This is a genomic window from Pseudoalteromonas piscicida, assembly GCF_000238315.3.
Classification (GTDB): domain Bacteria; phylum Pseudomonadota; class Gammaproteobacteria; order Enterobacterales; family Alteromonadaceae; genus Pseudoalteromonas; species Pseudoalteromonas piscicida.
In genome coordinates this window covers 865,069-922,739 of the sequence record NZ_CP011925.1, presented here as the reverse complement: position 1 = coordinate 922,739, position 57,671 = coordinate 865,069, and the positions used below count along the sequence as shown (strand labels likewise).

Annotated in this window: 44 protein-coding genes and 1 pseudogene (2 of these 45 only partly in view); 17 read left to right on the top strand and 28 right to left on the bottom strand. The window is 43.1% G+C overall.

The annotated features are described in order from the left end of the window. From PPIS_RS23460 to PPIS_RS23445, 4 genes are all read right to left on the bottom strand, one after another. Positions 1 to 1,334, bottom strand: partial view of a monovalent cation:proton antiporter-2 (CPA2) family protein gene (locus tag PPIS_RS23460; RefSeq protein ID WP_010373221.1) — the 5' portion only. Its footprint begins 520 nt before the window's first position; the window shows 1,334 of its 1,854 coding nt (coding positions 1-1,334); the start codon lies at positions 1,332 to 1,334; its stop codon lies off the left edge, out of view. A gap of 105 nt (positions 1,335 to 1,439) precedes the next feature. Beyond that, positions 1,440 to 1,868, bottom strand: coding sequence for a GNAT family N-acetyltransferase (locus tag PPIS_RS23455; protein ID WP_010373223.1), 429 nt, complete (start codon positions 1,866 to 1,868; stop codon positions 1,440 to 1,442). 266 nt (positions 1,869 to 2,134) lie between these two features. Next, on the bottom strand, positions 2,135 to 4,219 hold the full coding sequence (gene feoB, locus PPIS_RS23450) for a ferrous iron transport protein B (RefSeq protein WP_010373227.1): 2,085 nt from the start codon (positions 4,217 to 4,219) through the stop codon (positions 2,135 to 2,137). 18 nt (positions 4,220 to 4,237) lie between these two features. Continuing rightward, positions 4,238 to 4,465, bottom strand: coding sequence for a FeoA family protein (locus PPIS_RS23445; RefSeq protein WP_010605304.1), 228 nt, complete (start codon positions 4,463 to 4,465; stop codon positions 4,238 to 4,240). Between the two features lie 224 nt (positions 4,466 to 4,689). Between PPIS_RS23445 and PPIS_RS23440 the strand changes: the two genes are divergently transcribed. Then, the gene (locus tag PPIS_RS23440) at positions 4,690 to 5,667 is read left to right on the top strand and encodes a LacI family DNA-binding transcriptional regulator (RefSeq protein WP_010373232.1); all 978 of its coding nucleotides are present in this window, start codon (positions 4,690 to 4,692) and stop codon (positions 5,665 to 5,667) included. Between the two features lie 36 nt (positions 5,668 to 5,703). Here the strand turns inward: PPIS_RS23440 and PPIS_RS23435 are convergent, their stop codons facing one another. From PPIS_RS23435 to gtfA, 5 genes are all read right to left on the bottom strand, one after another. Then, complete coding sequence (locus PPIS_RS23435; RefSeq protein WP_010373235.1) at positions 5,704 to 6,801, bottom strand: hypothetical protein; 1,098 nt, start codon at positions 6,799 to 6,801, stop codon at positions 5,704 to 5,706. 94 nt (positions 6,802 to 6,895) lie between these two features. Next, entirely contained in the window at positions 6,896 to 8,095 is a 1,200-nt protein-coding gene (arsJ, locus tag PPIS_RS23430; RefSeq protein ID WP_010373237.1) for an organoarsenical effux MFS transporter ArsJ, read from the bottom strand. 6 nt (positions 8,096 to 8,101) lie between these two features. Beyond that, entirely contained in the window at positions 8,102 to 9,112 is a 1,011-nt protein-coding gene (locus PPIS_RS23425; RefSeq protein ID WP_010373241.1) for an ArsJ-associated glyceraldehyde-3-phosphate dehydrogenase, read from the bottom strand. A gap of 21 nt (positions 9,113 to 9,133) precedes the next feature. Continuing rightward, complete coding sequence (locus tag PPIS_RS23420) at positions 9,134 to 9,895, bottom strand: metalloregulator ArsR/SmtB family transcription factor (protein ID WP_010373244.1); 762 nt, start codon at positions 9,893 to 9,895, stop codon at positions 9,134 to 9,136. A gap of 182 nt (positions 9,896 to 10,077) precedes the next feature. Next, positions 10,078 to 11,547 carry a sucrose phosphorylase gene (gene gtfA, locus PPIS_RS23415; protein ID WP_010373247.1) on the bottom strand — a complete coding sequence of 490 codons (1,470 nt, stop codon included), beginning with the start codon at positions 11,545 to 11,547 and terminating at the stop codon, positions 10,078 to 10,080. Between the two features lie 186 nt (positions 11,548 to 11,733). Between gtfA and PPIS_RS23410 the strand changes: the two genes are divergently transcribed. The 3 genes from PPIS_RS23410 to PPIS_RS23400 all read left to right on the top strand — a co-directional run bounded on the left by PPIS_RS23410 (position 11,734) and on the right by PPIS_RS23400 (position 16,521). Then, the gene (locus tag PPIS_RS23410; protein WP_010373768.1) at positions 11,734 to 12,960 is read left to right on the top strand and encodes an MFS transporter; all 1,227 of its coding nucleotides are present in this window, start codon (positions 11,734 to 11,736) and stop codon (positions 12,958 to 12,960) included. Positions 12,961 to 13,143: 183 nt separating this feature from the next. Next, the gene (locus PPIS_RS23405; RefSeq protein ID WP_010373770.1) at positions 13,144 to 15,534 is read left to right on the top strand and encodes a TonB-dependent receptor domain-containing protein; all 2,391 of its coding nucleotides are present in this window, start codon (positions 13,144 to 13,146) and stop codon (positions 15,532 to 15,534) included. Between the two features lie 15 nt (positions 15,535 to 15,549). After that, entirely contained in the window at positions 15,550 to 16,521 is a 972-nt protein-coding gene (locus tag PPIS_RS23400) for a carbohydrate kinase family protein (protein ID WP_010373772.1), read from the top strand. A 51-nt stretch (positions 16,522 to 16,572) separates the two neighbouring features. Here PPIS_RS23400 and PPIS_RS23395 read toward each other — a convergent pair whose 3' ends face one another. Further along, complete coding sequence (locus tag PPIS_RS23395) at positions 16,573 to 16,944, bottom strand: hypothetical protein (protein WP_010373774.1); 372 nt, start codon at positions 16,942 to 16,944, stop codon at positions 16,573 to 16,575. Positions 16,945 to 17,358: 414 nt separating this feature from the next. Between PPIS_RS23395 and PPIS_RS23390 the strand changes: the two genes are divergently transcribed. Further along, a complete protein-coding gene (locus PPIS_RS23390) occupies positions 17,359 to 18,204 on the top strand; it encodes an EamA family transporter (RefSeq protein WP_010373776.1) in 846 nt (281 codons plus the stop codon). Between the two features lie 10 nt (positions 18,205 to 18,214). On the opposite strand, the gene PPIS_RS23385 is transcribed toward PPIS_RS23390, so the two are convergent. Further along, the gene (locus PPIS_RS23385) at positions 18,215 to 18,577 is read right to left on the bottom strand and encodes a DUF6176 family protein (protein ID WP_010373778.1); all 363 of its coding nucleotides are present in this window, start codon (positions 18,575 to 18,577) and stop codon (positions 18,215 to 18,217) included. Between the two features lie 257 nt (positions 18,578 to 18,834). Here PPIS_RS23385 and PPIS_RS23380 point away from each other — a divergent pair, with 257 nt between their 5' ends. Next, positions 18,835 to 19,779, top strand: a complete 945-nt coding sequence (locus tag PPIS_RS23380) for a bile acid:sodium symporter family protein (RefSeq protein ID WP_019647311.1) — start codon at positions 18,835 to 18,837, stop codon at positions 19,777 to 19,779. Between the two features lie 9 nt (positions 19,780 to 19,788). On the opposite strand, the gene PPIS_RS23375 is transcribed toward PPIS_RS23380, so the two are convergent. Genes PPIS_RS23375 through PPIS_RS23345 form a run of 7 tightly spaced genes read right to left on the bottom strand, consistent with a single transcriptional unit; the run spans position 19,789 to position 25,063 of the window. After that, positions 19,789 to 20,232: a GNAT family N-acetyltransferase gene (locus tag PPIS_RS23375; RefSeq protein ID WP_010373781.1), complete on the bottom strand. Its 444-nt coding sequence runs from the start codon at positions 20,230 to 20,232 to the stop codon at positions 19,789 to 19,791. Further along, complete coding sequence (locus PPIS_RS23370) at positions 20,229 to 21,260, bottom strand: S66 family peptidase (RefSeq protein ID WP_248694135.1); 1,032 nt, start codon at positions 21,258 to 21,260, stop codon at positions 20,229 to 20,231. Before PPIS_RS23370 ends, PPIS_RS23375 begins: the two co-directional genes overlap by 4 nt. Positions 21,261 to 21,280: 20 nt before the next feature. Further along, positions 21,281 to 22,651 (bottom strand): TrkH family potassium uptake protein, encoded by a 1,371-nt coding sequence (locus tag PPIS_RS23365; RefSeq protein ID WP_010373786.1) that lies wholly within the window; start codon positions 22,649 to 22,651, stop codon positions 21,281 to 21,283. Then, positions 22,651 to 23,307 (bottom strand): potassium channel family protein, encoded by a 657-nt coding sequence (locus PPIS_RS23360; RefSeq protein WP_010373788.1) that lies wholly within the window; start codon positions 23,305 to 23,307, stop codon positions 22,651 to 22,653. Before PPIS_RS23360 ends, PPIS_RS23365 begins: the two co-directional genes overlap by 1 nt. Before the next feature lie 20 nt (positions 23,308 to 23,327). Beyond that, positions 23,328 to 24,029 carry a response regulator gene (locus tag PPIS_RS23355; protein WP_010373790.1) on the bottom strand — a complete coding sequence of 234 codons (702 nt, stop codon included), beginning with the start codon at positions 24,027 to 24,029 and terminating at the stop codon, positions 23,328 to 23,330. After that, complete coding sequence (locus tag PPIS_RS23350; RefSeq protein ID WP_010373792.1) at positions 24,029 to 24,544, bottom strand: sensor histidine kinase; 516 nt, start codon at positions 24,542 to 24,544, stop codon at positions 24,029 to 24,031. Before PPIS_RS23350 ends, PPIS_RS23355 begins: the two co-directional genes overlap by 1 nt. 48 nt (positions 24,545 to 24,592) lie before the next feature. Beyond that, positions 24,593 to 25,063 carry a DUF4118 domain-containing protein gene (locus PPIS_RS23345; RefSeq protein ID WP_010373794.1) on the bottom strand — a complete coding sequence of 157 codons (471 nt, stop codon included), beginning with the start codon at positions 25,061 to 25,063 and terminating at the stop codon, positions 24,593 to 24,595. Positions 25,064 to 25,185: 122 nt separating this feature from the next. Between PPIS_RS23345 and PPIS_RS25550 the strand changes: the two are divergent. Beyond that, positions 25,186 to 25,281: pseudogene (locus tag PPIS_RS25550) on the top strand (transposase); the annotation flags it as partial. A 559-nt stretch (positions 25,282 to 25,840) separates the two neighbouring features. Here PPIS_RS25550 and PPIS_RS23335 read toward each other — a convergent pair. Continuing rightward, positions 25,841 to 26,260, bottom strand: coding sequence for a hypothetical protein (locus PPIS_RS23335; protein ID WP_010373796.1), 420 nt, complete (start codon positions 26,258 to 26,260; stop codon positions 25,841 to 25,843). Positions 26,261 to 26,330: 70 nt separating this feature from the next. Then, complete coding sequence (locus PPIS_RS23330) at positions 26,331 to 27,101, bottom strand: response regulator (protein ID WP_010373798.1); 771 nt, start codon at positions 27,099 to 27,101, stop codon at positions 26,331 to 26,333. Between the two features lie 244 nt (positions 27,102 to 27,345). Between PPIS_RS23330 and PPIS_RS23325 the strand changes: the two genes are divergently transcribed. Beyond that, positions 27,346 to 27,921: a phage integrase N-terminal SAM-like domain-containing protein gene (locus PPIS_RS23325; RefSeq protein WP_010373800.1), complete on the top strand. Its 576-nt coding sequence runs from the start codon at positions 27,346 to 27,348 to the stop codon at positions 27,919 to 27,921. Positions 27,922 to 28,014: 93 nt separating this feature from the next. Then, entirely contained in the window at positions 28,015 to 28,986 is a 972-nt protein-coding gene (locus PPIS_RS23320) for a hypothetical protein (protein ID WP_010373801.1), read from the top strand. Between the two features lie 747 nt (positions 28,987 to 29,733). Here PPIS_RS23320 and PPIS_RS23315 read toward each other — a convergent pair. From PPIS_RS23315 to PPIS_RS23305, 3 genes are all read right to left on the bottom strand, one after another. Next, a complete protein-coding gene (locus PPIS_RS23315) occupies positions 29,734 to 30,021 on the bottom strand; it encodes a type II toxin-antitoxin system RelE/ParE family toxin (protein WP_010377835.1) in 288 nt (95 codons plus the stop codon). Further along, on the bottom strand, positions 30,018 to 30,299 hold the full coding sequence (locus PPIS_RS23310; RefSeq protein ID WP_010377832.1) for a type II toxin-antitoxin system Phd/YefM family antitoxin: 282 nt from the start codon (positions 30,297 to 30,299) through the stop codon (positions 30,018 to 30,020). Before PPIS_RS23310 ends, PPIS_RS23315 begins: the two co-directional genes overlap by 4 nt. 313 nt (positions 30,300 to 30,612) lie before the next feature. Then, positions 30,613 to 31,311 carry a hypothetical protein gene (locus PPIS_RS23305; RefSeq protein WP_010377829.1) on the bottom strand — a complete coding sequence of 233 codons (699 nt, stop codon included), beginning with the start codon at positions 31,309 to 31,311 and terminating at the stop codon, positions 30,613 to 30,615. 331 nt (positions 31,312 to 31,642) lie between these two features. Here PPIS_RS23305 and PPIS_RS23300 point away from each other — a divergent pair, with 331 nt between their 5' ends. Then, positions 31,643 to 32,251 (top strand): hypothetical protein, encoded by a 609-nt coding sequence (locus PPIS_RS23300; protein ID WP_010377827.1) that lies wholly within the window; start codon positions 31,643 to 31,645, stop codon positions 32,249 to 32,251. A gap of 53 nt (positions 32,252 to 32,304) precedes the next feature. Here PPIS_RS23300 and PPIS_RS23295 read toward each other — a convergent pair whose 3' ends face one another. From PPIS_RS23295 to PPIS_RS23285, 3 genes are all read right to left on the bottom strand, one after another. Further along, on the bottom strand, positions 32,305 to 32,925 hold the full coding sequence (locus PPIS_RS23295; RefSeq protein ID WP_010377825.1) for a LysE family translocator: 621 nt from the start codon (positions 32,923 to 32,925) through the stop codon (positions 32,305 to 32,307). A 104-nt stretch (positions 32,926 to 33,029) separates the two neighbouring features. Further along, a complete protein-coding gene (locus PPIS_RS23290) occupies positions 33,030 to 34,643 on the bottom strand; it encodes a PepSY domain-containing protein (protein WP_010377822.1) in 1,614 nt (537 codons plus the stop codon). Then, positions 34,640 to 34,960 carry a hypothetical protein gene (locus tag PPIS_RS23285; RefSeq protein ID WP_010377819.1) on the bottom strand — a complete coding sequence of 107 codons (321 nt, stop codon included), beginning with the start codon at positions 34,958 to 34,960 and terminating at the stop codon, positions 34,640 to 34,642. Before PPIS_RS23285 ends, PPIS_RS23290 begins: the two co-directional genes overlap by 4 nt. 541 nt (positions 34,961 to 35,501) lie before the next feature. Between PPIS_RS23285 and PPIS_RS23275 the strand changes: the two genes are divergently transcribed. The 7 genes from PPIS_RS23275 to PPIS_RS23245 all read left to right on the top strand — a co-directional run bounded on the left by PPIS_RS23275 (position 35,502) and on the right by PPIS_RS23245 (position 44,746). Beyond that, complete coding sequence (locus tag PPIS_RS23275) at positions 35,502 to 36,251, top strand: substrate-binding periplasmic protein (RefSeq protein ID WP_010377814.1); 750 nt, start codon at positions 35,502 to 35,504, stop codon at positions 36,249 to 36,251. Between the two features lie 115 nt (positions 36,252 to 36,366). Then, on the top strand, positions 36,367 to 38,517 hold the full coding sequence (locus PPIS_RS23270) for a DUF6351 family protein (protein ID WP_010377812.1): 2,151 nt from the start codon (positions 36,367 to 36,369) through the stop codon (positions 38,515 to 38,517). Positions 38,518 to 38,576: 59 nt separating this feature from the next. Continuing rightward, positions 38,577 to 38,930: a gamma-glutamylcyclotransferase family protein gene (locus tag PPIS_RS23265; protein ID WP_010377810.1), complete on the top strand. Its 354-nt coding sequence runs from the start codon at positions 38,577 to 38,579 to the stop codon at positions 38,928 to 38,930. 245 nt (positions 38,931 to 39,175) lie between these two features. Further along, positions 39,176 to 41,512: a TonB-dependent receptor gene (locus tag PPIS_RS23260; protein ID WP_010377808.1), complete on the top strand. Its 2,337-nt coding sequence runs from the start codon at positions 39,176 to 39,178 to the stop codon at positions 41,510 to 41,512. Positions 41,513 to 41,588: 76 nt separating this feature from the next. Then, positions 41,589 to 42,716: an alkaline phosphatase family protein gene (locus PPIS_RS23255; protein WP_010377806.1), complete on the top strand. Its 1,128-nt coding sequence runs from the start codon at positions 41,589 to 41,591 to the stop codon at positions 42,714 to 42,716. Further along, complete coding sequence (locus tag PPIS_RS23250) at positions 42,713 to 43,792, top strand: alkaline phosphatase D family protein (RefSeq protein WP_010377804.1); 1,080 nt, start codon at positions 42,713 to 42,715, stop codon at positions 43,790 to 43,792. The genes PPIS_RS23255 and PPIS_RS23250 overlap by 4 nt, the downstream gene beginning before the upstream one ends. Positions 43,793 to 43,990: 198 nt before the next feature. Beyond that, positions 43,991 to 44,746, top strand: coding sequence for a hypothetical protein (locus tag PPIS_RS23245; protein ID WP_010377801.1), 756 nt, complete (start codon positions 43,991 to 43,993; stop codon positions 44,744 to 44,746). A 287-nt stretch (positions 44,747 to 45,033) separates the two neighbouring features. Here the strand turns inward: PPIS_RS23245 and PPIS_RS23240 are convergent, their stop codons facing one another. Continuing rightward, positions 45,034 to 57,018 (bottom strand): Ig-like domain-containing protein, encoded by an 11,985-nt coding sequence (locus PPIS_RS23240; RefSeq protein ID WP_010377800.1) that lies wholly within the window; start codon positions 57,016 to 57,018, stop codon positions 45,034 to 45,036. A 93-nt stretch (positions 57,019 to 57,111) separates the two neighbouring features. Further along, on the bottom strand, positions 57,112 to 57,671 hold the 3' end of the coding sequence (locus tag PPIS_RS23235) for a S8 family peptidase (protein WP_010377798.1). Its footprint extends 772 nt past the window's final position; 560 of the gene's 1,332 nt are visible here — the last part of the coding sequence; its start codon lies off the right edge, out of view; the stop codon is at positions 57,112 to 57,114.

Genomic DNA, 57,671 nt, shown 5'->3' with positions numbered 1-57,671 from the left:
AGTAATTCAATTTGACTTGGGCTGTGATCCAAGATCGATAAATGATAACCCTGAGCATGGAGCAAGCGCCCTATCACTTGGCCAAAACGCCCGTAGCCGACCACAATAACGTTTTGTGTCGCTTCCATCGTCTCTAAGCTATCTTGTTCTTGAGTAGTATTGGCCTGACGTTCAACTATTTTGTCATAAAGAATAAAAATGAGGGGTGATCCGAGCATAGATACCGCAACAACCAGTGTAACTAACGCGACTTGATCTGGAGTTAAGATTGCTAAACTGCCAGTAACAGAAAGTAGTACAAACGCAAACTCCCCGCCTTGACACAGGGCTGCGGTAAATAACCATGTCGCTCGCTTATGCAGTGAAAACACCGTTGCCAACAAATATAAAATAACCGCCTTTAACCCCATTAATAGCACCACTGACGCTAAAATAAATAACCATTTTTGTGCCAATAAGGAAAAGTCGATTGATGCGCCGACTGTCATGAAAAAGAGGCCAAGAAGTAACCCTTTAAACGGTTCAATATCGGCTTCTAATTCATGGCGAAATTCACTTTCCGCGAGAACAACACCCGCGAGAAATGTTCCAAGCGCTGGGGATAAACCAATGCTTTGCATCAATAACGCGGTGGCGATAACGATAAATAGCGCCACTACGGTAAATAGCTCGCGCATTCGAGTGCTGGCAATATATCTAAATAACGGCGCGGCGACATAATGCCCAGCGGCGATGATAGCCAAAATCACAAAAACAGAAATAGCCACTTGGAGGTAAGTCGGGAAAGCATGTAACAAATTGCCGTGGCCATCACTCACAGCCAAATCACTAAATGCTAACAACGGCATAATCGCGAGAATGGGGATCACGGCTATATCTTGAAATAACAACACCGAAAACGCATTTTGACCGCCAGATTGTTTAATCAAGCCTTTTTCATTTAAGGTTTGCAGTGCAATGGCGGTAGAAGACAGTGCCAACATTAACGCAATAGCTAATGATTGCTGCCACAAAAAGTCAAGCGCTAAATCAATCGCGAAATAGAGTACAGCCGTTGTGATAACCACTTGTAAGCCACCGAGACCAACTATAGAGCGGCGCATCGTCCAGAGCCTTTTGGGTTGTAACTCAAGCCCGACTAAGAATAGCATCATCACCACGCCAAACTCGGCAAAGTGCATGACGTCAGTTTGCTCTCCCACAAGATGAAGAAGATGAGGACCAATTAGGATCCCTGCCAATAAATATCCAAGCACAGAGCCGAGCCCTAGCCGTTTAGCGATTGGCACCGCCAATATCGCAGCAGCCAAATAGATAGTCGCGAGCAGTAACATAATAAAGACACCTGTTGTTGTTATCGTCTTTATTATGTTCAGGGTAAGTCCATTTATCCAGTCTTCGTTCTAAAAAACAAAATATAAGTGACTAAAATCCAGCAATTAATTTTGTAAATCCGAATATATTGTAGGATGGCTGATCTGCATCAAAATACTTGGATCTGGCACCGCTGCAAAGCCGAATTTTTCATATAGAGTATGCGCATCAAAAGTTGCCAGCATAAAGCGCCTTAAGCCTTGTAGCTCTGGATGGTCAACCACGGCTTGAACAATCGCTTTGTCTACCCCTTTACCTCTGGCACTTTCCTCAACTATCACGTCGGCAAGATAGGCAAAGGTGGCATAGTCGGTTATCACGCGACAAAAACCCTGAAACTCGCCTTTATCATCCAAATACATGAAGCTCAGACTATTTTGAATGGCTTTTTCTAGCAATACTTTAGGCATTTGTTTTGCCCAATAAGAATTAGAGATCAGCGCATGGATAGTATCAAGATGGCGTAAAATTAGAGGAGTATCAGTGGTTATCATTATTGTCCCTGTTAACAGCAAGAATAGAGCTAAAAATTAAGCGATTTTAAGCTAGAAGCAAAGTGAAATTTTCACAGTCATAAATCTTTCATTGTTGCGTCACTCTTCCGTCAATAAAGCGGCGTAATCTCCTTTTTGAAGACTCCCCTTGATTGATTTAGAGTTGTTGGCAGTGCTGACTCAGTTAGCACTGCTTTTTTTTGCTCAATACCAGACATAAAAAACGGCGCTCTAAGTGCCGCTCAATTAACCAAGCTTTTGAATAACTAACCTAAGTTTATTTGATAGGTTGGTGGTTGGTTAAGTTTATTACCCAGTCGGGATAATCCTTTCCACCATGCAAATCCAAACAACAACATCGCTATAATCCAAAGCGAAGCACTCGTTGGCGAGGTGTTTAACTGACTAGCTTGGTAAACTAAAGTCGCCATGATATAAGCAATTGAGGTCGTCCAGCCAATCACTAGCCACATCCACTTACCGCCAGATTCACGTTTAATTGCACCTAATACCGCTACACAAGGCGTATAAAGTAAGATAAAGACAAGATAACTAAATGCACCGATTTGACCATTAAATTTCGCGGCCATTGCAGTAAGTAGCGCAGTGCCACTTTCAGCGCCTGACTCTAATTCGTTAAGTCCTAATGGATCACCAAGGTTTGCGATAAGATCTTTACTATTGTCTACTATGGTCATCAACGCTTCTTTTAACGAAGCCAACAATGAAAACTCTCCACCTTCTTCTTCGACACCGGTATAAAGCGCATCTAAAGTACCGACAATAGCTTCTTTGGCAAACATACCAGTCACAACACCAACCGTAGCAGGCCAGTTTTCCTCTTTTAACCCAATTGGCTCGAAGATTGGCGTGACCACTTGTGCAGCCTTCGCCAAAAGTGACCTATCTGTATTCTCATTGCCAAACGAGCCATCGGTACCAATCGAGTTTAATGCACTGAGTAAAATAACCACCATGACAATTGTTTTGCCAGCACGTTTGATAAAGCCGCTCAGACGCTGCCAAGTGGTAATGAATATATTGCGCCAAATTGGCATATGATACGCTGGCATCTCGGTAAATGAGGGTAATTTTTGCGTTTTGAATACTTGCTTTCTAAATAAAAAGCCAGAACCTACCGCAACCACTATGCCAAGCAAATACAGACCAAAAACAACATTGGCTCCGTTCGTTGGAAAGAAAGCCGCTGCAAATAACGCATATACCGTCAAACGTGCACCGCAGGACATAAATGGCGCCATAATAATCGTCAGTAATCTATCTGACTCTCGACCCATCGTTCTTGACGCCATAACCGCAGGCACATTACAGCCGAATCCAACGATCAAAGGTACAAAAGCATTGCCCGGTAGACCAATGGATGACATCAAACGGTCAATAACAAACGCGGCCCGAGAAAGATAACCACTATCTTCCAAAATGGATAAGCACAGATATAGCACCGCAATAACAGGGATGAAGGTCGCCACTAATTGAATACCCGCACCAAAACCATCAGCCAATAACACACCCAGCCATTGAGGTGCGCCAATATCTGTTAGCAAGATTTTTACACCATCGATAAGTAAGGCGCCCACGGCGATGTCAAAAAAGTCGATAAATACAGCACCAACATTCACCGCAATGGTAAACATTAAATACATCATGGCTAAGAAAATAGGTACACCAAGCCAGCGGTTGAGCACGATTTTATCAAGCGTTTCTGTCGTATCTGCACGTTTTGGCGTAATGATACTTACGCCATCAGCCAACTTTTTCACTGCTCGGTGACGAGCAACCGCTTTTTCGAGTGGATCGCTGCTAGTGCTTTCGGTGTTTTCCATCACAGGTGCTTTTGGAAACCGAGTGATCTGTGCGAGTTGTTCCAACAACGCTTCTTGCCCTGTACCTTTAGCACCGTGGAATGGCACTACAGGTAACCCTAACTGTTCAGAGAGTCTTTTTAAATCTAACTTTCTCCCACGCTGTGTTGCGACATCAACCATATTTGCAACAACGAGAATAGGTTTGCCTAATTCTTTCAGCTGGGAAGTTAATACTAGATTTCGCTGTAAGTTTGCGGCATCCACGATGTTAATGATGACGTCAGCTTCATTTTGCTTTAGGAAGTCACACGCGATTTGCTCATCTTGGCTTGGTTCAATTTGTTCCATGCTATAGAGCCCGGGCAAATCTACCAATTCTACGTTTGTGTTTTCTAAAGCAAAATAGCCGAATTTTTTCTCGACAGTTACCCCTGGCCAGCTCCCTACTTTTTGTTTAGAGCCGGTCAGGCGGTTAAATAATGTGGTTTTCCCGCAGTTCGGGTTGCCCACTAACGCAATTTTCATACGTGAGCCCTTAATAACTTATAAAACTTCAATTTCAACGAACTGTGCATCGGCCTTACGCACGCTCACAAAGGTGTCGCCAATTTTCACTTGCATCGGGCATCCAAGTGGGGCGACGTTAATGACTTCTATTTGCTCACCAGGAATAATTCCAAGTGCCATTATTCGACTCAGTAACGCAGTATCTGGATGGGTAAGAGAAGTGATGGTCGCTGCGCTATTTTTGGAAAGTTTATCTAATGTCATTGATTATGAGAACAATTTGCAATAAAAGTATGGGCGCATCATACCTCATTGACTATTTTCTTTAAACTAGATTGCGACAATAATCTATTATTGCTTGTTATTTAAGGTGTTTACTAGTTAAGATGAACTAAACCATTGCCATATGCCTGACTGTATTAAGGGGTCCTGCCAATGAGTAACGACAAAAAAAATGGACGCTCAAAAGCATTGCGGCGGAATTAGGCGTGTCAAATGCAACTGTATCGAATGCTTTTAACAGACCAGATCAACTTTCTAAATCCAAACGAGAAGAAATTTTAAAAGCCTGTAAAGAATTGGGTTATTTTGGACCTAACAAGGCAGCCCAATCGCTGCGTAAGGGCTCGTTTAACATTGTCGCGCTGGTACTACCCGATAGCGTTGAATATATGGTATCAGATCCCGTTGCAAGTAGCTTTATGCGAGGAGTTGCAAGCGTTTTAGAAGCTCAGCATATTAACCTACTACTGTTCTCAGGCACCGCAGATAATGTCGGAGACATTGTCGATTTCGTCGACGGCTTAATTTGTTATGGCCGCCCGCGTAATCCCAAGTTAATTGAGCATCTTGCGAATGTTAGCAAACAGGTTGTGACGGTTGACTTTGATTTGCCCTCGCATGCCAGTATTAATATAGACAACCAACAAGCCGCCTTTGACGTAGCGAGTAAAGCACTAAACGACGAAAGTGATGTTGCTATTTTTGGTTTGAGATTATTAGACACTGATTTGCTCTGCCGCGTATACGAGCAAAGCCTAATAGACTTAGAGACTTCTATTGCGCATCAGCGCTATAGCGGATATCTCAAAGCCATTGAAGAGTGTGGGTTAACACTTGGCGAAGACAGAGTATGGAATATTCCTGAAAGCAGCGAAAGGTTTGCAAATATCGCAGCAAAAGAACTACTTAACCTCTCACCAAGGCCTAATACCGTACTGTGTATGAGTGACTTAATTGCACTACCGCTGTTAAGAGAAGCCAAAAAACTTGGTGTAAAGATACCGCAGGAGCTTAAAGTCGTTGGTTTTGATGGCGTTGATGAAGCGCTACGCTTTAGCCCCAGCCTAACTACCATTCATCAAAATAGTGAAGAAAAAGGCCGAGAAGCAGCCAAACTCTTCTTAGATAAAAGCGATGCTAAAGTAATGCTTGGCTATACCTTAAAAATGGGGCAAAGCTGTTAATTGCCCCAAGCTAAATACTTAAATATGAGAAGCTCCTTACGGACAACCGCCTTCCATTTCGAAAAGCACCTCTCCCCAAGGATCATAGAAAGTCCATGTACAAAACTCTCCACCTACACCTCCACCAGAATTGCGACTTGGATATCGCCCAGTAGCTGGCGGTAAATCAATAGCACCATCTGAAGTATCACTACTTTTCACACTCGCTTTTCTATATATATTAAGCGTTTCGATAATGCAATTCCTCATTACGTTTTGGCTTGCAGGACTCTCCCTTAAATGGCGCACGGTTATTCCTGCAAATTTCGTCATGTCTTTGTTTAAATCCATGCGAATACCATTACTAAACTCTAAATTATATACCACTCTATGGTTGCCATTCAGTGCATCATGAAACTCTATATCTATCATTCTTCTTCGCGGTACATACTCTACTTGATCTTTAAATCCAACACTTCCCAAACCTATCTTGAAGCCAAACTGAGTAACACGAGTAGTCTCAAATGCCACCCCTAAGCTACCATATTCTTCAATTAATTCATTTTCCGCACGTCTTCGTAGAGTCGTTCTTGTCCTATCGTCGAAAGCGAGTTTTGCAGCTCGGGTAATAGCTTCATTTTCACAGTTATTTTCAGATAACGTTTGCTGGCGGCTAGTGCTAGTATCGATAGCCAGCGTAGATTGCATACTTGATGAATTATACTCTTGGGAAACTATCGTTGTTGCTCGGCCCCAAGCATCATAAGACTTGATTAACTCGTCCGCTAATGCATTTGCATGATTTGGTACAGGTAAAATTTGACTTAGAAGCTCCATTTCCGCACTAACCCCTCCTTGATTAGCATGCCATAACTTATAAAGCCACTTCAGCTTAGAGTTTGCATTGATAATTGAGACTTCTTTAGTATCAGAGCAACATTCTTGGATGTGCTCTCTACCAATTACTCCTTCATTTTCATAACACGTCAGTACTGGCAGATACTTTTTAGCAAAGTTTTCAGCGTTACTTGCATCACATGTATAATATAATTCCGAATCATACATTTCTCTGGCTGAAGCTTCAGCTGTAGCAACCTTAGTTAAAGTTAATATAGCCGCTAGCACCAAACTTGAAACTGACAGGTATTTATTCACTTATATTCTCCTTAATATATAGTCAGCTGAATAAATCCAGATTAGTAAAGCATGAAACCATATAAGGAACAAGAATATTCACAAGCAAACACATTTACCTAACAATTTTGTTTGAAATCAGTCCTGCTGTGATTAAGAATATACAAGATATTACTAAACAAGCCGCTAATCCATACTCCAAAAAGATCCAACCTGACAGTACTGTACCGAGTAATCGCCCGATAGCGTTCGCCATATAATAGAAGCCCACATCAAGTGACACTCCATCACTATCGGCCAAACTCACAATAAGATAGCTGTGAATAGATGAATTGATAGCAAACACAAAACCAAAGAGCAAAAGTCCACCTACTACGGCTAAGCTTGTCCAGAGCTGCGCTTGAAGTGAGATAGCAATCAACAGCGGAATAGCCGCTAAATACAACGCCCATCCGCTGACTTTACTTGGTGTTGATGCAAACGTATCACGACTAATAAATCTAGGAGTTGTTGATTGCACGATGCCATAACCGATGACCCAAGTAGCCATAAAGCCACCAACCCACCAATGATCCCAACCGAACTGCTGCGATAAAAAGACAGGAAGCGCAACCACAAACCAAACATCCCGTGCGGCAAATAAAAACAATCGCGCGGCTGACAGCATATTAATGGCTCGGCTTTTTGAAAATACATCACTAAATTTGGGTTTGCTTTTAGCCTTGCCTAAATCGCTTTTTAAACTGATAAGGCTAAATAGCCACACTAATAGCAACATGATTGCCATCAACCACATCGCGCCGGTAAAGCCAAGTAAGGTAAGCAACAACCCGCCAAGAAAAAATCCGACGCCTTTTAGCGCATTTTTAGAGCCGGTAAGTATTGCTACCCATTTAAACAAGGTCCCTTCTTCACCCGATTTTACGATGGCCTTTATCGCACTTTTGGCACTCATTTTATTGAGATCTTTGGCAATACCTGAGAGCGCCTGTGCTGCCATAACATAAGGCACGGTGAGCCAGTGCGTTGGTACTACCAACATCAATAATGCCACTATTTGTATGCCTAACCCAATATTCATGGTGCGGTTTAAGCCAATGCGTGCGCCAAGCCATCCTCCAATTAAATTGGTGACAACACCAAAAATTTCATAGAAGAGAAATAGCATGGCAATTTCAAGCGGGTTATAACCCAATTGATGAAAATAAAGCACCACCAACATTCTGAGCGCACCATCCGTTAAGGTAAACGCCCAATAGTTGCCTGTCACAATGAGGTACTGCTTGATATCTTGAGGTATATTGCGCAGCTGCATAATGCCTTATTCGCCTAACGACAATCCGACTTTACGTACTAATTCCGCGGTACGATTTGCATAGCCCCACTCGTTGTCGTACCACACGTACAACTTAACCTGAGTACCATTAACTACCATTGTAGATAATGCATCGACGATGCTAGAGCGAGGATCCGTTTTATAGTCAATAGAAACTAATGGTCTTGGTTCATAACCTAAAATACCCTTAAGCTCAGTAGCTGCGGCTTGCGCCATCCAGTGGTTAATCTCTTCCACTGTAGTTGGCCGCTCGACCTCGAACACGCAGTCTGTTAATGAAGCATTTGCTAACGGAACACGAACGGCGTGACCATTTAGCTTACCTTTTAATTCTGGAAAGATATGGGTAATAGCAGTCGCTGAACCCGTTGTTGTCGGAATTAAACTCATGCCACAGGCCCGCGCGCGGCGTAAATCCTTATGTGGCGCATCCAAAATGGTTTGCGTATTGGTGATGTCGTGAATAGTTGTCATCGAACCATGTTTTATGCCGATATTTTGTTGCAATACTTTTACGACTGGCGCTAAGCAGTTCGTGGTACAAGAAGCGGCTGTTACGATTTGGTGGGGCATGTCGTCGTATAGATGGTCATTCACTCCCATCACAATATTCAATACGCCTTCTTCTTTTACCGGCGCCGTAACAACAACACGCTTAACGCCTTGATCTAAATACTGTTGCAGCAAAGCTTTGGTTTTCATTTTTCCGGACGCTTCGATCACGACGTCACATTGAGACCAGTCGGTTTGCGCAATCTCTTTGTTTTGAGTCACCGACAACACAGTTTCACCTATTTGGATCTGTTCATCTTGAAAAGACACACTGTGATGCCATTTACCATGGACAGAATCAAACTCTAGCAAGTGTGCTAGGGTTTCTGCATTGCCCGCAGGATCGTTAATTTGTACAAACTCGATTTCAGGCCAGTCAAAGCTAGCGCGAAGCGCCAAACGCCCCATTCGACCAAAACCATTGATCCCTACTTTAATCGTCATAAGAACTCCAAAATCTAATTATTAGTTACAGCAAGTTGCCATGCGTGTTGGCCGTTCGCCCATCGCATTTAGCCTCACTAACTCAGCTTTTATATAATCTGGTTGATGCATAACCGTGGCGTTTATCACCGCCTTCATCCATAGCGGTAGTGTTGGGTTTATAGAATAAAATACCCATTGTTTTTGCTTGCGATCACATAGAATTCCAGCCTTCTTTAGCTGCGCTAAATGCCGTGAAACCTTGGGTTGGCTATCTTGTTCAAGCGCAGCCATTAGCTCGCAAACACATAGCTCACCTTCCACCATCAACATGGCAAGCGTTTTTAAGCGGATCTCATCCGCTAGGGATTTATAAAATTGCAAGGGTGTAAGTAGCGTATGTTGTGGCTTACCTTCGCGTAGTAGGGAAATAACTTGTTCATTGATGTCGAACAAGGTTTGCTCATAAGCGTTATTGCGACTTCTCTCAGCTGGACTCGCAATATCCCACGCTAGGACATGTTCTCCTTGCAGTTTACTTTCGCATTCAGATCGCACTTCAGAGCATAAAGTTACCACCACATCAAAGTGTTCGTCCTTATACTCATTGAGGTGTTTACTGTACAGATTGTCCGTATTAATCCCTAAACGGCGTAGCATTGAAAGCGTAGTCGCATTCACAGTGCTTGGCTTAGTGCCTGCACTATAGGCATGAACATCCGAACCGCCATGAAAGTTAGCTAGCGCCTGTGCTAAAATTGACCGCGTTGAGTTTCCAGAACAAAGAAAAAGTATCTTCATCATCGCATAACAAATTAATTATATAACTTTATTGTTATATAATCACCCCGCTATGTCAATTACGCTTTGTTGGTATTTATCTTTACATAGCAGCTCGCCTAAGATTGCGAGCCGCTACCAAGGATAATCGATGTTGAGGTATTTAAAGCCAGCTTTCTACGCGCAATTTTGGTTCCTAGATATGGTTAGGAAAGCAGCGATTGAATGTTATAGTCCTGTTCTATGGCGTTTTCAGAAATCTTAATCACGGCTTCATCTTTTGCGAGATCAACTCGCAACTCCGCTTTGGCATTATTGCCCTCCCAAGTTATAACCAGATCTGAGCCTTGGCATGTTAATGCAAAATTGCCATCAAATGCACAACTAGTATTACGCAGTTTAATTAGTGTTTGCAGACCTTTCACGACAGGTTTATCGAGTGCGGCTTCCACCATCGCTACATCCAAATAAGGTCGGTTGATATCGCGTCCAACATTACTTTTTTCTAGGAGCACCATGTCATTTTCCATAGCCAATAGACCACCGTAATAAACTTGTGGTACTCCAGGGCAAAAGAACTGAATTGCTCTTGCTACCAAATAATAAAAATCATGCTTCCCTAAGGCTTCATAATAACTGCAATTGACTTGATACAAGTCAACATTGCTCGCTGCAGCGCCGGTTGCCTTGCGACTTTGGCCTTTACTGTTGCTATGGATTTGCTCAACCAAGGCATCAATTTGATTAGCATCAAGTAACCCAGGTTTATCCCCTTCAGGCCCAGCATCAATAATGCCAATTCCGTCATGAGTATCCAGCACAGTTAGACAGTTACGCGGCGCAATATCCAACCACTTGGCTAAAGCCGAGAAATCTTTATTGAATAAACTGTGTAAAATAAGCGGAGGGAGCGCAAAGTCATAAACACGGTCAACTTTGCTGGCAACCTCTACTTGAGTTTTGTAATAACTGTGAATTTCGGCAATGGTTTCCATGCCAAGCTCATTGGCGCGCTTAGATAATTGATTAATAAAAGCAAAGGCCTCATCAGTCATAAAGCAGCTGGTATTTACGCGTTTGATTGCATACCCTGCGGCATCTAGTCGAATAATTTTCACTCCACTGTCTGCAAATAATATTAAGACTTTTTCTAAGTAAGCGCGCCCCGCTTCTGATTCAACATTAATATCAATTTGGTTATCAGTAAAAGTGGTCCAAAAATCCACAACTTCGCCACTCGCTAACGCCTTTTTAGAAAAGCAACTTCCTGGCCTCGGACGATAAATTGCTTGCGCTTGTGCTTGCGTAATCCCATCAGGAAAGACATCTTTCTCTTTTAAAAACATCGGCCAAAAGGGTGACTTTTGGCCATGAGCCAACACATCTGCAAATTCCGCAGACTCTCCTGATACATGGTTAACGATAAGATCCGCCATTACCTCACAGTGCTTGGCAATCAACTTAATATGTTGCCAATCGCCCAATCGTTCATCGACTTTGGCATGATCAATCGGGTCGAAACCTGCGTCACTGCCATCAATTGGGTAGTAAAAAGGCAAAATGTGGACACCACCAAATAGTCCAGCTAACGGGCCCGTTAGTAACGTATTTAATTGTGCAAGGCCGCCGCCAGACAGGCGATCAGCATACGTGATCAACTGAACTTGGTTTTTCATAATTTACTCATTAAAAAAGTTGAGACTTAATCGATTAAGTTATATCTTTAATCATGAACAAACAATAATCAAGTTTTATCGTAGCGTTCTACTAAAAATAATTCGCTTAATGCAGATTAGTATTACACTCAGTCTTATGTAAAGAAGTAGACCAGCTACATAACAAAGCCCTTCAAGAGGTGAACAATGAGCAGCAAGTCGAATCACACTCAGCTCAACACATTGCGCTGGTTAACTTATATGATGTTTTTGATGTTTGCGATGACATCAGACGCCGTTGGCGTGATCATTCCAACACTGATCAGCGAATATCAACTTAGCATGACCCAAGCTAGCGCCTTCCACTATGCCCCAATGATTTTAATTGCCTTTAGCGGCTTATGCTTAGGATTTTTGGCAGATAAAATAGGCCGTAAGCTCACGGTGTTAATTGGCCTTATACTATTTTCATCTGCATGTTTTCTGTTCGCACTGGGTGAAACTTTCACCATGTTTTTAATGCTTTTATGTGTCATTGGGTTAGCCATTGGTCTATTTAAAACAGGTGCCCTCGCTCTTCTAGGTGACATTTCTAACGGCGCACAAGAACATACTCAAACCATGAATAAAGTCGAAGGCTTCTTTGCCATCGGCGCGATAATTGGCCCTGCAATTGTCAGTTATCTATTGATACAGGGGGTGAGTTGGACCTATCTTTATGTGCTTGCTGGTGGGCTGTGCTTAATACTCAGTATCGTGACTTTAAGCACTGAGTTTCCCAAGTTTAATACCGCTCATGCACAAAACAATGCAGGCCTATCTCATACAGCAGCCATGCTCAAGAACAAATATGCACTTGGCTTTTCCCTCGCCATAGCACTCTACGTTGCAACTGAAGTCGCAATTTATGTCTGGATGCCCACTTTATTACAGGATTACCAAGGTGATTTAACTTGGCTTGCAACTTATGCGCTCACCATCTTTTTTATTTTACGTGCAATAGGTCGCTTTATGGCTGTATGGTTACTCGCTAAGTATCGTTGGCAAAGCGTAATGCTAACGCTGAGCTTTGCTATATTTGTATGCTATTTTTTAACTTATCTTTATGGTGTTAATGCCGCTATCTATACGCTCCCGCTAAGTGGTTTATTTATGTCTATGATTTACCCAACATTAAACTCAAAAGGGATCTCTTGTTTTGACAAAGCTCAGCATGGCTCTGTTGCTGGTGTGATGTTATTCTTCACCGCGCTTTCTGCTGCGCTAGCACCACTTCTGATGGGCATGGTGAGCGATTACTTTGGCCATGTTAGCTATGGCTTTATACTTGCGACTGGGTTTGCATTTTTACTCTTTGCAGCCATGTTGTACAACTGGTTAAAGGACCCTGCCCGCTTACCATTGAGCAAAAACGCTAAGTTTCAGCGAGTGTAACCCCTCCGACCACAAATTTTTCACGGGTTAAAATTCATAAAAACCAAAGCATTAAAATTTTGTTTGAATTATTGATTAATTTTTAATTGCAACCAAATTAAATTGTGCTAAAAATAAACTTAATCGATTAAGTTTATTTTTAATAGACCGCACGAGTTTGACAACGATAACAAGAGGCAAATGATGACAACAATCAAAACCACCCTATTTACACTCAGCGCACTCACGCTTGCAATCTCTCACTCGGCGGCCGCTGAAGAAAAAGCACACACAAAGCCTGCCGATGGCTTCGAGAAAATAGTCGTAACGGGTGTACCAAAGCGAACAACCATTATGGAATCGAGTGTTTCTGTTAGCAGTATAGGGCTGGAGCAAATCTCTGTTGCAACCCCCAGAACTACCGCTGAAGCATTCAAACTAATTCCAGGTGTAAGATCTGAATCAACCGGTGGTGAAGGTAATGCAAATATCGCTGTACGTGGTCTTCCTGTTGCATCCGGTGGCGCTAAATTTTTACAGCTACAAGAAGATGGCTTGCCGATTCTGCAATTTGGTGATATTGCTTTTGGTAACGCCGATATTTTTATGCGCCTTGATAATACCGTGGAGTCAATCGAGTCCATTAGAGGTGGCTCGGCTTCGACTGCCGCCAGCGACGCTCCCGGAGGCATTATTAACTTGATTTCAAAAACGGGTGAAAATGAGTCAGGCAGTGTTGCCACCACGTTTGGTTTAGATTATGACGAGTTTAGAACGGACTTTGAGTACGGGAGTTATCTAAGTGACGACATAAAATTTCATATTGGTGGCTTTGTGCGACAAGGTGAAGGCCCGCGTGACACCGGCTATACCGCAAATAAAGGCGGTCAACTCAAAGCTAATATCACCAAGGAATTTGAAAGTGGCTACGTTCGTTTGTATATAAAACACCTTGATGATAAAACAGCAGGCTACCTTCCTATGCCAATGTATTCTAATGGCGACTCCATCAGCGGCTTTGATGTACTGTCAGATACCCCTCACTCTGTTTATTTCACCGCCACGCAAGGCTTAGGTGGTAACAATCAAATTCGTCAAGGGGATATGCGAGACGGAATGCACCCTGTTGTTGATAGTATCGGCTTTGAAGCAAATTTCGAACTAGGTAATGACTGGCAAATCGAAAACAGGTCCAGAAAGTCGAGTATCTCAGGCACATTTATGTCGCCTTTCCCTGCTGAGGTCGCTAATAGCCAAGCAATTGCCAAGAGCATAGCAGGTACCGGTGCAACACTCACCTTTGCCAACGGACCAAAAACGGATCAAGCGTTCAATCAAGCACTACTAATGCGCGTTCATACCTTCGAAGTGAAAATGAATGATTTCGACAACATCATGAATGACCTAAAGCTCACCAAATCATTTGGTACTGACACGTCACTCACCTTCGGCTATTTCATGTCATCGCAAAATATCAATATGTCTTGGTTATGGAATTCATACTTGCTCGAGGTTAAAGGAGATAACGCAGCGCTTGTCAACGTGGCCGCTGCGGATAGCACTGCATATTCTGAAAACGGATTATATGCCTATGGTACGCCCTATTGGGGAAATTGCTGTCAGCGCAACTACGACACTGAATACGATACTCGTGCCCCATATATCGCCTTTTCAACAAAGCTCGGCGATATTTCAGTTGATGCGAGTGTGCGTCATGATTCAGGTAAAGCGACAGGTACATTTGCAGGTGCTGTAACATCTCGTGTAGACATCAACCGTGATGGCACTATTTCAAAGCCAGAGGAGCAAGTTGCAGCCATCGATCTCGCTAACCCCAATGTAGTTAATTACGATTGGAGCTACACAAGTTACTCTGTTGGCGCAAACTACCAAATGACCTCAAGCAGCGCCATATTCGGCAGATTCAGTGAGGGCGGTCGTGCAAATGCAGATAGACTATTGTTCGGTAAAGTGAATATTGATGGCAGTGTAGCTGATGAAGATGCTGTGGATGAAGTGACACAATACGAATTTGGTCTCAAACAAAAGTTTGAACAAGGTCGTCTATTTGCAACTTTATTTTACGCTGAAACAGAAGAGCAAAACTTTGAGGCAACCAGCCAAAAGTTCTTTGACAGGCAATACGAAGCACAAGGTATTGAACTTGAGGGTGTCTATTTTATTGGCTCCTTCGACTTACGAGGTAGTTTGACGTGGACCGATGCTGAAATCGCAAAAGATGCACTCACTCCCGAACTCGAAGGTAACACGCCAAGACGGCAAGCTGACTTTGTTTATTCCCTATTGGGTAAATATAACTTCGATCAAGGTGCTATCGGTTTAAGCCTCATCGGCACCACCGACGCGTACGCACAAGACAACAACGAGTTAAAATTTGACGGTTACACTCAGGTCAACGCGTTTGCAAGTTATGATCTGACTGAACGCTTCAATATCGCGTTAAACGTAAACAATCTCTTTGATACCACAGGATTAACAGAAGCCGAGGAAGGTGTAATTCCAACTAACAATATTATTCGCGCTCGCAGTATTAACGGCAGAACTACGTCTGTCACTTTAAAATACCGTTTCTAATTAGGGGTAGTAGTTATGCAATTAACATGTTTTGGCGAGATGCTTATTGATTTGTTACCTACCGGCGACGGTAGCCTTAACCCTATTGCTGGCGGCGCTCCAGCGAACGTGGCTGTAGGCTTTGCTAAACTTGGTGGCAGTGCTCGGTTTGTGGGAGGTTTTGCTGAAGATCCCTTTTCGCTGCAATTAAAATCAACCTTGGCGTTATATGCTGTTGGAACAGAATATTGTGTATCCATAAGTGGAGCACAAACCGCCTTGGCCATCGTCCACCTAGACGCTCAAGGAGAACGAAGCTTTTCGTTTTACCGCGACAATACCGCTGATATCGCAATCCGCCCAAAAGACTTTGAGCATTTGCAATGGCCAGATCACGGGATATTTCATTTTTGCTCAAACACGCTTACCGATGCAGAAGTTACAAGTACCACCATGGCGTTATTAAAGTCTGCTGCTGCTCATAATCAATTAATTTCATTTGATGTTAACCTGCGTTTGGGTCTATGGCAGGACTTATCTTGCTTATCCGAACGTATAGAGACTTGCTACCCCTATGTCGACATATTAAAAATGAGTAAAGATGAGCTGAGGTATCTCGCTGAAGAAAAGAACATGAGGGAGGCTAGCTATTTAGATTGGTTACTTAGTGTCGGCGTACAAGCGGTCATCTCAAGCGATGGGCCAAACCCTTGCAGCGTATTAACAGCTAAAGACTTTTATTCCGTCGCCTCTCCTACTATTGATGCGGTTGATACAACCGGCGCTGGGGATAGCTTAATGGCAGGGTTTCTATTTCAACTCAGCCAACATGGGATCTCAAAAGATACACTATCGCAAAACTTCCCAACCGTAAAAAAGGCACTTAGCTTTGCCGTGAAATGCGGTGCGTTTACCTGTGAACACAAAGGTATCATGCCCTTTATGCCAACGCTTATAGATGTGTCTGAACGGTTTTCTTCCTTCAACCCTGAGGCTTTGTTGGGTTAATACCTAAAGCGGGAAAAGGTTTTCCCGCTGTTTTATTATAAAAATCGAGACTTAGAAACCTGTTTCATAGTCAATATGAGCAGAGTTTGTCGTCTCGTATGTACCATCAGTATAAAGAATAGTTGCAGTCGCATTGTACTGACGATAAGCACGAATGGTCATGTTACACGTTGTACCACCGCTGCAACTCGCATCACCATTCCAAATTACTTTGCTAATCGCTTTAGTGGCATTTGCGATATAGAATTTACCAGAAGTTGAATTACCGAAAGAAAAATCAATTCCTGAACAATAGCTAGTGCCGTTACCCGATACATTACCACCCGACTTAACATTGAGAGAGCATCTTAAGTCAGCTGCTTGAGAACTAAACGACAGGGTACCCATTACTACCAATGCTGAAGCAATTAATACTGTTTTCATTAATATGTCCTTTATTTATGTATTAGTTTACAACCAACTGTATTGGTCAAAAAACAACCTAACACAACAATAGTAAGAAACTCAATTATTTTAACCTATAATAAACCTTAAAATTACAAACCATTCAAAAGACATTAAATCGAGTAAGTTCATGAGAAGTGATATAAACGGTGAAGAGACAAGCTATAGAAATTATCTAAATAATAGACTAAATAAAAAAGGCCGCAGCGGCGGCCAAACACATCATGGGTAAAACAATGAAGGGATGTAAGTGTGAATACACGAGCTATATTATGCGAACAATTATAAATTAAAATCACATTATAAAGATTGTTATCATCGCTTTTTTCGAACAGTCTATTTGTGTGGTACTCGTGATACAATCGCGAAATTAAAAACTACAACGAATTGTCTATGCCATTACTTTGGATTGTTACTTTACTTTGGGCGTTCTCATTCTCTTTGATTGGTGTTTATTTGGCAGGCCAAGTCGATGCTTGGTTTAGCGCTTTGTCTAGAACCTTGCTTGCAGCAATTGTGTTTATTCCATTTTTGAAATTGAACTCGGTAAATAAAGAGTTGATAATCAAGCTGATGGCAATCGGTGCAGTGCAGATTGGTCTGATGTATGGCTTTTACTATCATTCTTTTTTATACCTAAGCGTACCTGAAGTGTTGCTATTCACTGTGATGACACCCATCTATATTACTGCACTCAATGACTTACTAAACCGGTCGTTCAATGCCACCTTCTTGCTGTCTGCGCTCATAGCTATCATTGGTGCAATCACCATTAGATTTACAGAGCTTACAAGCGACTACCTTTTTGGCTTGCTTCTAGTGCAAGGCGCAAACCTTTGCTTTGCAATAGGCCAAGTAAGTTACAAACGCTTAAGTAACCATTACCAGCTGGTACATCACCAAAGCTTCGGTTTTTTCTTTATTGGTGCGTCCCTCGTGCTCGCCATTGGGTTTATGTTATTCGGCAATCCCCAGCAACTCCCAAGTACTAATCTACAATGGGGAATACTGATTTATTTAGGCTTGATTGCTTCAGGTGTAGGATATTACGTCTGGAACTTAGGACTGACCCGCGTCTCGGTGGGTGAGCTCGCGGTAATGAACAATGTGCTGATCCCAGCTGGGATCATTGTCAATTTGCTGATTTGGAACCGGGAAGCTGACCTCATTCGTCTTGGAATTGGCAGTACCATTATTTTTGCGGCATTGCTCTATAGTAAAAGCGGTGTAAAAGTATAGCCGCTTTGACTTATTTACCGGATTCGACAGAGTCAAACTCCATTTGTGAATTGAAACACGCCAAGGCTTCAATATCTTGATATGGCTCTGTTGACCAACATGTTTTTCTAAAGCGCTCATACACTTCACGAAAAGGTGTACAAATTAGCTCAGATTCATCCATCATAATACAGCTAAAGTCTTCGGACTTTATTACAATATAAAGATACTCTCTTCCGCCTTCTTCAGCAAAAAATACGGAATCCCAAAAGTAGCCTTTCTGTCGCATTTCTTCCCTTGGAAACGCGATATTATCCTGCATATAAGCAAGTAATTCATCCACTTGAGGGCGAGTATTCAAATTTAATTTTATCTTTAGCAGTTTTGTTTCCATGAAATAAGATTACCCCCTCCAACCTTTAACCATTTTGCTACTGAGCATACTTTCCTTCATTTTTTATTCCTATTTTCTACTTATCATTTTCGTAGTAACGACTATACCTAATTCCCTCAAACGGGCCCAACTATAAATTCGTAAAATGTAACAAATTGTTTTACCTAAGATAACCATTAACGCCCATGAGCCAGCTCTCTGGAGTTAGGTGTTTGACGAAAATTTCGTTAATATCTAGAGAAAAATAAAGTAAAAATATGATGACAAGAATCGTACAACAATTCCCTCTTTGGGCCATTATTTGCTCAGTAACCGCTTATCTTTTTCCGACTCTATTTAGCGCGTTTAAAGGCAGTATTATTCCGTTATTAATGTTGATCATGCTGACAATGGGTTTAACCCTGACTACAAAAGATTTTTTACGCGTGCTCGACAACAAAAAAGCCATTTGCATTAGCGTGCTGCTTCAATTTACTGTGATGCCGAGTGTTGCTTACTTGATTGCAACCACAATGAGCTTAGAAACCGACCTATTAATTGGTATGATTTTAGTGGGCACGGTTGCTGGCGGCACAGCAAGTAACGTTTTGTGTTATCTCGCCAAAGGAGATGTCGCGTTATCGATTTCTATGACCGCGATTAGTACTTTACTCGGCGTGTTCTTAACGCCACTACTAACCACATTGATGATAGGCCAGGTGGTTGATATTCAGTTTTCTGATATGTTGATCAGCCTGCTAAAAATTGTGCTATTTCCTGTGGCTGTGGGCGTTGCTTTCAATACCTTGCTTGCCAAGCCACTGGCGCATTCTGTTATCAAAACAACTCCGATACTGCCTTTACTTTCAATGCTTTCAATCGTTTTTATCATTGCGGTGATCGTTGCTCTTAATCAACCTAAACTTCAAAGCATCGGGCTCGTTATGCTGGTTGCCGTGATCCTGCACAATACTACAGGGCTACTTTTGGGCTATTTCATTCCGAAACGGCTCGGTTTTGACGAGAAGGTATGTCGCACCATGGCCTTTGAGGTGGGTATGCAAAACTCGGGGCTTGCCGTCGCGCTTGCCATGAAGTTTTTTACTCCTGCAGCGGCCGTAGCAGGTACCCTATTTTCTATTTGGCATAATGTCAGCGGCTCAATATTAGCAGGAATATGGCGACGAAGCGCCACCAGCTCATCTGATAACAATAAAGCCTAATATCAAAGGTTAGGCTTTTTGTAATTGCTTATAAAAGTGAATTTTGCAATCCGATGAGCCGTTGATTTGTTCACATTTTACAATCTGGTAATCGCGGCTTATTAACATCAATAGCATGTTTTTGAATAGGTTTCTCGACTTTACTCTAATGGCGCTATAGCCTTGCGCTTTACACCAAGTTTCTTGCATCACCAACAACTGCTTGGCAATACCTTTGCCGCGATATTCGGGGATGACCGCGCCTAACCAGCTATAAAACTCGTTATTTGGCAGTTCGTGACCTAGCTTATACCCAACAGGCATACCTTGAACGTACGCCACCAGCAATAAGTGTTGTTTATCTCGCAGTTTGTCTACGACTTCCTCACCCTTTCTTGGCGTGGCAAACTCCGGAATTTGGTTTTCTATCGCAAGGAGGTCATCTATCGAGCCGACTTTATATTCTAGATTCATATTAATGTCTGTGTAATTGAAAAGGTATCGCCAACAGTCACTTCGGCATATGCGCCGTTAATCAGCGTTAAATTCGGCGCTTGATGGCCTATATCCACATCGTATAGCACGGGGAAATCGCAACCAGTAAAGACTTTTTGCAATGCATCTAGGTGCGTCCAGTCACTATCTTTTGCCAGCGGCTCTGGATTTCGACCAATCAAAACTCCAGCGACTTTCGAAAACCAACCTCGTAATTCAATACTTTGCAGCGCACGATAGTATGCCGCTGGCGGCATTTCACCATTTTCAAAATATAAGATAATCGACTCATCAGGGTGCGCCTGTGAAAAAGCGTCCAGATCAAAATATTCCGTACCAGCCAATAACATGTGAATATCCAAACAGCCGCCTAATAATCGACCAGAAAACTGCTGACGGTCGTTGCCATTAACTAAAATACGCCATTGAGTCCTGCCGGATAAGTTAAATCCAACATCGGGAAAGTCAACAAAATTGAGTGACTCAGCTTCAAAATGAGTAGAGGGAAATTGCGTAAAGGAGTCATTAGGTACGCACCTCAAATGGTCAAAAAGTCCAACCGTTAACACGTCTTGTTGATGGGCATTTAATTGCATAAGGTTAGTCGCATGCACGCTTGCCCAGCCTAGTTTGCAAGTCACTGCGCTCAGCAAAGTGCTGACATCAGAGAAACCGATGAGCCATTTTGGCTGAGCATGCGCCAACTTTTCCCAATTAAGTAATGTCAGTAAATCCATTGCAATTGCACCGCCCCATGGCGGCATAACCGCGTCGATTGTGTCATCGAGTAAGTACCCCATAAGCTCATTCGCACGGATTTTGACATCCGCGCTAACGTAGTTGTGGTTAGCTCGCAGGCATTCACCAACCACGAGTTCAAAACCTTGTTGCGCTAGATAATCCAAAGCGTTGTCTAATCTCGCGTGCATAGCAGCAGGTACGCCCGCTGAGAATGCCGTGATCGCAATTTTACTGCCCGCTTTCAACGGTTTGGGATACTTCATCATGATTTCCGTTATTTTTTTGCTTATCCTACCTGAATTTCCGCTTTTGCATACTTCAAATTCTCCCGTTTCGGGCGAGCTATCAAGTATAGAAAGGTTAACGGCCCCAAGCGTCCAATCAGCATTAAAAAGATGATTACCGCTTCACCGGGTTCAGACAATGAGCCGGTGATCCCTCGAGATAAGCCAACCGTGCCTAATGCCGACACCGCCTCAAACGTGATATCCGTTAAATTTGCCTGCTCGGTGATCGTCAAAATAAGGGTTGCGAGCATCACGGTAAAAAAGTACACCACGGTGAGGCTAAGCGCCTTAAACACCGTTTCAGGCGAAATTTGTCTGTGTCCGATAGCGACCTGTTCTCTGCGTCTCAGATAAGCGTAAGTTGCCATTAATAGCACCACTACTGTGGTTATTTTAAGACCACTGGCGGTACTCATAGAGCCGCCCCCTATTATCATTAACCAAATGGTCAGCACGGTACTTTCGTCATTCACCAGCGCAAAGTCGATACTGTTAAAGCCCGCTGTACGTGGCGTCACCGCTTGCATCCAGGCAGTGATAACTTGCTCGGACAACGGCAAGGTTCCAAGGGTCTCTGGGTTATGTGCTTCAAAAAGCCAAAATAAGCTAAATGCCAGCACATTTAACACCGTGGTTGCTATCAACACTAACTTAGTGGCAGATCCAAAGCGGCTCCAACGGCGTCTTTTCACTATATCCATCAACACCACAAATCCAAGTCCGCCAATCACAAATAACCCTGATATCACAAGATTAACGACCCAATCACCACGAAAACTGGTTAGGCTGTCATCATGCAATGCAAATCCGGCATTGTTAAAAGCCGAAATAGTGTAGAAGAAGCTTTGCATTATCGCATCACCAAGCGGTAGCGTTTGATACCAATGAGCAAGCAAAATGATAAACCCAATTGATTCGATGATCAGCGCATAAACTAACACGCACTTGGCTGTATCAACCAACTGATCAAACCGAGCTATGCCAAAGCTTTCTTTTGCGATAAGTTGTTTACTAATGTCCATTTGCTGCCCCATCCCCCGCAGCACCACAACCGTAATGGTCATAAACCCCAGTCCACCGATTTGAATTAGACTGGCAATAACGAGATGGCCAAAGGTCGTAAAATCATTTGGCGTACTCAAAACGGCAAGTCCTGTCACCGTTACCGCGGAAGTTGCAGTAAATAATGCTTGCATTACTTTGATGTCTTGGGTGTGTGCTATCGGTAGCAACAGCAACATAGTACCTAAAGCTATCAGCCCACAAAATCCAATAAACAGAACTGCTGGGGGGCTTAACCTCAGCGGCTTTTTGTGGGCTTTGGGCTTGCTATTTGGATAGGGGTAATAGTGGGGACTCCATGTTTTCATTACGCCCCCAGTTTTTGCGCGATAGAATTTAACGCTTTTAACTGACCACTGAGGATCACTTTATCATCTTCGTTGATCAAAAATGACTCTGCCGGATTGCTATAACACGCTTTGCCGCGCTGCACTAACACAGCCTTGATTTCGCCCTTTGCGCGCTTTAATAGCGTTGCCAAAGACTGCCCGCAGCTTAATTTATTCACGATGACTTCCACCATATAAAAACCATGCCCCAATTGCATATATTGATTGACCATGGGGTAATTCAGTGTTTGTGCGACCCTGATCCCCATTTCTTCTTCAGGGCGGATCACGCGTGTTACGCCTAAGCGGGATAAAATTGTATGATGCGCTTCTGAGCTGGCCTTAACCCAAATTTGCTCAACGCCTAAGTTCTTTAACGACAGTACACATAAAATGCTCGATTCTAGGTTTTCACCTATGGCGACCAATACCGCTTTGCTTCTCGTAATATCTAGTTGGCGTAATGCCGTTTCATCGGTCGCGTCTAAAGAGGTGGCATAATCAATATGCTCAACAACTTGGTTCACCACACGTTCGCGACTATCTACCCCTATCACTTTGTTTCCAAGCCGCTTTAATTCCAAACAAGCCGCAAAACCAAATCGACCTAAACCAATTACTACAAATTGTGCCATAACAACCTCTATATACTCCGTTATGAGAAATGCTTATTGAGCGGTAAAAGTAAAAACCGATAACCAACCCCGGGCTCAGTTTCTATGATTTTTGGTGTAGCAGCATCGTCACTGAGTTTCTTACGTAACTGGCTGACCACAATCCGTAAATAGTGACTATCTTCGACATGGCTTTCGCCCCAAATTTGCTTTAATAAAGTTTGCTGACTGACTAACTCTTGTGCTCTTTGCGCAAGCATACTAAGTAGTGCAAATTCCTTTTTCGATAGTGCTAATGGTGCGTTATCCATAATGACTTGATGCTTTTGTAGATCTATCATCAACTTGCCGTAGTCAATGGCGAGCAAGCGTTTGTTCGGTACTAAATCTCGTAATAGCACTTTGACGCGTACCACCAGCTCTTTGATGCTAAAAGGCTTCGTCAGGTAGTCGTTTGCGCCGCCCTCCAGCAGTTTAATCTTCTCAGCCTCTTGATCTCGCGCAGTTAAGATCAATACAGGTAGCTTGCTGGTTTCTCGGATCTTCTTCAAAATGCTATATCCATCAAAATCTGGTAGCCCGAGATCTAAGATTACTAAGTCTGGCAGCTCACCTTTTAACACCGACATGGCTTCCTTTCCGGTGCTGGCTTCCACATAATTCAGCCCTTCAGCTTTTAATGCTAAGCGGATAAAACGACGGATCTCTTCTTCATCGTCAATCAATAAAATGGTGTGAGTCATCAATGCGCCTCCTCTTTTGGCAAACTAACTTCCATTGTGCAGCCTTGCGTCGTGGGCAAAATGCGAATATCACCGCCGTGCGCACGAATAATACCTCTCGCCACACTCAGCCCTAAGCCACTGCCACCGTCTTTGCTGACGCTTTGTCGAAACGAGCTAAAGGCGGTAAAGACTTCCTTTTGCCGAGCAACGGGGATCCCAGGGCCGTTATCCTGAATAAATATCAACAACGCTTGCTGCGTTTCTCCTAAGGAAATCTCAACCCGCTCTCCATCGGGACTAAAGGTGACTGCATTTTCAATTAAGTTAAACAGGGCTTGCTCAATGAGTGCAGCTTGTATCGTGAGAATTGGACTCATATTCTGTGGCATTCTCGAGACGCATGGCGCGCCTAGCCGCAAAATCACGTTATCAATCAAGACATCAATAGACGTAGGTTGCTTCAACAGCGAAAGCTCATCCCCTTGATGCTGTAACTTGGTGGCTTGCAAAATATTTTCGATATAGCGAAACAAACGGTGGCTCTCTGATCGTGCCGACCCCAACAGCTCATTTTGCTCATCTTAGTCTAACTTATCACGATAGGTTTCTAGCGTTTCGAGCGCGCCCATCACCGCAGCGAGCGGTGTACGTAAATCATGAGAAACCGACAACAAGATATTAGAGCGCACATTCGCAACTAAAAGCTGCTGCTTTTGCTCTTTGATATAGCTCGATAAATAGCTGGTAGCTAATGCCACCGCGATAAATACCACTAAATTGACCACGTCTTCGGTGTTATTCATATGAAGCGTGTATCTGGGCTCTGTGATAAAAAAGTTGAACACTAGACTGCTAACAATCGCCACTCCCAGTGCCATCCAACGTTTTGCGATGAGAGAAACAACAACAACGCCCAACTGTAATACCAGCAGCACACTGATCGCCGAATGCAGCAACGAGTCTAAGGCAACGGCAAAGGCGCTGGTTAACAGCAAAACCAGAAAACTAACGAGATACTCATTCTTGGCAATAAATCCATTCTCGGAAAACATAGTGACTCCAACTTGCGCTATGTCTTTATTCTATCCTTGTCGAAATTCCGTTGCCGTATAATTTGCGTAAAATTTACTTAGCTTTAGGCTATTTAGCACAAGAGCCTGTTTATCTCTCAAGTTTGTATTTGCATGTTGATGATAAAAAGGCTAGTCGTATATCTGATATAGCCATTGTGATACGCTGGCACAAGCTGTTTAAAAGCAACTGGGTAACTTAGAAATTCATTGAAGAATGGCCGAGAGCGAGTACTGACCACTTATTGTAAAAAACTCAAAAAACGACAGCGCACAAACCTAGCAAATTGTGAACGTTTGCTGGCTGGACCAAATAGAGGCTTTAGCAATAACTCCTCAAGCTGCGTTAACCGTAGCCTCCCAATGCCGTGCGCGATAAGCTGATTTTGACGTCGAGAAGTACGTAAACGCCAATAACTCGCTTATTTTAGAAACACTTTTGATATGAGTGATGAACACTTGTTTGTAATTCTAAGTCGAAACATCCCCTTGAGTAGCGCAAGATTAAGGTTAACCGATGAATGTCTAGTGGCCCTAAACAATAAGTTGTATCGACTGATTTAAGCAGCGATGAGATCGCATTAAGAGATTACGGCGTAACGCCCCTATATGTGTTTGCCGTAAACGATTTAACGGCTAACCGACATAACGAAGTTGAACAGGTTTAAGCGTTGCCAATACAAATTAGCTGCTTAAAAGCAGCTAAAAAGAATCGTTATGCTTACTTGACCGGATAAGGTTCATATGTGTTAGGTGTACTTACACGTTTTGTGTATACGGCTTTATACCAATTAATTCTGAAACACCTGACCCCGATTTTAAAGCTAATTTCATAGAAGCTACAAAGGCATCCAATGATAAAGCTTCAAATTGAACAACAAATTTTGCAATACATGCTCTGTCATTTGATACAGAGACTAATACAGCCGTATGACCAGCAGAATCGAAGCAATGAAATTTGAGCTCACAATGCCCATAATGTGAGTCAATGTCACCAACTTTAAAGGTAACTTTATCAGAGTTAGATTGAGGAAACAGTGATAATTGTTCTGCTAGTTTTTCCAACATTTGAGCATTTATGTAGTGCTCCGTTTCTCCAGCGAAGGTTTCATTGCTCGCCTTTACCCATATTTTCGCAGGGTCATCTCGTAAAAATTCGATCTCTAATCTGGGCTGCATCTGCTTGTACACCTAACGCCGCCAGCAGGGGCTGGAGCACGCAGTGCGGAAGTCCCTCTGGCTGGCTTTGTTAAGAGTCATTTTGCACGGCCCCCATGACTAGTTGAAATAACTCTTGAGCTCTATTGGTGCTACCTAACGCACCACGCTCACGAGCCATTCGCTTATGCTCTGGCAAATTTGAACCTGCATATATTACAAAAGGCGTGTTATTGCCTGATTTTCTGAGCCGATCAAGAAGTACATATCCTTCTTGGGGCCCTTCTTTTCTTCCCATATCGGAAATTATCGCGGCGAACTTCTTATGTTTTAGTGTTTGAATCGCCTCATCAGTAGATAACGCTAGTTCGAAATGTAAACCTTGCTCTTCAAAAGCCTGCCGCTCATAAACATTATTTTCGGGTCGATCATCAACCCAAAGCACGCGATTTTTCCATTTTTCATTAGGAGCGGATTTCTTGGTTTTAGAGACAAGCTCTACAATTTCATCAAGTTGATCTTGATGAAGCTCTCCTGAATTATCTGGATGTTTTGATACGGCAGCGGCTAGGGAAACTGCCGATGAAATCTGTGTTTTGAGGAAGTTTTCTTCGTCTTTAAAGTCAGAGGGGTCGTAAAGCTTATTGTGATGCTTTGCTACAAGCCAAAGAAACCCGCAGAATACAATTACAGGGAAGAACACCATAAAGTATATGAGTGGCGCTATATGATTTGTGAGATTTTGCCCGAAGCCCACCACTAGCGATGCGAATCCATAAACAAGCACAATAAATAGAGCTATTATGCCTAGCGGGCTTTTCGTAAACCCCTTAGCAGATTCGGAAAATTCCTTGATGCTCACGATTTCTCCTTGTGGCTCTTAACAATTTAATATCGACCCAATGGGTCGTTTATCTACCGAGTCATGGGTCATTATTCTCATTGTACCAGTTTTATCACAATAACTAACTTGTTGCTACAGATATATTTTAATCATTATAGAAACTATGAAAAGGATAAAAACGACCCAGTGAGTCGTTTTCTTGACTATAGGAGAAATACGCCAATACTGTATATAAATACAGTTTCTTTTTAGAGCTAATTCAATGAGAACTCGTTCACCATTTCTAAACCACATCGCAGAGTTTATGCTGACTAAGCAATATTCGCTCAGAACAGTTGATACATATCTTAAGTGGATTTCTTCCTATATTCATTTTCATGATAAGCGTCACCCAGCTTCAATGGGCGATAACGAGGTTGTCGAATATCTCGACTACCTTGTGCTTAAACGTAATGTGTCGCCTAAAACACAAGCGACAGCGTTAAATGCATTATCTTTTCTGTATAAGCAAATAATTAAACAGGATTTGTGCCCCAATCTAACGTTTATCAGAAGCAAGCGCCAATCTAAGTTGCCAATTGTTATGGCCCCCGAGGAGGTTAAACGTCTCATGTCGTTTTTAAGTAAACGATATTATTTAATTTCAGGCTTAATGTATGGTAGCGGCTTACGTGTAATGGAAGCTGTTCAACTACGAGTTCAGGACATTGACTTTGACTACAAGTGCATTCGGATCTGGAATGGAAAAGGGAATAAACATCGGGTGGTTACTCTCGCCACAGAACTTATACCTTTGCTAAGAAATCAAATTGCTCAGGCTGATGAATACTTAAAATAGCGGTAAATCGCTGACACCCACCACTAATTTGCACCTTCCTAAGATACCGCCTAAGCTTTAATTCTGCACTCAAAGGATTGAGGAAACCAAACTATGGCTATTGCCCGTAAAAGACAAATTAGTTTAACCGACACCAAATACTACCACTGTATCTCCCGTTGCGTAAGGCGTGCTTTTCTGTGTGGTGAAGATAAATTTACTGGCAAATCATACGAACACCGCCGTGATTGGGTTGAAGAAAAGCTCCTGATGTTGGGGTCTGTGTTTTGTATTGATATCTGTGCTTATGCCGTGATGAGTAATCACACTCACATTGTTTTATATGTTGATGATAGAAAGACTGAGCGCCTGTCGGATGAAGCGATTGTCATACGATGGCACAAACTGTTTAAAGGTAATTGGATAAGCCAAAAGTTTATTGAAGGTGAGGCTCTCAATGAATCGGAGCAATTGATATTCGACGAGCTGGTTGATGAGTGCAGAGAAAGGCTCGCAGATATTAGCTGGTTTATGCGAGTGCTTAACGAAGACATCGCCCGCCGAGCAAATAAAGAAGATAATTGTACAGGCAGATTTTGGGAAGGACGATTTAAATCCCAAGCATTACTGGATGAAGCTGCACTGGTAGCTTGTCTCGCATACGTAGACCTAAACCCCATTAGAGCCAACATCGCCGCAACGCCTGAAACCTCAGACTACACCAGCATCAAAAAGCGAATTGACCATGCGAAATTAGGTAAACAGCCAAAAAGCCTACTACGCTTTGCTGGCAGCCCAAAAAAACATATGCCGAAAGGACTGCCTTTTGAGCTCAAATCCTATATTGAGTTGGTTGAACTCACAGGCCAATGTATTCGCGCCGACAAGCGAGGTCATATCTTTGAGTCACAACCTATACTCTCTCGATTAAATATCGAACCTGAAAACTGGATAAAACTCACTACACAATTTTCACGGGTATTTCACGGTGCAGTTGGTCGAGAGCGGACAATAACCGCTTACTGCGAAACACTTCAAAAACGACGACGGACAAACCTAACAAACTGCGAGCGCTTGTTGGCTTAGCAAAACTCACATTCTCAACGCTAGAATTTCTTACTGTTGTATTTACAGCGCGTTGTCGTGCGCGATAACCCAGTTTTATTGTAGAGATACGCCTAGGCGATAAGAATTAGCCTATCTAATGAACGTTTTTGACCAAAATGATTGGAGTGTTTACATACTTTTTTACTTCACTTCCCCAGCTTGAATATCAATAGTGATGGATGTCACTTATTTTTCTCTTTTTTACTTCACTTCCCCAGCTTGAATATCAATAGTGATGGATGTCACTTATTTTCCATAGTGGTGGATGTCACTTATTTTCTTCAGTGGATGTCACTTATTTTCTTATCTAATGAACGTTTTTGACCAAAATGATTGGAGTGTTTACATACTTTTTTTACTTCACTTCCCCAGCTTGAATATCAATAGTGATGGATGTCACTTATTTTTCTCTTTTTTACTTCACTTCCCCAGCTTGAATATCAATAGTGATGGATGTCACTTATTTTTCTGAGATGGATGTCACTTATTTTCCCTTTTTTTCCTCACAAGTAAAGGGCCTTGGCGCAGTTCCCCCCCCGGTATTCAACAGGCTTTAAGCTTAAATTATCTGAAAAACGAGGGACTATATTCACTCAGAGACGGATGGATAAAAGTGCATTACCCAACCGGGTAATCTGTTAGATGAAACGCCCTGTACGGACCCGTATGCAGGGTGTTGTGGGGCTGAGGGCTAGATACCCTCGGCTACTCGATTATAAAACAGTTTTACACGTCATCTTCTGACAACATTTGACGACAATTACGAACTGTTAGTACGCGAATCTCATGGCTTAAGCTATAGATAATACGATAGTGACCAAAAATGATTTCACGATAGTTAGTATTGGGCATTTCAGGAACAAAACGCCCCATTTCAGGCATACTTCCAAGTAGTTCAGTTTTGTCAAAAACTTCGTTTACCCACTTTTCTGCCGCAGGTGGATTATCCAAAGAAATAAATTCTGCTGCATCTCCTAGCTTCTGAAGCGCTAATGGAGACCAAACTACTTTCATTTCTTAATGCGCCCCAGTGCTTGAGCACGAGCATCTTCATTGGAAACACCAAGCCCTGAAGCAAATTGAGCTTCAGCTGTGCGCATTTCTTCAAGTAATTCGATTTTCTCTTGCATTGCTTCATACTCTGCAACATCGAGAACAACAGCTACACCTTTACCACGTTGTGTAATGACCAATGGACGGCGAGTCTCATTGATTTGTTTGATGTAAGAAGCCACACCTGAGCGAAATTCAGATAACGGCTGAATATCTTGATCGAAATGAATACGACTCATATTGAACTCCAATTGGTACAAAATAACGTACAAATAATAGTTCAACTAACCGTTTTGAGCAAGGAGTTGATTCTGTGTTATAGACATAATGACTCCCACACGGTGTTAGCCTTCGCTTTTAGTGGGTTAGCTTAATAGAACGTGCGCTTTGTGGAACAAAAGTAACGTTGACGACCGTCTTTTGTTCGCTCAAAACGTATGTCAGATAAAGTCTAGCCCCGTTCTTTTTAAACGGTGAGATTCGGGTATGGGCTACTACATTTTATACCTGGTAAAAAGTACAAATCCCAGCAAACAATAATGATCACGGTAATCAAGTCATGCCAGTTACTGGCATATCCGAATCAAAGCCAACACTGGTAAATAGGCTATCTAATTCAAGCTCAAAATCTTTGCGATTTACATCCAACGCTTTTAATGTTGTTCCACCGAGTAACGCCTCTTGGCCCTTCTCTAGACGTGCATGTAAACTGGCAATTACCGCACGAATGCGATCTCTATCTTGCTGTGCCAATGCTTTTTGACTTTCGGTTTCATGGTCAAGCTTTGCTAACATTTCCAACCGCTCAGAGAGCTCCTTGTACGCTAAAAAATCTAGCTCTAAATTTTTAAACAGTAATTGCTGCGCTTGATCTTTACTACTGATATCAACCTTTACAGGCCTTGTCATCATATCAGCCAGCAACGCTCGGAGCTTTTCGTAAGCAGCCTCATCATGAGAGGCGATGCTTGTAAGGTCGAATAGAACTTCGTGATCCGCAAATTGGAACTGCAGTAACGCTTCATTTTTGTCATGTTGCGACGTTTCGCTAGCCGAGCCACTGCTCATGGCATTCATAAAGTTTTGTTTAAAGGTGTGAGCACGCCCCCCACCAGCAGCAAGGTGATTGTCATTTGCTGTAAGCTGATTATGAGCGCTCGGGATCACTAACTTCTCTCGCTCTACAGGTGAAAAGTTCAGTGAAGTAGGCTCTATGAGCGATACTTGATGTCCAGTTAAAAACGTTGGCATTGGGCAAGGCTAAAAAACAATCTCGGTGCTAGACCTTTGCAAGCATTATTCCAAATAAATATTTTCAACAATCAGCCGATGAATTCATATCAATAGCCACTGAACACGGAAATATTTCATTTTCTTAAATAACTCGTACAGCTTCATGGGCAATTCATTGCCGCTTAGGTACGTTAGGTTGCCCTATTTGAAGGCTAAATGGCAACAAGTCTACTGCTGAACAAATTGCAAAGCCCGTACTTAAAAAAGAAACGCCGCAATAGCAACGAAAGCGGAATTTGGTATAAACCTTGCTGTATAAATATCAACCACCCAATGGATGTGCTTAATCATGAAATTGACGAAGGAAGAATTACAATTCATAAACCGAACCCTAGCCGGTAATCGCGTTGCAGGCTCGCTATTGCCGGAAGCTTGGGATCAAAAACAGCAAACTCACAGTGAGATTAAAAAGTTACTTGCGAGTATTTCAAATAGTTCTCAGTTTAGTCTCGTTGCCAAAAATGCCAACGAGCAGGTCGAGTTTCCACTTAGCGACCTATCGGCATTGATGGAGATTTTAGACAACAACTTAGAAGCACCTAATATCGTGGAAGCCGCTAACTCTAGTGCGCCACGTAGCTGGCGTACCTGCCCATCAACGCCGGTCAGATTTAGATTGTCTCCTCAAATGATGCCGTTTAACATGGTCTCCATATCCCAATCTGGTGGACTGATTAATACTTTTCCCTACCAAGCAAATGCAATCCAAATTAATGTGATCAGTCGGATTGCTAAATTATATCTTGCCGACCCCATTCCACTGTTTGCAAATGTCCACTCGATAAAAGTGGCAAGCCCACTTGAGCTCGCCGTATCCTTTGCAATGAATAAAACCGATAACGAAAAACTCAAAGCATTTATTCTTCATAACTACATACAGCGCAAGGGGTTAGATTAGTTCAGCTTGATGGGCGCAAAGATAGAGCGCCGACCAAGAAGTGCTTACAATGGCTACAAGGATTGGTAAATCACTCGCATGGCGAGCAGTAAAAAGGCACAGCCCAGTATTTTATCAATTACAGCACGCTTGGCCGTTAAATCGAATTTATCTCTTGCTGAAGCACTCAAAATTGAGACAATAAAATACCACAACGCATCTATCGTTAGCACGGTGATACACATGATAAAACCTACCGTTAATGTCATCTTTTCTGGGTCGATAAACTGCGAAAAGAGTGCGACGAAGAAAATAGCCAATTTCGGATTCAAAAATGCAATTGCAAAACCATCCTGCGCAGCTTTGGCATACGACGTTGCTGCTTGAGGTTGTGATACCGCCAACCCTTGGCTCTTACTCATTAAGATTTTTATCCCCATCCATGCCAAGTAGGCAGCACCACCGTAAACCAAAAATTGGTATACAATCGGAAATTGATGAATAAGCCCTGACAACCCTAAGATTGCTAGGCTGGCATAAATTCCAACTCCCAAACCATGCGCAAGGCTTGCGACGATACCGTGTTTGGCACTATGAAATAGGCTATAACGCAAGACAACCGCTAAACTTGGACCTGGTGACATCGCACCAAAAGCACAAATAGCAGCAAGGCTTAACCAGGCTGTAAGCTCCATAATTTTTCCGTAGAGAATTGCAAAACGAGTAGGATAACAGATTTGAAAAAATAGATGACACTTTGTAAGTAAAAAGGAGTTACTCACCCCTTTTTACATTTTTACTACGCTGACTGCGTTTGTAATTCACATTCTGTTTTATGCTGACCAATAAACCAAATGCTATTGGCTTCGCCATAGTAAGCTCTATGCTTTGTCTTATCTGCCATTCGCCAAAAAATAACACCTAAGAGCACAGCAGTTAACTCCAAACCAATAGAGGACCAAGCTGTCGCAGGCCAAATGCCAAGACTTGGGATTGCCAAAGCAATGACTGAAGTCAGTGGCAACGAGGAGCACAAAATGGCAATCGCCCTTTGTGACCAAATTGCCGTTTTACTCATACCGATAACGAATGCCGCAATCAAGGTAAACCCAAAACACAGATAATAGACCCACATATACACAACATTAATGTTCATTGTGGTCAACGCAGTCCATTTTGTTACGGCAAACGCCGCGGCTACACCCAATAATGAGCCCATTGCCACGCCAATAGTTAATTTACCCATCACTCGGCTTGACTTTGATTGCTCTGGTTGTTTTTGCTTACGGCGCTTCTCAAGCCACAATAAGTTACCTGTATAAAACAGCACTGCGCCTAAAATCCCCATAATAAAATAAGCCCAGCGTCCAAATTCACCACCGTAACTCCCAAAGTGAAGACCGAATAACGTGGTAACCACCGCCCCCCAGATACCTTGATCGCCGTTCATAACACTGCTTGTAGAAATCTCAAACGTATAAGGATTCATAAACAAAAAGTCTGTGTTAGGTCCGCGCATTAAGTGCTCATCACTTACGAGTTGTATAGAAGCTGAAGGTCCTTTGCTATTTAAGCGACTGAGGGTAATTTCTTTAATTTGATGTTCAGGTGCATAAGCACGTGCCTTTTCCATGATTTCTTCAATGCTGGGTAAGTTCTCAACTTTAAACTCAACCGCTGACGGCGCTTCACGCCCAAATAGTGGTTTATCACCGTAAAGTTTGCCTAGACCATCGTATAAGAAATCATGAAATGCGAATACAATCACCGTAATCGCGATAATAATATGAAACGGTAGGCTGGTGATCCCAATTAAGTTATGCGTATCTAACCAAAAACGGCTAGCCCCTTTTTTGTCTCTTAACGCAAAGAAGCTCTTCACTAGGGTTGGCAATAAGAAGATCACCCCAGATACCAGTGCTACAAAATACAAGATTGCAGCTATTCCAAGTACATAAACTCCAGCATGGTCGTGACCGATTTCACCTACAATACCTGCGCTGCGGTGAAGGTAATCAACCAATGACGACAGCTCATTGATATAGCTGGTATGGGCTTCAAGCTCACCGGACTCATTCAAGGTCCCATGCCATAGCTGCTTATCTAAGCTTAACCCTCTCGCATTACCTTGTTGGTACCACGTAATGGGAGATTGTCCTTCCTCAAAACTGACTTTAATCCCGTTTTGTGACTCTGGATATTGTACGAAAGCACGTCGGAGCAACTCATCGTACTGGGTGGTTTCTACTTGAGACAAATGATGGGAAGGAGGCGTAGCCCATTTATCGATACTGCTCGCAAACATCGTAATAGCACCAGCAAAGAATCCGATAAACAGCAGCAATCCTGTGGTGATCCCCGTCCAAGTATGAACGCTCTGGTAAATCCTTAAAATATCAGCGCGGATCTTCATGCCATCCCTCTTACAAAATACAATAATACATACACAACGATATTCGCCCCACCCAACCAAAGTACTGCTTGCTTATAATTTTTAAACATAAATACAAAGCTTAAAATTAACAGCCAAATAGGTGAAACCATCCACATATTGAACTGGGTGCGCCAACTGTGCTTCTCGACACTTATCGTTTGGGTTAGGCCGTCACTACCAAGCCAAGCAAAAAGGCCAACTAGACCAAAACTCAACGCTAGGCCTAAAATAATGCCTGCCAGCGTTTTACCTAACCAATCGGGTTGAACCTTTTCGGCTTGAGACAACCGGCTCATTGTGATTTCCTAAAAAGTATTAAGATGGTGAAGGGAATAAGTGCAGTGAGCACCATGACACCGATAAGCCAACTAAATACGACCGCTGCACCTGCAAAAATTTGTATTGCAAAAATGAATGTAATTGCCAGAAGAATGTAGCCAGCAGATCTGGCATTGTTTGGCAGAGGTCGCTTTAACAAGCGCTGATGCTTGTTTGTGCAGTAAATTAACGCAATTGCAAGGCTCAGAAGAGCGACAAAAAACACACTTAACAAGGTAAAACTCCGTTTTACAATTAGATTGAGGATTAAGGTGAGGTTAAGATTATAACTAATGTTTTATTTTCAGCAACACAAAATGCAATTGATATGATAATCATTTTTATTACACAAAGAATTATAGTGAATATCCTGATACTTCTGTGTGCAAAGGCATGTTAATAGTAGCCACATTGAATTGATTTTTGTATAAACATGAAACGCCCATAATATGTTCTTTTGTTGCACTTTTTCCAATCTATCATTACGCTTAGAGAAGGTAATTTAGGATAAACGCACTGATGCAAATTGTTCTCTTATTGCTACTCGCCCTACTTAGTACCAACGCGCTGGCAAAAACGGATAGTCGTGCGGTACACATTTGCTTTGAGCGGTGGTGGCCTTATAGCTTTGTTAATGAGCAAAAACAAGTTCGGGGCATAGAGGTTGATATAATTAAATCAGCACTTATTGGCACTCCCTATCGAGTGACATTTCATGAACTTCCTTATCGTCGCTGTTTAGCAGGCGTTGCCGATGGTACTTTTGATTTTACTTTACATGTGGATGAGGCCGATGGCTTTCCAATCATTGATATGTCATTCACCACTTGGCTGCTCTCTCTTGCGGTAAAACAAGGTCGCTTCAGCAACCCTGATGACTTTTATCAACTTGCCGCCCCAAGAGTCATGATCTCAGAGGATTACAGCTACCCGGAAGCGGCTGTACAAGGGCTGAAAAAAATCAACGCAGCCATTGTCAGCCGTTCGTTTTATGAGCAAAACCATGACGACGGCAAAAAGTTTTTTAGCGTACTCAATAACAACAGAGTTGATGCCATTTTAGTTGATAAAGTGTGGGCTTTAGAGATGATCCGCCGCCATCAACTAGAAGTTACTTTTCTACCGCGTCCTTTTCATGCTGAGCAGCAATTTATGGGATACAACATCGCTAACCAAGCGATGGCAAAACGTATCGAATCGCTCTTAGAAAAGGTTTCGGATAAAACAATTAAAACTATTGAGATTAAATACTTAGGTGATGATTTTTAATTCCTAACGCAATAATTTCATGTTCAAATAACAAACAAATAACCACACTGCGATGATCTAGTTCTACACTTATAATATCCGTTTATCCATTTGCCTCGCACTCGAAGGAGCTCATATGAAGTCCTTATTTTCTTGGCTCACTGCATTATTATCTTTGATTATTCTTGGCGCTTGTGGTTATTGGTTTTGGCTAACGAGTGAGCAAGAAGAAATACACAGTGTAGAAAAAATAGCAAACAGCGAAAGCAATCCTATTCTTGAGTTTTATCCGCATATTTCAAAAGTTACAAGGCCCGTCGATACCTTCGTATTTCCGATTGCGATAGGAGATATTGGTCCTAATACCAACCTATACTCTGGCCCTAACCAATATCCTTTTTACTGTATGACTCTCGATTCTGGCCTTGGTCAGCCAGAGATAGATAACCACGCGGGACTCGGAGTGCCGGTGATGGATGAGCAATCAAACCAAGTACTTGGTTTTAGTAAAGATTGCATGGCAAAAACACGGTTACGCTACTTTGCGATAACCTCTGACAATCAAATCAAGCAGTTAGACAAGGGAAGCAAAACGATAGACACAAACTTACTGTTACGCGTTGAGCAAGGCACCATAAATCGCTTCATTTATACCATAGTAATGCCAATCACAGTTGACGAAATGGGTGATAGACAGGCAAAGTCTCAATGGAATAACCGACTTATCTACCAATTTAATGGTGGTTCTGGGATTGGCTTTAGACAAGGCAGGCAAAAACCAGAGCGTGTGATAGATAGACAGCTTGAGCAGTTAAAGCTTGGCTACGCAGTTATAAGCTCTAGTGGCAATAAAACCAGCTACACCTACAACATGTTACTGGCCGAAGACACCGCAAGACGGGTAAAAAAGCAATTCACAAGTTTGTACGGAGAGCCGCTCTATACGGTCGGAATTGGCGGCTCTGGCGGTGGACTCGCACAATATTTGATTGCACAAAATAGCCAAGGGATCTTAGACGGCCTTATCCCACTTTATAGTTACCCTGATATGATCACCCAAACCACTTACGCGTTAGATTGTGATTTACTAAATAACTACTTTACTTTTAGAGCTAATGACAGAAAAGCATGGCGTGATTGGACCCGCCGCCGTCATATTGAAGGCATGAATGCAATTAACGACTTTCCGCAAAGGGCTGGTTTTTTGCAACCACTCAACCAATTAATGTCAGGATTTGTGCCCTCCTTTCCTGATGGTAATAGTGAATGTATTAATGGCTACTTTGGATTATCTACTTTTATTAATAATCCAAGGCAAGGGTTTTTAAGGGCCTTTTTTGAGGATGAGGTAGTAGAGAGAACAAACTGGAGTTACTGGCAGGACATGGCCAACGTATTTGGCACGGATCAATCAGGCTTAGGATTAAGCACTTGGGATAACGAAGGCGTTCAATATGGGCTAGAAGCATTAAAGGCTCAGCAAATCACAATGGCTGAATTTATTGATCTCAACAAAAAAATAGGCGGATGGAAGCCCCAAAACCAAATGCAACAAGAAGAAATTGTATTACCGTTTGGCCACAAAGTACCTATTTGGCTCACTCTTTGGGGCAATCATAATATCACCACGCCAGATGATAATGGTGTCGCACCGAGGCACAGCGGTAGCCTCGCGGCGATGGAAAAAGCATATCGCTCTGGACAGGTATTTATTGGCAAAGTTGATATTCCCATCATTGACGCCAGACATTATCTTGAGAATGAGCTAGATATGCATCATATGTCTGCTTCATTTTATACTCGATTGAGAATGTCCGCCGCAGATTCAAACCCAGAGAATCAAGTAATTTGGGTCGCACATCAAGCGTTTAATCCAACTCAACTCGCATTTGAAAAAATGGATGAATGGTTACTCAACCTCAAAGCACAGCCAAATTTATCCGTTGCAGACGCAAAACCGAAGACACTTGCTGATACGTGTTTCGACGAACAAGGTAAAGTCATCGCCAGCGGCAAAGCTGTGTTTAATGGTATCTGGAATAACCAGCCGCAAGGGACCTGTACTGCGAGATATCCGATGTTTTCTACTAGCAGAATTCAAGCCGGTGCAAACTGGGCTGGTGATATATTTAAGTGTCATAAAATATCGATTGAAGAGGCGCGTGCCCAAGGGATATACGGGGATGTAGATATCTCAACACAACTCACCACACTTAAACAAATTTATCCTAAGGGCGTATGCGATTATAGTCAGTCCGATATGGGTAGACCGCAAGATCTTGATTGACCGAGAAAATGTCGCGGCTTAGACTTAGAACTAACAGGGGAACAACGGGTTAGAATTAAGTGATACAAGCATTATTTTCGTACGGCACATTGCAACAGGAGCAAGTGCAACTTGATACATTCGGCAGACGATTAGAAGGCGAGAAAGCGGTACTTTGTGGATTTAAAATTGGCCAAGTTAAAATAACAGATCCCACTGTGATTGCCAGTAGCCAAAAGGATATTCATCCTATTTTAATCGCGACAGGTAATGTAGAGGATGAAGTCGAGGGCACTGTATTTTTAATCACTGAAGCTGAATTAGCTCAAGCAGACGAGTACGAAGTGGATGACTATCAACGTATTTCAGCAACACTAAGCTCGGGGAAAACCTGCTGGATTTACTCGGCAGCTCCCAGTGCCCAATTAATTTAGTTCCTAACTAATCCTCGAGTTATTCGTTGTGAATAACTCCGCTTTTCCTTTGTTTGCTATTCAGAGTCACTCTCAAATATAGATCTTACCTCCCACGAATAAAATACAAATATGCCCAGTGTCTTAATTCTTTAAACTTTTATTAATTGAACGTTCAATAAAAATGGCCTGAATTGTCATAAAAGCTCCCCATACTTGCGCCGACTCTTTCAGCGATCACAATTAACCTAGAAGTTGGAACAATTATGAAAACGCAACGCAAGCTAAACCTGATCACTACCGCACTATTATCCACCCTAGCAATTAACGCCTACGCTAACGATGACAAGACTAAAGACGATAAAGTCATTGAAGAAGTTACGGTTGTTGGACAAAGTGTTTCCTTTGCAAATAACGCAACAAGTGACGAAATGAGCAAGCAACAGTCTGCTATGACATCAGCTTTGGCAGTTATCGATAATTTACCTGGTGTACTCATCAACGAAGGGGATACTTTTGGTTCTGACGACTGGTCAACCACTGTTTCTATTCGTGGCTTTCAGCTGAGTTTAGACGAGCAGCAAATCGGTATTACGGTTGATGGCATTGCCAATGGTAACTCAAACTATGGTGGTGGTGCGAAAGCAAACCGCTACATTGATACTGAAAACTTGGGTGCAGTGCAAGTATCTCAAGGTACCGCTGATATTGCCTCACGCTCCAATGAGGCATTGGGTGGTACACTTAACTTCACAACCATCGATCCCACTGAAAAACAAGGCTTAACGCTCTCTATCACCAGTGGTGACTTTGAAGCTCAAAAGTACTTCGCTCGTTATGAAACCGGTGAAATAATTGAGAATACCTATGCTTGGATCAGCGTTTCTAGCTCAAGTAACTCAGACTGGATCCAACAAGTCGCGAATAATGAACGCGACCATTTAGCCGCTAAAATAAAACACCAAAAAGGCCCGCTAACGGTAAAAGCTTATGCATCTTATGACGATGTGGTTGAAGCAAACTACCAACGTGTAAGTCAAGAACAATTTGAAGCAGATCCAGCATGGGATAGACTAACGGATACTATCACCGGTATTCCACATATAGACCAAGTATACCGCAATGGCTGGCGTACACACCGCGAAAACATTTTCGGCTACATAGAAGCAACCTATGAACAAACTAATTGGGCACTAACGAGTAATGTCTATTATCACACCAATGAAGGTCGTGGTGATTGGGTTCCTCCCTATTTAGTTGATATCAACAACGACGGATTAAATCAACCTCATTCAGAAGTAACAGGTACTGTACCTTATACTGGCGGTAGTCCTATCGGACGCATTTACTTCGTTGATAGCGAAGGTAAAGCACTAAAACCAAATGCAAAATGTACCTCAAGCCTGACTTTCCCATACGGTGGTGCTGACGAAGAGTATGATCCGGCATGTTATGGTACAGGCGCAATTCCGGTAGGCTCTTATCGACATACGCACTACGGTAAAGACCGTCTCGGGATCAATGCTGATTTTACTTTCTACGGCAAAATTGCCGATATGGATAACACCATTCGCGCAGGGTTTTGGTATGAAGACTACCAACGTGAAGAATGGCGAGATTGGCACAAGCGTATTGATGCTCGAGTCTCAGCTAATTTTGATCATACGCCATATTGGATCCAATATAGCCGTGAGTTTAATGTCGATACAACCATGCTCTACGTTGAGGATGAATTAGACTTTGGCTTGGCTCGACTGCGTGTTGGCGCCAAGAAATTCTTGGTCGAGTTAGAAGGTCTCGACAAGTTTAGCGGTCAAAAAGTGGCGCTAGACTCAGACTCTGACGCATTGCTAAGCGCAGGGATCGTCGCCCCTATGCCAATCGAAGGCCTAGAGTTATTTGCAGGCTATGCCGAAAACTTTGCAGCTATAAAAGACAACGTACTAGAGCGCGAAGCCTCTGCACTAGAGCAAATCGAGCCTGAAACTGCTGAAAACATTGATTTAGGTTTTAGGTATTCATCTACCGAATTTAATGCCAGCCTGACCTATTATGATGTAACGTTTGATAACCGAATTAGTTTTATAGCTCCAGATTCACCAGATGGTATTGATTATCTGATTGGCACTAATGGTTCATATGTGAATGTTGGTGGTATCGAGTCGAACGGTTTTGAAGCTTCTGCAACTTGGTATGTAACCAACAGCTGGGGTATTTATGCATCATATACATATAACGATTCCACCTACACGGGTGGTTTGAATGACTTCCCGGCGGGTAACACAGTATTTGGCTCTGCAGAAGATTTAGCCGTTATTTCTATTGATTGGGCTGAGGGACCATATTTCGCGGGTCTTTCAACGAAATGGGTGGGCGAACGCTACATGGATGCAAAGAATACTCAAAGAGTCGATAGCTATATGACTTCAGATTTTTATGCCGGTGTTGCGATTGATTCACCGCTATCTGGTGTTGAAAATATGGAACTAAGATTAACTATCAATAACCTAACTGATGAAAGTTATTTGGGTGGTATTGCAGGTCAATCTGCATGGATAGGTGCTCCACGCACCGCTGCTGTGAACTTTAAGCTCACTTTTTAATAATAAAAACAAGTAAATAAGGGCACTTCAGTGCCCTTTTTACACAGATACGCCCTAATGTGGATTGGGAGATAAAATGAAGCGTGCAATGTGGTTATTCATACTCACTTTTAGTGTATTTACTCAAGCAAAGCAAAGTGATCCGAACCTTATTCTGGTTACAATAGATGGTGTTAGATGGCAAGAGGTGTTCTACGGATTGGATAATCAGTTAGTTTCCGATAAAGAATCAACAAGCGATCCAAAAGCGCTAAAAACACTTTTTCAAGGGCACAACGCTCAACAAAGCCGTGAAAAGCTGATGCCATTCTTATGGCAATACGTAGTCGAAAACGGCGTTATTCTCGGCGATAGAAAACAAAACTCAACAATGCGAGTTTCCAATCCATGGTATTTTTCATACCCGGGTTACAACGAGGTAATTACTGGTATTGCCGATCCCAATATTGACTCAAATGACAAAAATCCGAACCCAAATATATCGTTTTTAGAATGGCTTCAATCTCAGCCTAGTTTCGAGCCAAACCTTGCCGTGTTTGGTAGCTGGGACGTGTTCCCCGCGATTTTTAATCGTGAAAGGAGCAAATTGCACATAAACGCTGGATTTGAAATTGCAAAACACACAACTAATCCCAAGCTGCAATTTTTAAATGAATTACAAGAGCAAGTTCCGAGCCCCTGGTCCTCAGTGCGCTTAGATGCCTTTACGTATCAATATGCAAAAGCCTATCTGCAAACCCAAAAACCAAGAGTGATGATGCTAGCACTTGGCGAGCCAGATGATTATGCGCATGGTGGAAACTACGACGAGTACATCAAAGGTATTCACCGTGCTGATAAAATATTGGCCGACTTATGGCAAACCTTACAAGCAATTCCGCAATACAAAAACAACACCTACCTACTCATTACTACCGATCACGGCCGAGGCATGGATCGTGAGGACTGGAGACACCACTCATCAAAAGCAGCGATTGAAAAGAACTACCCGAGCATGCTTGAGAAGCAGCCTGAGGGGATCGTAGGTTCTGAGCAAGTTTGGTTTGCAGCAATCGGACCCAAGATAAAAGCCAAAGGATTAGTGATCCCAAAGCAAGAGCAAACCTTGTCGCAAGTTACCGCGACTGCGCTTCAATTACTTGGGCAAAACTCTTCTACCTTTAATCCCAAGATAGCACCTCCGCTTGAAGGCATCGCGCAATGATCAAACTAAAACGAGCTAAACTCGCTAAGCGCAAGCATTTCACTTGTCTCATGCTATTTCCTTTAATGACGTTTGTTGCAATGAACGTGTATGCCAATGAGCAAGCCACTTTGTCAACAATTCGCTTTGGTTCATGTTCTCATCAAGATAAACCTATGCCTATATTAGCGGCAATTAATAAAGAGAACCCAGAGCTATTTATCTTTCTCGGAGACAACATCTATGGTGACACCACGGATATGGATGTGCTTAAGAAGAAATATGAAAAGCTTAACGCAAACGCGGCTATACAAGAACTACGGCAACAATCTCAAATTATCGCCATTTGGGACGACCATGACTACGGTGAAAATGACGCAGGTTTGGAATATTCTCAAAAAGAAGCCTCACGAAAGATCATGTTAGACTTTTGGCATGAGCCTGCAAACTCTTTGCGACGCACTAGAGACTCCGGAATTTATACCTCGTATGAATATGGCCAAGGAAATCAGCTAATTCGCGTCATTATGCCCGACTTGAGATGGAACCGACCGGCGTTAACGTCAGTATCAAAATCAGATTACGACAACAAACGTAAGCCAAAAAATAGGGGACCGTATAGCCCGGTTCCAAATACGAGTATGCTGGGTGATCAGCAGTGGCAATGGCTTGAGTCTGAGTTAAAAAAACCTGCCGCTATTCGAATTATCGCCTCTAGTCTACAATTATTACCCGAATTTACTGGGTGGGAAGCTTGGGCCAACTACCCTACTGATAGATCACGCCTTCTGAACTTCATCACGCGCGAAAAACTTGGTGGCGTTATCATTATTAGCGGTGATACACACTGGGGTGAAATTTCGAAGGTAGTACATCAGGACTACCCTTTTTGGGAAGTCACCAGCTCGGGGCTTACAGAAGAGTGGAAACAAGTCAGCCCAAATCAACACCGAGTGTCTGGGTTTACTCATGATGTGAACTATGGGTTCATCGATATTGATTGGTCTCAACCAGATCCCACAATCACAATTGGCTTAAAAGATGTGGAAGGTAAAGAAGTGATGTCAAATATGCTTACGCTATCTGATATTCAATAAACACCGCCAGTTAAGTCAGATACCTCCATTGTTTCTTCATATTTACACAATAATATGACAGCGTTTTTATCTAGGAACATGGAGGTTCCCTTTCTACTTTACATCACCACAAATTGTTATAATTTGTTAAACCCTATTCTAGAAACATTAAAATAGCGCTACACTCTTTTTGCACATATTGAAGAAAAGGAAATATTCGTGAAACGAGCCAGCGTTTTATCGAGCTGCATTGCTTTAGCATCAATAATTGGTTGTTCAACTGAATCAACACAATCAGATGTAGTAAAAACAGAAGGGATTTGGGCGGATATTCGTGTTACTTCAAATACTGAAGGCTCCCGAGTTGTTACTGAGTTCAATTTAAACAGTAGTTCTGGTGCGAACGTCATTCTTTCTGATGGAGATAGTGTTAGAGCAACACTCGGTAATGAAAGAAAGATATTGGTAAAGGATAACGACCTATTCGATGTCGATTATCAAGGTTATTTTACAGCAACTGCAAAAAATTCTGAGCTAACACTTGAATTCATTCGTGATAAAGAGAATGAAAAATTAACCTCTAAAGTGAAACTTCCTGCACCAATAAAACTTTACGCTCCAGTTTCTGAACGATTCAACCGTAATGACGACATTTTGGTCGAGTGGAGAGAGGAAAAAGACATCAATACCAAGCTTTTTCTCGAATTTAAATCGTTTTGTACAAAGACGACTGGCGACTCAAGCCTTATAAGCTTCGAATCTGAAATACTAGAGTCTGGTGGGCAATATAAAATTCTATTGAGTGAATTAGCAGGCTTTAATGATGACACACTGGATAAAACAAAGCCATGCGACACGACTGTAACATTGTTCCGTACCCGAAAAGGCGCTATCGATACCAAATTTAAATCTGGCAGTCGAATAAATGCCATTCAGGAAAAACAATCTGAAAAGTTCCAAATTACTCTTAACTAGTTAATTTCAATAACTTTCCCCCTCTTCTAAAAGTTATTTTAAAAAACTAATTAAGAGTAAACATAGCCCAAAGCTCTCGCAAGAGAGCTTTTTCTTTAATGTTTATCCCATCCCTCATATGTATTTTCCGATTCAAAGCAGATAAAGATTTCCAATAAGTTATTGAAGAAGCTTGCCTTGCATCAAAATGTCTCCATCATGAAACACGCTGGTACCGGGTGACGTTCAATATAAAAAGGCCTCAACATGTAGTTGAGGCCTTTGCAATGCTAAAACTGTAGTTAAACTTAAAAACGATAGCTCAAATTCAGTGCTAAGTCGTTTACATCATTTGCAGAAATGAAGTAGTGGCTAAAATCTACTCCTAATGTCAAAGCTTCACTGAGTTGATAATGAACACCGCCTCCTATGTAACCGCTAGTACCGCTGTCTTCGTAACGAGTGGAAAATCGACCATCCCGAACGCTGTTAATCTTGTAATCCCAATTAAACGCACCCAAGAACATTTTACCAACAAACTTATCTGCAAATGATTTTGAGTAATTGAATTGTAATGCAGGACCTTCAGGCAAAACCGGGGCAACTCGCGCCAAAGCCATTTGGCTTTGCTCAGGATCCGCACTTAAGCCGGTAAACTCCACGCTTCCTTGACCAAGGTCAATGTAGCGAAGTCCTACTTGCCAATTAGGGACTAATTCATAAAACGCCCCTATTGACCAACTACTGCTTTCTTCATCTAAGTTGACGATGTTTAAGTCTGAAGCGTTAATTTCACTATCTGCTGTAGATTGTCCGAGCGTTGCCTCCACTTGCCAATTGCTCGCCTGTGCTTGTGTGCTTAATAAACAACTCGTACTCACCAATGCAAAAGCGGGTAAAAGTGATTTTTTACGGCGCAGTACCAGCGCGCTGATTAATAGTAACAACATGCCTCCCATAGTCCCTGAGGACTTATTAGTTATGGATGTAACTTGTTTAACTGATACCGTGACGCTTACCTGACCCTCAGCCATAGCGCCAAATTCATCTTTAACAACATAGTTAATTGTATCAACACCTTCAAACCCAACTTTTGGTGTGTAACTCAGCGTACCATCAATATTAATGGCCACTGTACCTTGGCTTGCAGTTGCAGAAACAATGCTTAATATTCCACCTTCAGGGTCACTATCATTTGCAAGTACATCGATAATGATTTGCGCACCATTTGAGGTTGCGGTGTCATTCGACACTTGCGGTGGTTGATTGGCGATAATAGAAACTGTCGCAGTACTACTGCTCGACCCGCCCTGTCCATCAGTCACACTATATTGAATAGTCGCATTGCCTATAAATGCAGCTGGAGGCGTATAGTTCAATTGATTATTTTCGATACTAACAACACCGAAATCGACACTCGCCCCCGTTATGGTAAGTGTATCATTGTCACTGTCCGTATCGTTTTCGAGCACATCAATTATAATTGTTTGACCAGAGACAATTGTCACACTATCAGCGTTAGCGACAGGTTGTGCGTTATTTGAGATTGGTACTGCAATTCCACCTGGGTCGACAATACTGCCATTGGCAATACCATCATCATCATTTGGACCCCCATCAACAATACGTAGTTGCACACACCAATCACCATCGCTAAGGCCTGCGCTCCATTCGTTGCTTCCTGGAGGAGGACAGAAACCTGGCTCACCTTGAGTTGAGAGCAACTCGTTACCTTCTCCAATCACAAAGTCTTGCCACTCACCACCTATTAATTTGCGATAAACCGCATTAAGTGGAATAGGTTTGCGTTGTGGTAAAACGATACTATATACATCACCGGATTGTGGTAACCCCGTCGCAATAAAGTCGAACAAACCACCTGCATTATTGGCATTGGGATCTGAAGGCAGCTCTGATTCCAACAGCTGTAGACCACCCGTATTATTTTGTGGCACAGTAGCGCCTTTACGTAAACATACACCTGGGTCACCTTCAACCAAGAACTGGCTAGATTCTAACGCTTGTTCTTGCACCACATTACAATCAGTGATCGCATCCATGAAATCAGGAATACCGTCTTCATCTTCATCGGCATAGCCTTCTTGATCATCCGGAATTAAATCACCGTCACTATCCTCTCCGGTCAACGGTGCTAAAGAGTCAACAATTTCTATAAAGACATTGCGAGATGTTGACAGACTTGGCGTCGCATTATCTTCAGCCGTAACCCTTGCTTTATAAATACCCGCCGGGACATTGGCAGGGTTAAATTCAAAGATAAATGGATCACTCGATGTATTGACTAGCGCCGCATCCGGCTGCCAGCTGACACTCACAAGATCATTCGGGTTAGGATCCGCAACCACGGCTTCTATGGTAACCACTTCATTAGAGGCGGTAATTAAGCTACGCTCTTCACCATTTTGCTGCACAACTGCCGATAAACTTGGTGCCACATTTTGTTCAACAATTGTTACTGTTGAAGTAGAATTAGCCCCTCTGTTTACTGAGTCACTCAGGGAGATCACAATGGTTTCGTTATCTTCACTTATACCATCAGCAAATATATTAAAGCTGATGCTAGCACTCGTGCCTGAGCTTATTACCACTTCACCCGACTGTAAGTCATGATCACTGCTATCCGCTGAACCCGAAACGGTATAAGGTACGGTTACAGGGTAACTTGGTGCAGGGCCATTTAGATACACCTTAATCGAGTGACTGCGATCTTCTGCAACTCTACTATCTTTTTGCAGTGACACCAGAGGGTTGACGTTAAGATTCTGGCTCGCAGTGGCTTGTTGTCCTTGATTATCCGTTGCCTGCCAATAAACAATGTGTTTACCAGGCGCAAAGATAGGAATTCCTCTGACTAAAGATACCGGTAGTGGATTCCCTGAGCTATCTGATGCGACCGCAGTACCAAGATTCACTTTGGTGAATAAGCCTGTTGCGTTCACGGTTAAGTCACTCGGTGCAGTAATTGATGGCGCATTGCCCGTGCCCGTACCATTAATCGTGATACTAGCATTTGCCTTTGCCCTCGCTTTACTATCATCTTCAATCAAATAAGTAACGACTATTGGTGCTTGTGAGTTTTGCACAGCTTGGTAAGTCAAGGTGTTATTGGCTATGAACGCAGAACCAATTGAGGCTTTAGCGCCGATAATTCTGAGCGTTCCGCCATCAGGATCACTATCATTGTTCAACACAGGAAGCACATACTGATTGGAAGCCACAGCATCGAAGGTGAAACTATCATCAACGGCAATAGGTGCATCATTTACGGAAGTTACCGTCATCGCAACAGAAGCCGTATTTGACTTAAACTCACCGTCTGACACTGTGTAAGTAAATACATCAGAGCCATTAAAGTTCGGCAATGGTGTATAGCTAAACACTGTACCTTGAATTTGAACTACACCATTTTGTAGCTGCGACACTAATTCCATTGTCAATGCATCACCGTCGGCATCACTAACCTCTGCTGAGAAGCTCGTAGTGCCATCTTCAAGTACCGTTCTTTGCATGTTGTTCGCTACTGGCGCAGCGTTAACCGGCTCAACGTCAATTTCAAATGCCGGTAAGCTTGCTTGTAATGCACCATCACTGACACTGACGATGATATTACTGTAAGTGCCCACATCATCTCTAGTCGGCGTTCCCGTCAAATTACCTGAGGACGTATCGAAGCTTGCCCAAGCTGGTAAATTGGTTACAGAGAACGTCAATGTTTGAGAATCCACATCGGATGCTGTCGGCGTAAAGCTGTATGCTTCGTCTTGTTTGACAGTTGTTGATGGTGTACCCGAGATAATTGGTCCGTCATTTACAGCATTCACCACTATGCTAAACGCAGGCAAGGATGCGTCAGCTTGACCATCCGACACCGTAATTACGATGCCGCTATAAGTACCGTCTTGTCCTTCACTTGGCGTGCCAGTAATCGCACCTGTTGTATCGTTGAAACTTGCCCATACTGGCAGGTTCGCCACACTGAATGTTAAGCTATCACCGTCGGTATCCGATGCCGAAGGAGTAAAGTTGTATGCAACATCTTCATTGACAGACGTCGCTGGAACTCCAGAAATAACTGGCGCATCATTCACTGATGTCACTGTAATATTGACTGTCGCTGCGTTCGACACTAAACCTTCGGCATCTTGTACCGTATAAGTAAAGCTGTCATTTCCGAAGAAATTAGCATTCGGCGTATAAACAATACTACCTGTCGTTAGTATTTGCAGTGAACCGCCTTGAGGCTGACTAACAATTGCAACACTTGCGGCATTGAGCTGACTATCTACGTCCGTGTCATTACCCAATACGTTGATTTCAATATTACCATCTTCGAGTAATTGAGCTGTATTGTTAACAGCAACTGGCGCATCATTAACCGCGGTGATATTGACTGTAACCGTTGCAGGGTCAGAGCGTAATCCTTCACTATCTTCGATAGTATAAGTGAAAGTCAATGTACCATTTTGATCTTGTTTAGGTGTAATCGCTAGCACACCATCTGAACCAACCGTAACGGTGGCAAGGTCGTAGTTGCCCGCACCATCGCCTTTATCTTCAAGCACAATATCCGAACCATCAAAACCTTGATCTTCAACATCAGAGTCATTTGCAAGAATTGCCAATGTTGTTGCAGTATCTTCGTTTGTTGTTACCGTGTCATTTCCTGCCACAGGTCGGTCGTTTACAGCACCAATATTAACGGAAATCGTGGCAATATTTGACTTACCACCTTCACTGTCAAGAATCGAGTAAGTAAAGCTATCACTCCCCGTCTCATTGGCATTTGGCGTATAAGTAATGGTGCCATTATTCAAGTCTATTGCCGCTTGGCCTTTACTTGGCTGAGACTCAAGTGCAATAGCCCCTGTTGGGTTGGTATCTTCGACATCCGTTGCATTTACCCTAACTGCCAATGCTGATGTTGGCGTGTCTTCATCGATGTTCGGTGTAAAGTTAGCCGCGACTGGTAAGTCATTTACCGGCGTTATAGTAATACTAACCGTTGCCTCATTTGATTCAGCCTGAGTCGAATCTTTAACCGTATAAGTAAATGAATCCGAGCCATTGGCATTGGCTGTTGGTGTAAAGGTCACTACTCCATTATTAACGCTTAACTGCCCCTTAGTCGGCTGAGTTTTAATCGTAACCGATGAAGCAACCATATTGTTTTCAGGGTCACTATCATTGGTAAGCACATTCACCGAGTTAGAAGCATCTTCAAGCGTGGTCAGCGTATCGTTCACAGCCGTTGGTGCATCTTCAATTGCATTCATATTGATTGTTACGGTGTACACCGGCGAGCTGGCATTAGCGCTGTCTTCAACATGATAGGTGAAGCTATCGGTATGATTTTCACTCCCCCCGTGAACATAGCTAAAACTACCGTCGGTGTTGAGGGTTAACGTGCCGTATTGCGGATCGGTGTCTTTCACTATCGTTAGACTGTCGTTGGAATCAAGATCATCGTCACTCGCAAGCGACAGTAGACCATTATTGAAGTCCCGCGTTAGTGTTGCGCCTTCATCTATCGTGAAGCTAGTACTTTGTCCAGTTGGTGCATCGTTGGTATTAACAACTTCAATATTAAATGCGGTGAGTGTATCGCTATCCGTTCCGTCGCTCACCGAAATTTCAATATTAGAAGTCGTGCCAACATGAGAGTCATCCGGAGTACCTGAAAGTTTACCCGTTTGCGTATCAAATGTTGCCCAACTTGGTTTATTCGTAATACTAAAGGTATGAGTATCGGCTGTGTCAGAATCAGTCAAGGTCGGCGTAGAGTCGTATTCACTGTCTTCATTGACGCTCGTTGCCGGTGTGCCTGTGAGCACAGGGGCAACATTATACTTTTTAGTGACGGTGTCAGTTACTGCACTCGATTCATTCCCAGCGTTATCAGTTACAGTAACAGATAACGTCAATGTTCCTTCGTTTAATGAGGTGACATTAATTCCAGTCTCTTGGTGCGTAGTACCCGTTATAGATATTGCACTTGAGCTAGTTACTGAACTGCTACCATCTGAGATTTCATAAGTAAAACTACCCGCTGATTCCAAGCCCGTTAATGTGAAGCTAAATGCAGTTTCATTACCTGCATTGATTAAATCTTGGTCAATCGCAGCTGAAATCCCACTTGGTGCGGAGTTGTCTAGCGTGACTGTCGTGCTCGCTGCGCTTGAGGTATTGCCTGCAGCATCACTTTGCGATGCCGTTACCGTCAATGTGCCATTGTTAAACGTGCTAACATCAAATTCTGAGCCACTTATTGTCCATTCGCCGGAACTATCAGCAGTGACAGTACGATCCAAACTATTCGCACCGTCATTGATAGTGACAACTACGCTATTTCCAGCTTCCGCTCCCGTTCCTACTATCAAAACATCATCATCTTCTGATGCATTTATTAAATCATCGCCTTCTATAGGCGTTGTGATCGCAGGTGCTGAAGGTGCTGAGTTATCCAATGTGATCGTGGTGCTAGCTGCACTTGAGGTATTACCTGCTGCGTCACTTTGAGTAGCTGATACAGTCAATGTGCCATTGTTAAACGTACTGACATCAAATTCCGAGCCACTTATAGTCCAGGCCCCTGAGCCGTCCGCAGTGACCGTTCGATTAAAACTATTTACACCGTCATGAATAGTAACGGTTACACTATTACCCGCTTCAGCGCCCGTTCCTACAATCAACACATCATTATCTTCCGCCGCATTTACTCGGCCATCACCTTCAATTGGTGTCGTAATTGTCGGTGCAGAAGGTGCTGTATTATCGAGTGTAACAGTGGTACTTGCTGCACCAGAGATATTTCCTGCTGAATCTGTTTGCGTCGCCGATACAGTTAATTCGCCATTACTAAATCCGCTAACATTGAACTCACTGCCACTGATAGTCCAGTTCCCGCTACCATCGGAAGTTACATTTTGATTCAGCGTTGCTGAACCGTCAGTAATACTCACGCTAACAGTCACGTTAGCATCGGCACCAGAGCCAGCAATCAAGACATCATTGTCTTCAGCGGCATTAATTTGACCATCACCCTCAATTGGAGTCGTAATACTAGGCACTGAAACACTCGTATCAATGACCATTGATAAGCTATTGCTATTGGTAATATTACCGGCTGTGTCCGTTGATCGCGCTGTGATAGCGTGCGTACCACTGGTCATCGCCGAACTTGGAGTAATAGTCCATGCACCTCCCGCAGCTATGGCTGAGCCAACAACGCCATCAAGATCAGAAATTAGTGTCACTGTGTCGCCGGTAGTTGCACTTCCTGTGAATGTGGGCGTTGTATCATTAGTAATGTTATCTGCATTTGAGGAGCCGGTATCACTCCCAGCGGTCAGATCTGGCGTGCTTGGCGCGGTAGGGGCTGTATTATCGATCGTTACGCTTAAAGAACTAGAGCTACTACTTACGTTCGTGCTCGCATCCGTGGCAGTCGCAAAAATCGAATGTGATAACCCTGCAGTCAACGGATCCGTTGTAATTTGCCAATTACCACCTGTTGCTGTGCCAGTACCAATGACCGTGGTGCCTCCACCTACCTGATCACTATATAATTTAACCGTCGCCCCGCTCTCAGCAGTACCACTGAAAGTTAGTGTGGTGTCATTGGTAATGTTGTCTGAGCTTGAAGCCCCAGAGTCTGAAGCCGCATCCAAGTCTGGTGTCGATGGCGCATTTGGGGCCACGTCATCGTTGACTGTTATCATGAATGACTCTTGGTAACTTGCGGTTCCATCACTCGTTTGAATACAAATAACATAGTCACCCGGAGATGTTGATGCTTGCGTTTGTAACGTATCTCCTGAAAATTGGAAACTGCCGTTACCCGTATTTGCGCTACATGTACCACCATCACTACTGCCAGCCGTAACCAAGCTATAGGTATGACTGTCACCACTTTCCACATCTGTGGTGCTGGCTGTCGCCACGGTCGCGGCAGTTCCGGTATTCGATTGGTCTATGCTTGTTGCTGTCAATGCAATATCGGTAGGGGCATCATTTACGGGAGTAATAGTAACTGCGGCCTGATTTGTACCAGTGCTGTTTGCCGTACCATCATTAAAGGTATAGTTGAGTGTTACAGATGAGCTTGGATCCTCAGAGCTGTTACCGTAGCCAATTGATTGCAGCACATTATCCACTAGCGCAGACGTAGCACTGCTGTTGAAAGTGAGTACCAGTGTGCCTGCAGAGTTAGTTGTTACTGTACCTACTTCTGTACTATTGTAACTTAGTGCACCTCCCTGAGTCAGCGTACCAAGCAACCCTGTGTTACTAAAGATATCTTGACTGTTAGCGCCACCTGAGCGTGAGATCGTTAGCGACGCACCATCATAGTTACCATTTCCGCCATTAAGTGCGTCAAGCTCAGTATCTGCAATGGTTACATTATTGTCTATCGCAATCGAAGTTCCATTTTCAGTAAAGGTATTACCACCATTTAAATTACTAAAGATAGGCTCATCATTCGCAGCTTCAAAGGTGATCACTGTATCACTGCCAGAGTCAGCGACCGTAAACGCAAGATCACTACCAGGTGAATTTGTGAGCGATAGTGATATTTCTACGCCTGAAAAATCGGTTGCATTAGTATCTATCTCCAGCGTACTAGTTCCATTAAAGCGAATATTGCTGGTTGATAATCCTGTGACGCCTGTAATTGTTATCTTATCTCCGATGCTAAGATCGGCTATTGTGTCACCATTTAAATCACTTTGCTCACCGACAAAATTATCGTTACCATCGTTACCTGTCATGGTATCTGTACCGCCGCCAGGACGTATAGTGTCTGCACCACTACCACCTGTGATCGTATCAGAACCATCCAAATCTGTTGCCGTTATTTCTAACACATCACTAGAAAAGGCAGAAGCGTCTATGACTAGGTCAGACGTGATTGCACTGCCGCTGGCATTTGTAACCGACACAGTTTGACCGTCAGCATTAAAGTTGTCTGTGAGTGTGATCGTTGCTGCGCTGTTTGTTCCTATAGCAATACCTTCAATGGCAGAAACCGAGGTGGTTGAGAAGTCAAATGTTCCACCATCCATGAGTTTTAATGTCTCACTGCCCGCAGCCCCTGAAATCGCTGTTGCAAAATCACTCAAATTGGCTACATCAATCGCGACAGTTGCGCCACTAGATAGGCTGAGGTTTCCTATATTGAAGAATCCACCTCCAGTTACATCCGCACCATCTGACGCTAAAACGGAGTCTGCTACATTTGGATCGCCAGTTAAATCGCCAGTGTAGGAGCTACCACCTATATTAAACGTTACAGCATCATCATTAGCAGTTGCTGAAACATCAGTGGTACCGTTACTGATGGTAATAGTCCTAGTATTGCTAGAATCGTCACCAACACTATAAACTTCAACCGAAGAGAAAGTTGTGATATCCCCATCACCAGAGATATTGATAGTTTCTGATCCAGCTGCTGAAATATTACCAGTAAAACTTTCATGTTGAGCTACTGTCATGGAAACAGACGCGCCGGAGGCTATCGTTAAATTACTGACCGCGTTTATACTTGCTGCCGTAATATCAGCACCAGAACTTAAAGACAAAGTATCGGCAGTGGTATTTTCGCCTGTAATTGTTCCAGTATAGGTAAGCGAACCTAAATCGAAGGTAATTGCATCTGAAGTTGAAGTACCAGTAACAGAATGACCCGCACTGCTCACGGTCACCGTTCTTGAATTGGTTGAATCATCGGATAAAGTATAATTTTCAAGCGCTGAGACCGTTGTAATATCGCCATCACCAGAGACAGTTAGAGAATTAGTGCCGTCGCCGGAAACCGTACCAGTAAACGATGACAACTGAGATACTGAAACTGTTGCAGAGCCACCAGTTGCTACAGAAAGGTTTTCAAAACCACTCACTGTCGCCCCAGATATACTTCCGCCATCACTAATTGAAAGCGTATCTGTACCACTGCCTCCTGCTAGAGTACCAGTAGCTGTGAATGTACCAACATTTACGGTGTCGTCACCACTGCTGCCTGTTACACTTTGCCCAGCAGCGCCAAGCGTAAAGGTATTAGCCGCTGAAAGTATGTAAGTTTCAATTGCACTGTTACCTGTCAAGCCATCACTCACATCACTGATAGTGATACTCTCAGAGCCTGCCGCAGTAATCGTCGTAAAGCTGTCATGCTGAGCTTCCGTCATAGTGACTGACGCATTATCACTTAAGGTCAGTGATTCGAAACCGCTGAGCGTAGCACCACTGATGTTTGCGCCTGTATCCGCTCGTAGCGTATCGGTACCCGTACCCGCTGAGAGCACGCCTGTTGCGGTAAATCCGGTTACATTAACCGTATCATCCCCACTGCTACCCGTCACTTTTTGTGCCGCGCCCCCCGAGGTAAAGTTCATTGCAGCGCTTAACACATAGGTTTCAATATCGCTATCACCGGTTAGGGTTTGATCTCCATCAGCACTAGATATTGTAAATTGGTTTGTACCTGAACCGTTGATGGTAGTAAACGCATCATGCTGTGTTTCGGTCAGCGTTAAAGAACCGTTACTATCTGGGGTTAATGTTTCGAAATTAGCTAGCGACGTAAAGTTAGCTAGATTAGAACCAGTTACTACAAATAGTGTATCGGTACCAGCGCCCCCATCCGCAGTTGAACCAGCAATATGGCTAGTATCAGCAATAGTCAGTGTTTCATCGTCACCAGTAAAGGTGATTGCTGGAGATAAGTTTGTGCCGTTTGTTGTATTAAAACCGGCTGCGGCACTGCTCGCTGCAGTAACGTTGCTCACAGAGACAGTGGCTGTGCGAGATACACTATTGCTGGTACCATCGTTGATCACAACAGTTACGGTTCTTGCGGTTTCGTTGGGAGTACCGGAGGTATTGTTGTAAGTGATCGCCTGTAGGAACGTTTGCACTTCTGACGCTGAAGCCGTTGCACCAGTTATAGAAATTGTATCTTGTAGCGAAATATCAGAAGAACCCGAAATTCCCGTCAATGCATCTTGAGCGGATGCACTGACATTCAGGCCTTCAGATGCACCGTCTTGATCGTTGGTAAGACTTACTGTTATGGTGGTAATTGTGTCGCCATCAGCTTCCGTCACAGCAGCATTCGCGGCGATATTTACCGCACCACCACCTTCAGAAAATGAAGCACTACTATTATCGCTACCACTCGTTGAATCTAAATCAACTGCAGGAGCGGTGTTGGCCGTCGAGAAATTAAAGGTAGTATCGTCACTGATCCCCGCAAAACTGTTTCCCGCAGAGTCATCAACAGCAGTTGCATCAATACGAATGGCGTAGTTGCGATTACCGGTTAGGTCATTAGTAGGGTTTATATAAATTTTATCATTTGTAATGCCAATACGACCTGCACTTGGGCTAGTCGTCGTACCGTCGCTTTCTGTCGCGACATCAAACACTTCAAAATCACTACTACCACTGACGTCACGAATAGTAATGTTACCAGTTCCAAGGGCTATATTTTCGTTGAAGTCAATAGTAATATTACTACTTCCTGAGACCCCTGTCGCATTGTCATTCGGTGTTGAGTTTCCACCATCGAACGTAGGTGCAACCTCATCGATATCTGTAACCGTAATGGTAATATTTTGTGTAGCCGTGTTGTTGCTACTTCCACCATCATCGGCAGTAACCGTAATATTGTAAATATTGTCGCCGCCATTGTCTCCCGGCGATTCATAGTCCGGTGCAGTCTTAAACGTGATGACACCAGAGCTTGAGTTAATATTGAACTGCGAAGCGTCTGTACCAGATAAGGAATAAGTGATCCCTGAGTCATTGCTACCGCCATCACCATTGTCAGCATTAACATCAAGCACTGTGCCCGTGTCATTTTCTGCAAAGTTAGTAGATGCGCTGCTGTTAAAGGATGGAGGATTATTACTAGGCGGAGCCCCCCAAGTACATGTTCCAAACGGAAGGTTATACAAACACTCGAACTCGTTAGTAAAACCACTACACCGAGGATCAGAGCCTGTACATTGCGACAGAAATTCCAGCCGCCCCCAACTTGGATCGCGCGTGACCGTAACAGGTTTGGAAGTCAACTTTGACTGTACATAGTCAAGCGCTTGCTGATTGACCGTTGTATCAGCCGCTACGCCTTGTAGCGCCTCTGCATTTGCTAGCGTTGATGAAGCCACTGCCACAGGTAACTGAATAGCAGCACTGCATAGCAATGCTGCCTTAATATGGGTTTGTAGTTTACTGTGCGTAAATACCATTGCGCTGTTATGTTTTGTATCCATAGTTTTATCCACATTTTATACCCAGAAGCTCACTTCCAAGATAGGAACGACCTTTATCCAACTTGTTGTGTTATCAGTAGCTAACACAGCCGTTTAATTACTTTGCTTACTCTGGTTGTCCAGCTTTAAACCAGACACTTGAGCCAACTTTTGCTTGACTTTAGTTGCCGGTAATTCAGGCTCCGCGGCCAACAGCAGTGCAATCATGCCCGTGCAATATGCCGCTGCGTAAGAAGTACCACCAAAACCACTGTATGCATTATTTTTCGCAGTTACCTTGGCGCTGTAACCTGGCATCCAAGCACTTACCGATTTACCAAAGTTACTGAAGCTTGCCGGCATACCACCACTATTCATTGCGCCCACCACCACCGCAGACGCAATACTCGCCTCTGTGCTGTTTGCTTTAATTATGTTTCCGCTGTTTCCGGCGGCTATAACTACCAGCGCACCTTTACCGCCTCGGCCGGTTTGTGCTAAGCCATCAATGGCATCTTTTATTGGTTCTAGTAGCCACTGCGTTTGCCAACTCATGTTAACAACATCAGCTTGCGCCAGTTGCGCGATATGTAACGACTCCAATGTATGGCTTGTCCAGCTTTTTGTTTGCCTTATTGCAATAAGCCCTGCGTCGATTGCAAGACCCGCCATTT

Excerpts from the sequence above, each read along its gene's own strand:
- PPIS_RS23455 (WP_010373223.1), bottom strand. The coding sequence starts at position 1,868 with ATGATAACCACTGATACTCCTCTAATTTTACGCCATCTTGATACTATC.
- feoB (WP_010373227.1), bottom strand. The coding sequence starts at position 4,219 with ATGAAAATTGCGTTAGTGGGCAACCCGAACTGCGGGAAAACCACATTA.
- PPIS_RS23445 (WP_010605304.1), bottom strand. The coding sequence starts at position 4,465 with ATGACATTAGATAAACTTTCCAAAAATAGCGCAGCGACCATCACTTCT.
- arsJ (WP_010373237.1), bottom strand. The coding sequence starts at position 8,095 with ATGCAGCTGCGCAATATACCTCAAGATATCAAGCAGTACCTCATTGTG.
- PPIS_RS23425 (WP_010373241.1), bottom strand. The coding sequence starts at position 9,112 with ATGACGATTAAAGTAGGGATCAATGGTTTTGGTCGAATGGGGCGTTTG.
- PPIS_RS23420 (WP_010373244.1), bottom strand. The coding sequence starts at position 9,895 with ATGATGAAGATACTTTTTCTTTGTTCTGGAAACTCAACGCGGTCAATT.
- gtfA (WP_010373247.1), bottom strand. The coding sequence starts at position 11,547 with ATGAAAAACCAAGTTCAGTTGATCACGTATGCTGATCGCCTGTCTGGC.
- PPIS_RS23410 (WP_010373768.1), top strand. The coding sequence starts at position 11,734 with ATGAGCAGCAAGTCGAATCACACTCAGCTCAACACATTGCGCTGGTTA.
- PPIS_RS23405 (WP_010373770.1), top strand. The coding sequence starts at position 13,144 with ATGACAACAATCAAAACCACCCTATTTACACTCAGCGCACTCACGCTT.
- PPIS_RS23400 (WP_010373772.1), top strand. The coding sequence starts at position 15,550 with ATGCAATTAACATGTTTTGGCGAGATGCTTATTGATTTGTTACCTACC.
- PPIS_RS23395 (WP_010373774.1), bottom strand. The coding sequence starts at position 16,944 with ATGAAAACAGTATTAATTGCTTCAGCATTGGTAGTAATGGGTACCCTG.
- PPIS_RS23390 (WP_010373776.1), top strand. The coding sequence starts at position 17,359 with ATGCCATTACTTTGGATTGTTACTTTACTTTGGGCGTTCTCATTCTCT.
- PPIS_RS23385 (WP_010373778.1), bottom strand. The coding sequence starts at position 18,577 with ATGGAAACAAAACTGCTAAAGATAAAATTAAATTTGAATACTCGCCCT.
- PPIS_RS23380 (WP_019647311.1), top strand. The coding sequence starts at position 18,835 with ATGATGACAAGAATCGTACAACAATTCCCTCTTTGGGCCATTATTTGC.
- PPIS_RS23375 (WP_010373781.1), bottom strand. The coding sequence starts at position 20,232 with ATGAATCTAGAATATAAAGTCGGCTCGATAGATGACCTCCTTGCGATA.
- PPIS_RS23370 (WP_248694135.1), bottom strand. The coding sequence starts at position 21,260 with ATGATGAAGTATCCCAAACCGTTGAAAGCGGGCAGTAAAATTGCGATC.
- PPIS_RS23365 (WP_010373786.1), bottom strand. The coding sequence starts at position 22,651 with ATGAAAACATGGAGTCCCCACTATTACCCCTATCCAAATAGCAAGCCC.
- PPIS_RS23360 (WP_010373788.1), bottom strand. The coding sequence starts at position 23,307 with ATGGCACAATTTGTAGTAATTGGTTTAGGTCGATTTGGTTTTGCGGCT.
- PPIS_RS23355 (WP_010373790.1), bottom strand. The coding sequence starts at position 24,029 with ATGACTCACACCATTTTATTGATTGACGATGAAGAAGAGATCCGTCGT.
- PPIS_RS23345 (WP_010373794.1), bottom strand. The coding sequence starts at position 25,063 with ATGTTTTCCGAGAATGGATTTATTGCCAAGAATGAGTATCTCGTTAGT.
- PPIS_RS23335 (WP_010373796.1), bottom strand. The coding sequence starts at position 26,260 with ATGCAGCCCAGATTAGAGATCGAATTTTTACGAGATGACCCTGCGAAA.
- PPIS_RS23325 (WP_010373800.1), top strand. The coding sequence starts at position 27,346 with ATGAGAACTCGTTCACCATTTCTAAACCACATCGCAGAGTTTATGCTG.
- PPIS_RS23320 (WP_010373801.1), top strand. The coding sequence starts at position 28,015 with ATGGCTATTGCCCGTAAAAGACAAATTAGTTTAACCGACACCAAATAC.
- PPIS_RS23315 (WP_010377835.1), bottom strand. The coding sequence starts at position 30,021 with ATGAAAGTAGTTTGGTCTCCATTAGCGCTTCAGAAGCTAGGAGATGCA.
- PPIS_RS23310 (WP_010377832.1), bottom strand. The coding sequence starts at position 30,299 with ATGAGTCGTATTCATTTCGATCAAGATATTCAGCCGTTATCTGAATTT.
- PPIS_RS23305 (WP_010377829.1), bottom strand. The coding sequence starts at position 31,311 with ATGCCAACGTTTTTAACTGGACATCAAGTATCGCTCATAGAGCCTACT.
- PPIS_RS23300 (WP_010377827.1), top strand. The coding sequence starts at position 31,643 with ATGAAATTGACGAAGGAAGAATTACAATTCATAAACCGAACCCTAGCC.
- PPIS_RS23295 (WP_010377825.1), bottom strand. The coding sequence starts at position 32,925 with ATGGAGCTTACAGCCTGGTTAAGCCTTGCTGCTATTTGTGCTTTTGGT.
- PPIS_RS23290 (WP_010377822.1), bottom strand. The coding sequence starts at position 34,643 with ATGAAGATCCGCGCTGATATTTTAAGGATTTACCAGAGCGTTCATACT.
- PPIS_RS23285 (WP_010377819.1), bottom strand. The coding sequence starts at position 34,960 with ATGAGCCGGTTGTCTCAAGCCGAAAAGGTTCAACCCGATTGGTTAGGT.
- PPIS_RS23275 (WP_010377814.1), top strand. The coding sequence starts at position 35,502 with ATGCAAATTGTTCTCTTATTGCTACTCGCCCTACTTAGTACCAACGCG.
- PPIS_RS23270 (WP_010377812.1), top strand. The coding sequence starts at position 36,367 with ATGAAGTCCTTATTTTCTTGGCTCACTGCATTATTATCTTTGATTATT.
- PPIS_RS23260 (WP_010377808.1), top strand. The coding sequence starts at position 39,176 with ATGAAAACGCAACGCAAGCTAAACCTGATCACTACCGCACTATTATCC.
- PPIS_RS23255 (WP_010377806.1), top strand. The coding sequence starts at position 41,589 with ATGAAGCGTGCAATGTGGTTATTCATACTCACTTTTAGTGTATTTACT.
- PPIS_RS23250 (WP_010377804.1), top strand. The coding sequence starts at position 42,713 with ATGATCAAACTAAAACGAGCTAAACTCGCTAAGCGCAAGCATTTCACT.
- PPIS_RS23240 (WP_010377800.1), bottom strand. The coding sequence starts at position 57,018 with ATGGATACAAAACATAACAGCGCAATGGTATTTACGCACAGTAAACTA.